The sequence below is a fragment of the Pelagibius sp. Alg239-R121 genome (assembly GCF_947331435.1).
Lineage (GTDB): Bacteria > Pseudomonadota > Alphaproteobacteria > Kiloniellales > Kiloniellaceae > Denitrobaculum.
Window position 1 is genome coordinate 114,620 of record NZ_CAMZOF010000008.1, and the last position, 56,976, is coordinate 171,595.

A 56,976-nucleotide genomic window follows, 5' to 3' on the forward strand; every position below is an offset into this window, starting at 1 on the left:
GCGTTGCTTCGGCCGCGGACAGCTCGGTCGAAGTACTACACTGGTGGACGTCCGGTGGTGAAGCGAGTGCCTTAAACGTCTTGAAGGAAGATCTCGAGAGTAACGGCGTCAGTTGGAAAGACATGCCGGTTGCCGGTGGCGGTGGCGAACAAGCCATGACAGTGCTGCGCGCAAGAGTCACGGCCGGGAATGCGCCTACAGCGGTTCAGATGCTCGGATTCGATATCCAGGATTGGGCAGCCGAAGGTGCGCTTGCGGACCTGAACTCGGTGGCTGCCAAGGAAGGTTGGGACGACGTGGTTCCAGCTGCGCTGCAGCGTTTTGCCAAGCACGACGGCAAGTGGATCTCAGCGCCGGTGAACGTGCACTCGACCAATTGGGTCTGGGCCAACAAAAAGATCTTCGACGAGTTGGGTATTGCCCAGCCGGCGAGCTGGGACGAGTTGGTTGCCGCACTGGATAAAATCAAAGCAGCTGGCTACACGGCGGTCGCGCATGGTGGCCAGGCCTGGCAGGATGCGACGATTTTCGATGCCGTGGTTATGTCGGTCGGCGGGCCGGACTTGTATAAGAAGGCATTCGTCGATCTTGATCCGGCGGCCCTGGGCTCGGATCAGATGAAAGAAGCCTTTGACCGGATGGCGACACTTCGCTCCTACGTCGATGACAACTTCTCCGGCCGTGACTGGAACCTGGCCTCGGCGATGGTTATCGAAGGCAAAGCCGGTGTTCAGTTCATGGGCGACTGGGCCAAGGGTGAGTTCCTGAAGGCAAACCTGAAGCCCGGCGAGGATTTCCTCTGCTTCCGTTTCCCGGATACGCAGGGAACGGTTACCTTCAACTCTGACCAGTTCGCCATGTTCTCAATCGGCGAAGAGGGAAGGGATGCACAGGTCAAATTAGCCAGCTCGATCATGGCACCTTCGTTCCAATCCGCGTTCAACGTGGTCAAGGGATCAGTTCCGGCGCGAACCGACGTTTCGGACGAAGCCTTTGACGCCTGCGGCAAGAAGGGGATGAAGGAGTTGGCCGAAGCCAATGCATCCGGCAAGCTTTTTGGCTCAATGGCACACGGGCATGCTTCTCCGGCAGCGGTCAAGAACAGCATTTACGATGTTGTCACGGCGCACTTCAACGGAGAGTTTGATTCTGCCGAGGCCGTTGAAGAGCTGGTTTCTGCCGTCGAAGGCGCGCAATAAGCGCACCGGTCCGATAAGGCGATGGATGCCCCGAATGCCGGCATCCATCGCCGCTAAATACCCTATTGTTTGGATAAGCGCTGATGCCGGCAAGGCTGGCGCTTGCCCGAGCGACATCTGAGGTTGCGATCGAGATGATCGAGAGACTCCAGACATATTTGCCTAGGCTCGTGCTTTCACCGAGCTTTGTGCTGATCCTGCTCTTCGTCTATGGCTTCATAGTCTTTACGGGCTATCTCTCTATGTCCGACTCGCGGATGCTGCCGTCGTTTGGGTTCGTCGGGCTGGAGAATTTCGGAAAGCTCTTTAATCTTCGGCATTGGTCGATCGCTCTGAAGAATCTAGCGATCTTTGGCATTCTCTACATCGTTATCTGTACGGTAATCGGCCTTGGCCTCGCGATCCTGCTGGATATGAAGATCCGGGGGGAGGGCGTGCTGCGACCGATCTACCTCTATCCCATGGCCTTGTCTTTCATCGTCACGGGTACCGCTTGGAAGTGGTTTCTGGATCCGGGCATTGGCCTTGAGCATGTGATGCACCTCTGGGGCTGGGAGTCCTTTTCCTTCAACTGGATCAAGAGCCGCGAAATGGCGATCTATACGGTCGTCATTGCCGCGGTCTGGCAATCCTCCGGCTTTGTGATGGCTATGTTCCTCGCGGGCCTGCGCGGGATCGATAACGAGATTCTGAAGGCCGCACAGATCGACGGTGCGTCGAACTGGCAGCTTTACCGGCGCATCGTGATTCCCATGCTGCGCCCGGCCTTTCTTTCGGCATTCGTCGTGCTGGCGCATTTGGCGATCAAGGCATACGACCTCGTGATCGCCCTGACCAACGGCGGACCCGGGCGGGCGACCGAACTGCCCGCGACTTTCATGTATTCCTATAGCTTCACAAGGAACCAGATGGGCATCGGTGCTTCCTCAGCAGTGATCATGCTGATGATGATCGCCTCCATCATTATCCCTTATCTCTACAGCGAGTTGCGGGAGAAAAAATCATGAGCGCCGCGTCGAAAGACACTGCACTGCGGACCGGAGCCATTGCCCGGGCGGTGATCTACTCGGTCCTGATTGTCTTCGCCGTGTTCTATCTGCTCCCGCTCTTTGTAATGCTGGTGAATTCAGTCAAGCCGCTGGATGAGATCCGCCAGGGCAATATGCTGGCCTTTCCGCAGGCCTTTACCATCGAACCCTGGATACAAGCCTGGGGCGAGGCACAGATCGGGGTTCAGCCGACTGGACTCAAGCCCTATTTCGTCAATTCTCTGGTGATGGTGATTCCGGCGGTGGCCATCTCGACTTTTCTGGGGGCGATCAATGGTTACGTTCTGACCAAGTGGCAATTTCCCGGACATCGGATCGTCTTCGGTCTGATGCTCTTCTCCTGCTTTATTCCGTTTCAGATCGTGCTCATCCCCATGGCACGGATCCTGGGACTGCTCGATCTGGCAGGGACGACTTCGGGCTTAGTGCTGGTGCATGTGGTTTACGGCCTGGGCTTTACCACACTGTTCTTCCGGAACTACTACGACGCCTTTCCGACGGAACTGATCCGGGCGGCGACGATCGACGGCGCCGGTTTCTTTCGGATTTTCCGGCGCATTCTTTTGCCCAGTTCCGGGCCGATTATCGTGGTGACCGTCATCTGGCAGTTCACCAACGTGTGGAACGACTTTCTGTTCGGCGCTTCTTTCGCAGACTTTGATAGTCAGCCCATGACGGTCGCGCTGAACAACCTGGTCAGCTCTTCGACCGGTGTGAAGGAATACAACGTTCATTTCGCGGGCGCGATCCTGGCCGCGCTGCCCACTCTCATTGTCTATGTCGTCTCCGGACGTTACTTCGTGCGTGGTCTGATGGCCGGCGCGGTGAAAGGCTGATTTGCTATGGCGTTTCTCGAGATCAATCGTCTGCATAAACAGTACGGTGCCGTCGAAGTCCTCAAGGGTGTGGACATCACGATCGAAGAAGGTGGTTTTCTCGTCCTGGTCGGACCATCCGGCTGTGGTAAGTCGACCCTTCTGAACACCATCGCCGGCCTTGAGGGCATCACCTCGGGGGAGATCTGTATCGACGGCAAGGTGGTGAACGACCTGCACCCTTCCAAACGCGATATTGCCATGGTGTTTCAATCCTACGCGCTCTATCCCTCGATGTCCGTGGGTGAGAACATCGCTTTCGGGCTGGAGATGCGCGGTGTGTCCAAGGCCGATCGGCAAAAAGCGATCGAAGGTGTCGCCGCCATGCTGCAAATCGAACATCTGCTGAAACGGCGCCCGGGGCAGCTTTCCGGCGGTCAGCGTCAGCGGGTTGCCATGGGCCGGGCGCTGGTTCGGGACCCGAAACTCTTCCTCTTCGACGAGCCGCTCTCGAACCTGGATGCCAAGCTGCGCGTCGACATGCGTACCGAGATCAAGCGGCTGCACCAGAAGCTGGGCACGACCATCGTCTATGTGACCCACGACCAGATCGAGGCCATGACCCTGGCAACTCAGATCGCGGTATTGAAGGATGGTGTCCTACAGCAGGTGGGAACACCGGATGAGGTCTACTCCAAGCCAGCAAACATGTTCGTCGCCGACTTTATGGGTTCGCCGACCATGAACCTGATCGATGCTAAGATTGCCAATGGGGACGGCACTCTCGCTGTTGAAATCCCACAACGCGACCGTTCTTTGTCACTGCCTGTACCTCAACCGCCGTCATCCCTGCAGAGTTATAGCGGCAAATCCGTAGTCCTGGGTATCCGACCGGAAGACATAACCGATCTCGACGGCGCGGATCCCAAAGCGGAACACATCGCGCAAGCGCCTTGTAGTGTGGAGGTGGTCGAGCCGACCGGCGCCGATACTTTCGTGGTCACCCAATTGGGCGGCAAGGAAGTGACAGGCCGGATGCGTAACGCCACCGGACTATCGGTCGGCGAAGATGTGCCCTTCGCCTTCAACATGGGCAAGATTCATTTCTTTGACCCGGCGACCGAACTCAGAATCGCCTGACCAAGGTAGAGAGATCAGAATTCATGACGGTACGTGTCGGTTTGATTGGTTACGGCCTTGCAGGCAGTGTTTTTCATGCGCCCTTGTTCCCCGCTGCAGGGCTGGATCTGGTCGCGGTGGTTTCTTCGAGGGTGGATCAGATCAAACACGATCATCCAAATGTGCGGGTCTATGCCACAGCGGTGGAACTGCTGGCCGATGACGGCGTCGATCTGGTTGTGATTGCTGCGCCCAGCGATCAGCATGCGCCTTTGATGCTCGAGGCCTTGACGGCCGGGAAGCACGTGGTTTCGGACAAACCCTTTACCGCAACTGCTGCCGAAGCGGACGCTGTGATCGTGGCTGCTGAGAAGGCGAACCGGATTGCATCCTGTTTTCAGAATCGGCGTTGGGACTCAGACTTTCTCACCCTCTGTAAACTGGTCGCGACCGGGACGCTCGGTGAGATTTACTCCTACCGTGCCCATTTCGAGTTCTTCCGCCCCAATGTGACCGAAGCCTGGCGCGACAAACCGGCACCTGCAACAGGCATTCACTATGACCTTGGAGCTCATTTGATCGATCAGGCGCTCGTCTTGTTCGGCCCGCCCGATTGGATCAGCGCAGATATCACGGTGCAGCGGCCTGGCGGCAGGGTTGAGGACGGATTCCATATCCGCATGGGGAAAGGGAAGAAACGTATCGATCTCTTCGCGGCTTATCTGGCACCGGACTTTTCGACGCGCTTTGCCGTCCATGGTTCTCAAGGATCCTTCGTCAAGCGGTACATGGATGTTCAGGAATCCCAACTGCGCAGCGGATTGACGCCCGCGGATTCTGGATATGGCATCGAACCGGAAGATCACTGGGCAGAGGTCACGACCCTGGTCGATGGCCAGCCTGTGGCACGCCGAGAACCTAGCGTTCCCGGAGCGCATCATCTCTACTATCGCGGCATTCGTGAAGCCATCGAGCGCGGTGCCCGCGCGCCGGTTCTGGCCGAAGAAGCGCGAGAAACGATCCGCATGATCGAGGCCGCGAAACGTTCAAGCGAAGAGGGCCGGAGGATCGAGGTCTCATGATCAGACACTGTGTCTTTGTTCGTTATAAAGCGGAGACGACCGAGGCTTCAAAGCGTGAGATCAATGAAGGACTCGCGAAACTTCAAGATCATCTCGAGGGTTTCCTCGGGATCGAGATTGGCGCGAACGTCAGTCCGGAAGGTCTGGATAAAGGCCACAGTGAAGGATTTATCGTCAACTTCGCAAACGCTGCAGCCCGCGATACCTATCTGAGCGATGCCCAGCATCAGGCGATCGGCGCAAAAATCGTTGCGGCGGCGCAAGGTGGCATCGACGGTATTTTCGTCTTCGATATGGAAGTGACCGGGTCTGAATAAGGCTCGAACTTGGGAATGGAACCATGAAACGTTCTGAAATCAATGAAATCGTCCGTCAGGGACAGTCATTTATTGAATCCTTTGGCTTCGTCCTGCCGCCCTTCGCCCATTGGAGCGTGGACGAATGGGCCGCACGCACGGAAAGCTGTAGAGAAATCTTCCGCGCTGGTCTCGGTTGGGACATCACCGACTACGGCTTGGGGGATTATGGTAAGACCGGTCTCTTCCTCTTCACCGTGCGCAATGGTCGTCAGGAAGATCTGAGCGCCGGCAAAGGCATGCTCTATGCCGAGAAGATCATGATCTCGAAAAAGGATCAGCTCGCGCCGATGCATTATCACGAGGCCAAGGCCGAGGACATCATCAACCGTGGCGGTGGCGACCTGGCGGTAAAGCTCTATCATTCGAACGACGACGGCGAACTGGATCGGGAACGCAAAGTCACAGTCTACACGGACGGCGTCGAACGGACCTTCGCGCCTGGCGACATCCTGCGCCTGAAGCCCGGTGAGAGCGTCACACTGCTGCCGCGAGTCTACCATGCTTTCTGGGGTGAAAAGGACGACGTCTTAGTCGGCGAAGTTTCGACGGTCAACGACGACCACGTCGACAACTACTTCCTCAATCCTATCGGACGCTTCCCCGAGATCGAAGAGGACGAACTGAAACATCGGCTGTTGGTCGGCGATTACGAAGCATTGCAGTAGGTTTCGCCTGCGCCTTCAGACCAACATTCCTGGTCCCTCTCTTTGCGGCTTACAGGCACAGCGATCACGGACACGTGATTGGAATATTCGTATACGTTCAATTAATTCACGAAATGGTAAATGTGTGAGTTAAGTGCGGGATTATTTCGGGTTGTAGCGGATGGCCAGTGCGAAGATGCCTTCGAGGCAAGAGAGCCTCGATTTGACAGAGTCGTCCTTTCACGTGGGTACGTGGCACGTCGATCTGAAAAGCCGCAGTGTGAGTGATGGAACAGAGGTCAAGCGCTTCAGTCCGCGTGCCGGCAGGTTGCTTAAAGTTCTCGCCGCTGCAGGTGGTGAGGTCATTTCAAGAGACGCGCTTTTGGATGCCGTCTGGCCAGAGGTTACCGTAGGCGACGAAAGCCTGACGCAAGCGGTGACCGAGCTGAGACGAATCTTTGATGATCGGCGCGGCCCAGACCGTATTATCCAAACGATCCCGAAGTATGGCTACCGGCTGAACGCACCTGCTCGTTATGGTGCTGCTGATGATGCCTCGCTCCTGATCGATGCCAGTGATTGTTTCGACCTTGAGGCTTACCGGCTCTGCATCGATGCCCGGTCTGCTATGTCGCGCGGCGGTCGGGAAGGCTTCATGGAGCCCGAGCGGCTGGCACTCGCGGCCGTTCAGAGAGCGCCCAAGTTTGCGTTAGGACATGCGGAATATTCGATTTCCCTCTGTTATCGCTGGCTGTATCAGCGCGGTGAACGCGACGGCCTGGTCAAGGCGTTGAGCCACGCCGAAACGGCTCTGAAGCTGCGCCCGGATATGGGTATTTGCTACGCCTCGATGGCCTTCGCGCAAGGCGCGTTCGGAAATGCGGACAGGGTCCGAGCAGCGCTATCGCAAGGCTTGGCGCGCGACCCGAACGACAGCGAACTGCATTATCTGGGCGCCCGCACACTGCTGGCAATGCAGGATTACAGGGCGGCTGCCAGTCTTGCTGAGCGGGCAGCCGTGCTCGATCCAGACGACCTGCGATCGCTCTACCTCGCCGCACGCGTTGCCACGGTTTTCGATCCCGACCGTTGTCGCCGGAACGCAAGAGCCTGCCTGAAGCGTATCCATTCTCATCTCGCCGTCGATCCCACGGAAGCCCGGGCGCTGAATACGTTGGGGCCAATCTATGCACTCCTAGGGGATCACGAGAACTGCCTGCGAGCCTTGAATGCGCAGGAAGGATATCGCTCACCACTTCAGTTCTATGATGTGGTTGCGCTCTCTGAAATTGGCGACCTGGACGGCGCCTCCGAAGCTTTCGAAAAAGTGGTCGATCTGGGTTGGCGGCATAAGGATTGGCTGTTGGCAGAACCGTCACTGGTAGCCTTGAACCAGAACGAGCGATTCCGAAAAGCCGCCCGCGCAATCGGCGCCGGGTAGATCCCACCAGTTTTCAGCAAACCTTCCGAACTCTTTCAGGTCTTTGGCTGCCGCTGCGCGTAAGTCTCGTGGCAGCGGTTCCTGTTGCCTCTCAATTGGGACGGGACCGGAGACCTCAAAGCAACGAAAGGAAGGATTATGACTCTGACGATCGGCGATATGGCAACTGACTTCGAGGCCGAGACGACCAAGGGCCCGATCAGCTTTCACGAATGGATCGGTTCCGATTGGTGCGTTCTTTTTTCTCACCCCAAGGATTTCACGCCGGTTTGCACAACGGAGCTCGGTGCCATGGCGCGGCTTCATCCCGAGTTTACCAAACGCGGAGTCAAGGTGATCGGCCTCAGCGTGGACCCGGTCAAAGCGCATCGAGAATGGGCGGAAGACATCCGGGCTACTCAGGGTGTTACGCCTGACTATCCGTTAATCGCAGACTCCGATCTTGCTGTGGCGAAGCTCTACGGCATGCTGCCGGCTGAAGCTGCAGGTAAGGCGGACGGCCGGACCGCGATGGATAATGCGACGGCACGTTCCGTCTTCGTGATCGATCCCAGCAAGAAGATCATGTTGACGATCACCTATCCCATGACCACCGGGCGGGATTTCAACGAAATTCTGCGCGTGATTGACAGCCTTCAGCTGACTGCCCGGCACAAAGTTGCAACACCGGCCAACTGGCGCCAGGGGGAAGATGTCATCATCGTGCCGTCTGTCTCCGACGAAGACGCCCGCAAAGCCTTTCCGGAAGGCTGGACCGCGCCGCGTCCCTATCTGCGGATCGTGGGACAGCCCAGGTAACTGATTTCAGACAGATTTATAAAAGGACATCGATATGTTCAATTTTCTAAAACGCAGTATATTCTTTGGCGCGATGCTCGGAACGACGTTGGCGACAGCCGCCTGTGCTAATGCCGGCGACTATGCCAACCCCGAACTTCTGATGGGGGCGGACGAACTCGCAATGATGACTGGAAACGGCGTTGCCGAAAAGAAAGTCATTGTGATTGACGTCCGACCGCGAGAGGAATTCGCTGCCGGCCATATTCCCGGCGCGCGGCATCTTGACCCCAATGAAGTTGTTGATTCCGGTTCGCCGATTGAAGGGGCGCTGAAATCCCAGCCAGAGGTCGTGAACATACTAAGTTCGCTCGGGATCAACGCAGATACGCGCGTCGTGTATTACGATGACAAAGCGGGATTCCACGCCGCACGGATGTTCTGGCTTACGGAATATTACGGGCACCGGAAGGTGAGCGTGCTCAATGGTGGGCTTACCGCCTGGACGGCGGCTGGCCACAGCCTTTCAAAAGAGGTCGCGGAACATCAAACTGCGCGTTTCGTCTCCGCTCTGTCGCCCCGCAGATACGCTGCAGCCGACTACATCCTTGAGCGCCAGGACGACGTCCATTCAGTGGTCATCGATGTGCGGCCCATCAAGCTCTATGAGAAGGGCCACATTCCCTGGGCAAAGAATGTGCCGTGGAAGGGCAATCTCACAGACGACGGCTTCTACAAGTCAGCGGCTAGTCTTGCGTCTCACTTCGCAGCGCAGGGCGTGACAGGTAACCGCAACGTGGTCATTCACTGTCAGACCGGGTTGGCCTCGTCCCATAGTTACGTTGCACTGCGACTACTCGGATACCCGAAGGTGAGAGTCTATCACCGATCCTGGGCCGAATGGGGAACCGCTGGTGACCTGCCGATTGAGAAAGGCGCATAGCGAGCGCACCTAGAAAAAGAAGGCGGCCTCTTGGCCGCCTTCTGCGCGCTTGGGTTATATGGAAGCAGCGCTCGCCGCGTGACGAGGGCAGGGGCCTCAAATCAGCGCCTGCTCCAGATCCGCAATCAGATCGTCGACACCCTCGACACCCACCGATAGCCGCACCAGACCGTCGCTGATGCCGAGTGCCTCACGGTTTTCGATTGGGATCGAGGCGTGAGTCATGATGGCCGGATGCTCGACCAGGCTTTCGACACCGCCCAGGCTCTCAGCCAGGGCAAAGATTTCGACTCGCTCCAGGAAGCGGCGGGCGTCGTCCAACCCACCTTTCAGGACCGCCGTCACCATACCTCCATAAGCATGCATCTGGCGCTTGGCGAGATCGTGCTGGGGATGGCTGGCGAGGCCCGGGTAATAGACCTTTTCGATCTTGGGATGGGCCTCGAGGTAATCGGCGATCTTCTGTGCCGAAGAGCAATGGCGTTCCATGCGCAGGGCGAGGGTCTTCAGCCCGCGCAGGGCGAGGAAGGAATCAAATGGCCCTTGAACGGCGCCTACGGCGTTTTGCAGATAGGTCATCTGCTTGATGATTTCGGGACGGTCGCCGACCACCAGCACACCGCCGACCATGTCCGAGTGGCCGTTAAGGTACTTGGTCGCCGAATGCATCACCATGTCGAAGCCCAGTTCGATCGGCCGCTGAACCCACGGCGAGGCAAAGGTGTTATCGCAGACGCAGATAATGCCGCGCTCTCGGGCGAGGGTCGCGATGGCCTCCAGATCAACCAGTTTCAGAAGCGGGTTAGTGGGAGACTCCACCCAGATCATCTTGGTCTCCGCGCGAATTGCCGATTCCAGGGCGGCGAGGTCGGTCATGTCGACGAAGTTGAAATCCAGTCCGGACGAGCGCTTGCGGACATTTTCGAACAGGCGGTAGGAGCCACCATAAAGATCATCCATGGCGATGATGTGGCTGCCGCTGTCCAGAAGCTCGAGCGCGGTACCGATGGCCGCCAGGCCTGAAGCAAAGGCAAACCCCACCGTGCCGCTTTCCAGATCGGCGATGCAGCGCTCGTACGCCATGCGGGTCGGGTTCTGCGAGCGACTGTATTCGTAACCCTTGTGGACGCCCGGGCTCTCCTGAACATAGGTCGAGGTGGCGTAGATTGGCGGCATGATGGCGCCGGTGGAGGGGTCGGGACTTTGCCCAGCGTGAATTACGCGGGTTTCAAAACTTGCCCGATTGGTCTTCGCAGTCGGTTTGTGTGAGCTGTCTGGCATTTTACCCTACTTCAATCTGCGGCGCAGATAGTTCAGAAGATCGATCCGCGTGATAAGTCCCAGGAAGGTGTCGCCTTCGAGTACGATGGCGACCATATCCTTATTGAAAATCGGAAGCAGGGCTTCCATGGACGCGCCGACCTGAACCGTTTCCAGCTTGCTGGTCATGGCTGCGCCGACTTTGTTTTTGAAATGGTCCTCGTTTTCCGAAACCGCCAGCAAAATATCACTTTCGTCGATAATGCCGACCACTCTGCCTGCCTCGTCCAGGACAGGAAGTTGTGAAACGTCATAGAGCTTCATGCGTCCATAGGCCACCAGAAGCATGTCATCAGGGTTGACCAGCACAGTGGCGTGCTTTTCGTGCAGGCGGCTGATCAGGTCGCGCAGGTCGTTGTGCTGCTCGCGCTTGATAAAGCCCTGGTCCAGCATCCAGAAGTCGTTGAACATCTTTGAGAGATACTTGTTGCCGCTGTCGCAGACTAGGGTGACGATCCGTTTTGGTTCGGTCTGGTCGCGGCAGTAGCGCAGGGCGGCCGAGATCAAGGTTCCCGAAGAGGAACCTGCCAGGATGCCTTCTTTCGTAAGAAGTTCGCGAGCGGTCATCAGGGCTTCCTGATCACTGATGGTGTAGGCTGACTTGACGAGCGACAGGTCAGACACCGGCGGGATGAAATCTTCACCTATTCCCTCGACCACCCAGGAACCGACGTCTTCCGAGACGTTTCCGGTATTAATGTATTCAGCCAGTATTGAGCCTTCCGGATCGGCAAGGACCATTTCGGTTTTGGGTGAAGCCTTCGCGAAATAACGTCCCAGTCCCGTAATGGTGCCGCCGGAACCGACGCCGCAGACCATGGCGTCCAGGTCACCATCCATCTGTTCCAGGATCTCCGGTCCGGTTGTCGTCTCGTGGGCGTAGGGATTGGCGGGATTGTCGAATTGGTTGACGAAGATGGCGCCGGTCTCCGCGGCGATGCGCTCGGCCATATCCTGATAATACTCCGGATGGCCTTTGCCGACGTCCGAGCGGGTCAGGATGACTTCGGTGCCCAACGCCTTGAGATGGAAGATTTTTTCCTGCGCCATCTTGTCGGGCACGATCAAAGTGAGTTGATAGCCCTTCTGAGCCGCGACCAATGCCAGACCAAGTCCGGTATTGCCTGCAGTCGCTTCGATCAACTTGCCGCCCGGTTTCAAGCTTCCGTCATTTTCGGCAGCTTCGATCATCGACTTACCGATGCGATCCTTAATCGATCCACCGGGATTCTGGCTTTCGAGCTTTAGGAACAGCCTGCAGGGGCCGGTATCCATGTGCGTCACTTCGATCAGCGGCGTGTTGCCGATCGCGTCCAGAACGCCGCCGAAGACGGGCGCTTGTACTGCCATAGTCGTTTCCCTCGTTCGTCACCGAATTCCTTGGCTCGGTGTGTGGTAAGCCCGATTGTTCCATTTTGAACTATAAAATGAAATCTGTTTCAGCATCTCAGCTGCGTGTGTGGAGAGCATGATACGCGTTTAGCCGGTTCGATCTTATTCTAGAGTAGATCCGGGTTAGACGGAATCGTCATAGGCGAACCGTCGTCCCGGTAAATTTACTCCGACCATGCGATTTAGAACGGATTGTCATGTTTTGACGAACCACTAGGTGGCTCCGACTAAACATGATCCGGTCTAGCGTTTCTCAGGGTTTAGGACGAGTCGATGAGGGGCGTTTATGTTTTTGTCGATTTTCACGTATTTCCCGTCGCGCCAGCGTTCCGTGAAGCTACCGTAATAAGGCGACAGCGGGTTGGCCGATTGTCCCGTTGAGATCATAAAGCGTGAGTTTTCCGGGTCCGACAGATCGTACACGGCCCGATAACCGGCGCCGTGACGGTCGTTGAAGCGTTTGCCGATCGGTCCATTGAAACTGACCCCCGCCCGTTTGACCGTTTCGCTGCCCCCATCGGTTTCAACGCTGATATCAAAAAGGTCGCGGAGGACCGGAATACGGCTGAGGATCGGGTGGGGCAGGGTAGCGCGATGAACATCGCCCCAGCGCCAGGCTGTCATATCCTCGCCAAAGGTTGCGGTGATTTCCTCCAAAGCCCGATCGAGGGAGAGAGCAAGAATGTCCGCGCAGCTTTCGGGCGTCGTGCTGTTTACATCATCGCACCAGTCCAATGCAGGTTCCGATGCGGCCGTGCCGCCGGAGAGCACACGCAGGACCAACTCGGTTTTGGGCCTTCGGAAGCTGCTGAATTCGGGCCCAAGCTCATCCTGCAAAAGCGCGGCATTTAACTTGTTGAGCCAATTGTTGTAGATCAGCGGTTCCGGCCTCATTCGATCCAGTTTGAAGTCCCAGTCCGACAAAAGTGCCAGGGCCTCGCGTGCAGAGTCAGAGCGCGGCATGGTCTTGAGCAACAGCGGCATCAAGCTGCGCGCCGGAACCGACAGGATATCGTTTTGAAGTGCCAGGGACTGCTCGATCGTTCCTTTTGGTGTGACTTGCAGCACCTCTTGTATCCTTGCCGCGCGATATTGGCTCGGCCAGTCAGCCGTGATGAGATGCGGATAGTCGTCGTCGACGATCTTATTGTTCGCAACGACATAGAACCCGCTGGCTGGGTTTTTGCCTTGAGGCAGCTCTTCGAAAGGAACAAAGCCGGTCCAGGTGTAGTCGTCCGTCCAGCCTGGCACAGGCACGCGGCCGTCGCCGCTGGCGCGCAACGGTACGCGCCCGGGCACTACCAGCCCGATTTCGCCGGCCCGGTCGGCATAGACGATGTTCTGCTGTGGCGAATGAAAGAAACGGCTGGCGGCGAGGAATTCCGTCCAGTTGCGGGCCTTATTGAAGCCATGAATTGCCTGTGGGATCAGATCGTCATCCCGTAACGCCGGCCAGGCCAGGGCGAGGGCCGTTTCAGCTTCTGTTCCTGCTGCAGTGGACGCGCTCGCAACTTCCCGCACGCCGGTCATTTCGTCCAATATAGGGCCGTTCCGGCTGCGACGGACCGTCAGTACGACGTCTTCTTCATCGCGCACCTTGATCACCTCTTCCCGGGTTTTGAACGCAATTGAACCTTGTGGAGTGATGTAGTGAGACGGGTTCTCCGGATCGAATTTTTCGACGAAGAGGTCCTGGGTGTCGCTGTGAGTTGTTGTGAATCCCCAGGCAACGTTGTCGTTCTGTCCGAGCACAACAAAAGGCACACCCGGTGCCGAGGCTCCGCGCAGCCGGCCGTTCGGCGTCTGTATATCGACCAGGTACCAGAGACCTGGAGCATCCAACGAAAGATGAGGGTCATTGGCGAGGATCGGCTTGCCGGAGGTTGTTTTCGCGCCGGAGAGCACCCAGGAGTTAGAGGCGTCTTTTGGCGCCAGGGCCCAGGGCAAACTGCCCAGAGGATCTAGCGCGGCCTTGCGGTCGAGACCAGCCAGCGCCACCGGCGCATCTGCGGGATAATCTGGCCAGAGGGCGCGGATCTGTTCCGGTTTCAAAATTTCACCCAACCGGGCGCGCAGCAACTCGCTGCGCCAGTTGCCCGAAAGCTGGATCGCCATAAGCCGGCCCCAGACCAGCGAGTCCGCGGGCTTCCAGGGCTCGGGACTGTAGCGCAGCAGATAAAATTCAAGCGGCCAGGCGCCTTTGGCGGTTTCGATATAGGCATTGACGCCGGCGGTGTAGGCGTCAATCGCTGTTCTGACCTCTGGTGAGAGCTTGCCGTAACTTGCTTCCGCCAGTGTGTAAATGCCGAGGGTTCGCATGATCTTGTCGATACGAAGCGTCGCACCTCCCACTACTTCCGACAGGCGTCCAGCGCCGCTCCGACGCATGAAATCCATCTGCCAAAGACGATCCTGAGCGTGGAGATAGCCGAGTGCCCGGTAGGCATCCAGGTCAGATTGCGCTACGATCCTGACAACACCGTCATTATCTCGTGAAACCACCACCTGCCTATCGAGTCCGGCGAGCGTCGCCTCGCCATCCAATTGGGGCAGGGAGGTTCTTAGCCAGAAGAAGCCACCGGCTGCGACGATGAGAATCAAGCCAAGACCCCACAGGCCATAACGCAAAGCCCGCTTCATGCGGTGTTCTCCCACAATGCTGCTTTTCCTGCAGCCGGCACGGCAGCTGCTTTACTCGCGAAAATTCGACGTAATGCCATTTGGACCAAAGCTTGCTATGACTCTCTGAACGTTGTTTTTAGATGAACAGATGGATTCGCGCGCATGGCGGCTCAAGGGTCTAAGAAGGTTATATACGCGGCTTTGGCCGGAAACTCACTGATTGCGATCACGAAATTCACGGCTGCGACCTTCACCGGGTCTTCCGCGATGTTCAGTGAAGCGATCCATTCCTCTGTCGACACAGGCAATCAAGCGTTACTGCTCTACGGGATGCGCCGGGCCGAACGGCCTTCGGACGCACGGCATCCTTTTGGTTACAGCAAGGAAATTTATTTCTGGGCCTTTGTGGTCGCGATCCTGATCTTTGCCGTAGGGGCCGGCGTTTCGTTTTACGAGGGTGTGGAAAAGACCCTGCATCCGCACCCGGTGTCTGACGTCTACATTAATTATCTGGTGTTGTGCGCCGCCATCCTGTTCGAAGGGGCCGCCTGGTACATTGCCTTCAAGGAATTCAAGCGCGGGGTCGGGCGCCGTTCGATGCTGCGCGCGCTGCTACACAGCAAGGACCCTTCGATCTTTACCGTGCTGCTCGAAGATACCGCAGCCATGCTCGGTTTGATCGTGGCGCTGATCGGGATCTTCCTGGCCGACTATCTGAACATGCCGGTTCTGGACGGCGTTGCCTCCATGACGATCGGTGTGGTTCTGGCGCTTGCCGCCGTGGTCCTGGCTTATGAAACCAAAGGCCTTCTGATCGGGGAAAGCGCCGATGAGGATATCGTTGCTGCGATCCGAACGAAGCTTGGCGGAATTAAGGAGATCACGGGCATCAACGAAATTCTGACCATGCACATGGGGCCCGCCGACGTTTTGGTCAACATCAGCATCGACTTTGCCAACACTGTAACTGCTGACCAGATTGAGGGTACGATCTCGGAGCTGGAGAGTCAGATCAAAGCCGATCACACCGAGATCAAACGGATCTTTATCGAGATCCAGTCACGCCAGGGCCATGCACGAAACCTGCAGGCCGCGGAACCAGAGCAACTTAAGGAATAGTGGGCCGGTTCAGCCTAGGTTTATTTCCGCAGGCCCGAGCTGTCGATGACGATGAAGAAGGTTGTTTCCTCATCGCCCGGGTTCTCGAATTCATGGGCAACATCGGCGTGATAGTAAAGACTGTCACCGGCCTCCAGGTCATACGCGGCATCGCCCAGATGGACGAGCAGGCGGCCTCCTGCGACGTAGAGATGCTCGTCAACACCCTGCTTATGGCCGACGGCAAGTTCGCTGCGCGATTTGGCGGCAAGTTTGTTCAGCACGAAATCCACGCCTCTGGCGGGGAAGATCGGTGAAAGACAGCGGCGTTGGAAGCTGCCGTCATCGCTTTTGAACAGGGGTTGCTCGGATTTGCGCATGACAATGACTTCACGCTTTTCCTGAACACCCATGAGCTGCGAAAGGCTGACATCCAAGGCTTCTGCCAGGCGTCCTAGTGTGTTGGCAGTCGGGCTGGTTTCGCCGCGCTCGATCTTGGAGATCATGGATTTGCTGACCTCGGCCTTGCCTGCCAGGGCTTCCAGGCTCAGACCTTGTTCGCTTCGCAGGCGCCGGATCGAGTCCGCGATCGGGGCATCCAGGCTTTGTGATCTTGTCATGAGCGCGGTGATATTCCTTCGGGAAATTGCGGATTTCGTGCGTGATCGAGTTAACATGTCGGCGTTGCTTGACAGGCGTTGAATATCTAATAAAGTGGAATTAATCTACTATATTATACGGAAGCTGTCGATGCGAATCCTGGTGTTGGGTGCCGGTGGAACCGGTGGGTACTTTGGCGGCCGTCTCGCGGAAGGAGGCGCAGATGTGACTTTCCTCGTTCGTGCGCGACGGGCAGAAGAGCTAGGAAAAGAGGGGCTGCGGATTGAGAGTCCCTTTGGCAATGCCGAACTTCAGGTCAAAAGCCTGAGGTCGGATCAGATCGATGCGCCTTACGATTTGATCTTGCTGAGCTGTAAGGCTTATCACCTGGAGCAGGCGTTGGAGGACATCGCGCCCGCGGTGGGTGAGGGGAGCCTTATTCTGCCGTTGCTGAATGGTATGGCGCACATCGATCGGCTGGTCGACCGTTTTGGCAACGACAAGGTTTTGGGCGGTCTCTGCCATCTTGCGGTGACCCTGACTGGCGACGGACTGGTCAAACACATGAGCAAACTGCATCGAGTAACTTTCGGTGAACTCGATGGGACCCGAAGCGAACGCTGCGAGGCTGTTGCGGCGCTGCTCGAGCCGGCCGGTTTCGACAGTAAACTGAGCGAACGAATCCGCGTGGATCTCTGGAAGAAGTGGGCACTGCTGACAACGCTGGCGGGCATGACCTGCTTGATGCGGAGTGGTATGGACGCCGTCGTCGAAACTAAACGCGGGGCAGGCTATACCCGGGCCATGCTTGAAGAGTGTGTCGCCGTTGCTGATGCTGAAGGTTTCGCGCTAGGTCAGAAGTTTCTCGACGACACCTACGGTTTCCTCACGAACAAGAGCGCGGTCCAGAAGTCTTCCATGCTGAGAGACATGGAGAACGGTGCGGAGGTCGAGGCTGATCATATCGTCGGCGACATGGTGTCGCGCGGAGATAATAACGGAATCGACACGCCGATGCTCGATATGGCTTACTGCCATCTGCAGGCCTATGTCGCGTCCCGCGTTTCGGGCGATGGTTGAGATTAATGCTCGGTTAAGCGGGATTGAGCGCGGGTCAGCGGCACTCCCTTAGAACTGGAAGATGAAGTGAAAGACGCGCGCTCCCGCGATGCCGAAGGCCTGCTCTATGGTCTGCTCGGCGTTCTGATTTTCGGCTTAACCCTGCCGACCACGAGAATTGCGGTCGCTGAACTCGATCCGATCTTCGTCGGTCTCGGCCGCGCAGTGCCTGCTGCGCTTTGTGCCGGGGTTCTGCTTCTCGTCACGCGCACAAGAGTGCCCGCGCGAAAACACTGGGCAAATCTGGCTATCACCTCCGGCGGAATTGTGTTCGGCTTTCCTGTCTTCGCGACCGTCGCCATGCAGACGGTTCCGGCGGCGCACGGCGGCGTGGTTCTGGCTGTGCTGCCGCTGGCGACGGCAATGGCCGGGTCGATGTTTGGCGGTGAACGTCCTTCCATTGCCTTTTGGCTTTTCAGTCTTGCCGGCGCCGCTCTCGTCTTCGCTTTCGTGGTGCTTCGTGGCGGTGGCTTTGGCGGCGTCGAGTTCGGTGATTTGTTGCTCGTGATCGCAGTTGTCTGTGCTGCCGTCGGCTATGCAAAAGGTGGTGTCCTGGCGCGTGATCTGGGGGGATGGCAGGTAATCTGCTGGGCACTTGTAATTGCCATACCCTTCCTTTCGTTGCTTGTCCTACTGACTGCAGGTCCTGTGAACTGGGATGCGAGCATGACGGCCTGGAGCGGTTTTCTCTACGTTGCCTTCTTCAGCCAGTTTCTGGGTTTCTTCGCCTGGAACCATGGTCTGGCTCTTGGCGGGATCGCCCGTGTCGGGCAGTTGCAGTTGGTGCAACCTTTCGTCACTCTTCTCGCTTCGGTACTCCTGCTCTCGGAACAGGTCGGCTGGATCGAGGTTGTCTTCGCTCTGGCTGTGGTCGCGACAGTGATGGCCGGTCGGCGGACTCAGGTGACACGCAAAGCAGCGTGATGGGTGCACGCGAACGGACTGTAGGTGAGTTACTCCTTCACCAAACCCATCCGTTTATGCCAAGCCGCCAGCGACTCATCTGGATAGGCTGGAAAGCTGCCGTCGCCTTTCGATTTCTCCACCGGCACCCAGGATGCCTTGAAGTCCAACATGATGTGATTATGCGTCGGGGCCACGGGAAGCTCGCTGTCTATTGTTGACGCGAAGGGATGCACCAGATCGGACCAGCGTGGGTCCCAAACCCAAAGGGCCGTGCCGCAGAGACCACAAAAGCTGCGTTCGGCGGGACTCTTGGTGGCTTTTCCGGTTTCCGGATCTTCGTTGATTGCCTGATAGACGCGGATATTCTCCTTGCCTTCAATACCGAGGCTTTCGAAGTCGGCACCCAGGTTTATCGCATATCCGCCGCCGCCGCCGGTTTTGCGGCAGATTGTACAGTAACAGCGCATATAGGGTGCTGGATGCGGGCAATCGACGGTGAAGGTCACCGCTTTACAATGGCACGAGCCTTCCAGATGCATGATCAACCTTCCAGTTGCTGTTCCGACGCGGGGCTTAAACCCTACCTTAGAATGTGCACAGAAACCGCATGCATAGCGGCCATTCGGCCAAAAAACTTGCTATCCGTCACGGCCTGTACGACAACTTCGTGAGAATTTCATCTGTAAGAAGGAGGCGGCCCGATGGGCGCGCGGGTATTTATTGACGGTGAGGCAGGTACGACCGGGTTGCAGATCCGGGCGCGGCTGCAGGAACGGAGTTCAATCGAACTGCTGAGTCTCGACGATTCGCAGCGAAAGGATCCCGTCCACCGCGCACGCCTGCTGAACAGCGCCGATCTGGTAGTACTCTGTCTGCCTGATGCGGCTGCACGCGAAGCCGTTAGTCTTCTGGAAAACCCTGATGTACGGGTGATCGACGCCAGCACGGCCCACCGGACCGACGCGAACTGGGTCTTCGGTTTTCCCGAACTCGATGCAGGACAGGAAGAGCGGGTGTCCAAGGCACGCTTCGTCAGTAACCCGGGTTGTTATTCGACGGGGGCGATTGCCCTGATCCAACCGCTGATCGAGTCCGGACTGCTGCCCGCGGATAGTGCGCTCACCATCAACGGGGTCTCGGGCTACAGTGGCGGCGGCCGCAGCATGATCGAGGCTTATGAAGATGAGGCTTCGCCCAATTTCGTCACCCGGACCTACCACAGTTATGGCCTGGGGTTACATCATAAGCACGTGCCGGAAATTGTCGTGCGCTCCGGGCTGACCCAGCGGCCGATCTTCGTGCCCAGCGTCGGGCGCTACCGTCAGGGGATGCTGGTTCAGGTGCCCCTGCAACTCGGTGCTTTGCCGGGTAAACCATCGGTGGCCGCGGTTCATTCCGCGTTGACTGCGCATTACGCAGGTCAGCGGTTCGTTTCGGTGGCGGGCCTTGAGGAGGCGTCGGCGGCACAGGGCATGCTCGATCCTGAGGCCCTGAACGGCACTAACGACATGCGGTTGTATGTATTTGGTGACGAGGATTTAGAGCAGGCGGTGCTGATCGCCCAACTCGACAATCTCGGCAAAGGTGCTTCGGGTGCAGCGGTGCAAAACCTCAACATCATGCTGGGCCTGACCGCTGACGAGGGGCTTGCCGCGCGCGCGGCGGCTTAGGCGTTAAAGCTGTCCTTGTAGGTTTCCCGCAGGACGTTTTTCTGGACTTTGCCCATTGAGTTGCGGGGCAGTTCGTCGAGGAAGACGACTCTCTTCGGCACCTTGAAGTTAGCGAGATCGTTTTTGACCGCATCGATGATGCCCTGGGCATTCAGAGCCGCGCTGTTCTTGCAGGTAACGACGGCCATTACAGCTTCGCCGAAGTCCGGGTGAGGCAGGCCTATGACAGCGGATTCCCCAACTCCTTCAATAGCGTCGACGCAAAGCTCGATTTCCTTCGGATAGACGTTGAAGCCGCCGGAGATGATCAGGTCTTTGGCGCGGCCGACGATATGTACATAGCCGCGCTCGTCGATTTTGGCGACATCACCAGTAATGAAGAAACCGTCCTGACGGAATTCAGAGGCGGTCTTTTCCGGCATGCGCCAATAGCCCCGAAAGACGTTCGGACCCTTAACCTCAAGAACGCCGGTCTCGTTGGCGCCCAGAATATGGCCTTCGTCATCTGCGACCCGTACTTCGACATCAGGCAGAGGAAAGCCGACCGTGCCCGCGCGGCGTTCGCCGTCCAGCGGGTTCGAGGTGTTCATGTTGGTTTCGGTCATGCCGTAGCGCTCTAAGATCGTGTGGCCCGTGCGCGCCTGAAACTCTCCGAAGGTTTCTTCCAGCAGGGGGGCGGAACCGGAGATGAAGAGACGCATTTTGCTGCAGACTTCGGCAGTAAAGCGCACATCTGTCAGAAGGCGCGTGTAAAAGGTCGGTACCCCCATCATAACGGTAGCGCGTGGCATAAGTTCGATCATCTTGTCGGCATCGAACTTATTCAGGAACAGGATTTTACCGCCATTTAACAGTACGCAGTTGGTGGCGACGAAAAGACCATGTGTGTGAAAGATCGGCAAAGCATGCAGCAGTACGTCGTTTGGCTGAAAACCCCAGAGCTTGTGAAGAGTTTCGGTGTTGGAGGCCAGGTTTCGGTGACTCAACATGGCGCCCTTTGAGCGTCCTGTGGTGCCGGAGGTATAGAGGATGGCTGCAACATCATCGGCTTGGGAGTCGATACAGCCGACCTCCGGATCCAAGTCTTTGCTGTGCTCAATCAGCGTGCCGTCGACTTGCTGTCCCAGGGTGAGCACCTGGCCGACACCGGCACTTTTGGCAATCGGCGTTATTGCGGTTTCGCTCGCCGGACGGCAAACCACAAGCTTCGGCTCTGCATCGCCGAGAAAGTAAGAGACTTCGGATTCTTTGTAGGCGGTGTTCAGAGGCAGATAGATCGCACCGATCCGAACACAAGCCAGATAGAGAAAGATGGCTTCGGGCGATTTTTCGACCTGAACCGCCACCCGGTCACCTTTTTCGACGCCGAGATCTGACATTAGGCGTGCAATGCGGCCTGAGATGGCAACAAGATCGGAGTAGCTGTAGAGCGTCGCGTCAGCCGTCTCAATAAAGGTCCGGGAAAGGTCTTTCGGGAAGTGGCTAGAAAGTCGGCTGTAGAGGTTCTGGTTCATCGCTTCATTCTCAATGGAGCTTCTGCAAGAAGCTCTTGGTCGGGTCCTGGATTAATTTAAACCTTACCCAGTCCGCGCCCGTTCGACCGGAACCTGAACATAAGATGGCGGTAGAGAAGAAACCAGATCGGAAAAGACGTCGCCCTGAATGCTCACGTGGCCGCGCATGCGTTTCGTGGCTTCTTCAGACTCACCAGCGAGAACGGCTTCGACCACGGAGGCGTGTTCTTCCAACGATTTTCGAATGCGCCCTGGATGGTGCAGTTGAAAACGCCGGTAGGGGGAAAGGCGGTTGCGGGTGTTGGACGTCATGTTTTCGAGAAATTCGTTGTGGGCGCCGGCGTAGAGGGTCTCATGGAAAACCCGGTTTTCTTCATAATAGGCATCCACGTTGCCTTCCTTGGCTATAGCCGCACAACGTCGGTGACTTTCTTCGAGCTGTTGGCGTTCATCAGGTGTCATACGACGCGCAGCCAGGCCGGCACAGAGTGCTTCCAATTCTGCCATCACCTCGAACATCTGTAACAGTTCCTGAACCGTGACTGCCGCCACGACCGCGCCTTGCCGGGGCCGCAGTTCGACCAACTTTGCGGTCGCCAACTGTTGGAGTGCTTCCCGTACCGGCGTACGCGACACAGAGAAACGGGCGGCCAGCTTGGTTTCGTCCAGCCGGTCGCCGGGCGACAGCTCGCCTGCAAGGATTTCGCCTTCGAGGCGGCGGCGCAGATCGTCAGCGAGCCGGGTTGGTTCTTGTTTCATGGATCAGGTGTACCGCATCCAAATTCCTGTTTCAAGAATACACAAAGTTAATTCTTGTATACAAGACTGGACTCTAAAATCGGACCGGGATAGGCTCGCAACCAGAAACAAGATGAATGCGGCCTGGTTTTGAGGCCGCAAAAAGGGAGGAAAATATGAAAAAGCTAACGGGTTTCCTGACCGGATTCGTGAGCGCCGCGGCAATTGCGGCGGTTTCCACGTCTGTTTTTGCGGCGGATATAAAACTGAAAGCCTCGCACCAATGGCCGGGCGGCAAGGGCGACGTGCGTGACGAGATGGTTCAGATTATTAAGCGCGAGGTCGAAAAGGCCGGCGTCGGCGTTACGATGCAGGTTTATCCGGGTAAGTCGCTGTTTAAGCCAAAGCAACAATGGGACGCCATGGTCAAGGGACAGCTCGACGTCTCTGCTTTCCCGCTCGATTATGCCAGCGGGAAGCATCCTCAGTTCAGCTCGACTTTGATGCCTGGTCTGGTCAAAAACCATGATCACGCCAAGCGGCTGAATGACTCGGCTTTCATGGACGATATTAAAAAGATCATCGACGACGCTGGCGTCGTGGTGATTTCCGACGCCTGGCTGGCCGGCGGCTTTGCCTCCAAAAAGGAGTGCATTCTCGACCCGACTGACGCAAAGGGCCAGGTGCTCCGCGCAGCCGGTCCGGCGTTTGAACAAATGCTGGTAGCTGCAGGTGCGTCGATCAATGCCATGCCCAGTTCCGAAATCTATACAGGTCTGCAGACGGGCGTTCTGGATGGCGCCAACACAAGTTCCGGCAGCTTCGTCTCCTATCGCATCTACGAGCAGGTTACCTGCCTAACCGAACCCGGCGCCAATGCGCTTTGGTTCATGTACGAGCCGATCCTGATGTCGAAGAAGACCTGGGGCAAGCTGGACGACAAGCAAAAAGAAGCTTTCATGGCAGCCGGCAAGATTGCGGAAGACTACTTCTTCGATGCGGCGAAGGGGCTCGATCAAAAGTTGGTCGATGCTTACAAGAACGCCGGCGTGAAGGTGGTCGGCATGTCGTCAGAGCAGCATGCTAAGTGGGTCGCTATCGCCAAAGCTTCCTCCTACAAGAACTTCGCCGAGAAGGTTCCCGGCGGTAAGGAGCTGATCGAGAAGGCTTTGGCCGTCGAATAGATCTTTTTGGAGAGCGGGACCGGTGCGCGCGTAAAAGGCTGCCGGTCCGCTTTCCACCTCAAGCTTTGCTGTTGTGACCTCTCGCAGGAAACGCGGCTTGATGCATTTTCTGCGTCGATAAGAGTTTTATTCCATGAATCTGTTCATAGAATCCGTGCGCCGGCTGTCCGTGGTCTGCGGCGTTGCCTCTGTCTTGCTCCTGATCGCCTCGGTCATCGTGGTTTGCCATCTGGTCGTCGTACGCTATGCCCTGGGTGAATCCGCCATTTGGCAGCACGAGTTCGTCACCTTCAGCCTGATCGGCGCCACTTTTTTAGGCGGTCCCTACGTCTTGCTGACCCGCGGCCACGTCAACGTGGACCTCATGCCATTGTACCTGGGCCACAAGGGGAGAGTGGTTCTGGCCCTGCTGTCTTCGATGTTGTCTTTGGTATTCTGTGTCATCATCGCATGGAGGGGAGTGATTTGGTGGGAGGAGGCCTGGGTCGGCAACTGGCACGGCGAGACCGTCTGGGCGCCGCCGCTCTGGATTCCCTATATCGCCATGCCGTTGGGAATGGGGCTTTTGTCGCTGCAATACGTGGCTGACATGCTTTCGTTGATCACTGGGCGGGATATGCCCTTCGGCCTTTCTCCCGAGGAGGGTTAAGCGATGAGTCCCTTGGCCCTTGGCATTCTGGTCGCCGCCGTGACCATCGTCATCCTGATGTCCGGCACCCCCGTTGCCTTTTCCCTTGGCATCGTCGCCGTTGGTTTTCTGCTGGTGTTCGATGGTATGGGGGCCTTGGATGTCATTCCGCAGATTTTTTATGGTGGTATCGACAGCTTTGCGCTGTTGTCTATCCCTATGTTCATTGTTATGGGATCTGCAATTGCATCGTCACGCGCGGGCAGTGATCTCTACGAAGCGCTCGACCGCTGGCTCTACAAGGTGCCGGGCGGCTTGCTGGTCTCCAATATCAGTGCCTGTGCAATCTTCGCGGCACTTTCAGGTTCTTCGCCGGCCACCTGCGCAGCGATCGGCAAGATGGGCATCCCTGAGATGCGCAAGCGGGGGTATCCGAGCGGCCTTGCCACCGGTTCGATCGCTGCGGGTGGAACTCTCGGCATTTTGATTCCGCCGTCGGTCACCATGATCGTCTATGGCATCGCGACTGAAACCTCGATCGGCCGACTGTTTCTGGCTGGGTTGCTGCCGGGATTGCTGCTGACAGCGCTCTTCACGGCCTGGGGCCTCTATGCGGCCTGGCGCGGCGGCTATCGTTTTGCCGATGCCTCGGCGCACTTCACCCTGCGCCAGCGCTTCGAAATCCTGCCGAAGGTTCTGCCGTTTTTGATCATTATCGCCGGTATTCTCTGGGTGCTTTATGGGGGGGTCGCGACTCCCTCGGAGGCGGCTGGTGTAGGAGCGGTCTTCTGTATCATCGTGGTCGCGGTTATCTACCGCATGTGGAGACCTGTCGCTTTCTGGCAGATTTTTAAGGAGTCCATGCGGGAATCGGTCATGATCATGATGATCATCGCCGCCGCGGCCCTCTTTAGCTATATGATGTCGTCACTCTTCATCACCCAGTCTCTGGCAATCTGGATCGGCGAGCTGGAGGTCAACCGCTGGGTCTTGATGTTCTGCATCAACATCTTTCTGCTGATTGCCGGTTTCTTTCTGCCGCCGGTCGCTGTGATCCTGATGACGGCACCGACCCTGGTGCCGATTATCGAAGCCGCCGGTTTCGACCCCATCTGGTTCGCAGTGGTCCTGACCATCAACATGGAAATTGGTTTGATCACCCCGCCTGTCGGCTTGAATCTCTACGTGATCAATGGAATCGCGCCGGATGTTCGTTTGCCGACCATCCTGTGGGGGGCGCTGCCGTTCATGTTCTGTATGGTTTTAGGTATTATCATCCTCTGTCTTGTCCCAGAAATCGCACTGTGGCTACCACGCACAATGATGCAATAAATCCATGGTAGGATTGGTGGCGGCGGTTCCCAGCCAAATCTAGCGGGCAGGGGCCGGAAGTTCGAAAAGAGGTGGTTGAATGGCGGTACCCGAGTCAGAAACGCTGGTTGAACGTACGCTTTCCAATCTGGCGGGTGCGTGGCGCGATATTGCTAACTCTGCGGCCCGTTCAGTGGGACTGAAAGCGGCGCCCGTGGCAAACGGCGATGAGAAAACTGTCCGTAAGCTGATGGCCGAATGCTTGGAGGCGCGCGGTGGCGAGGTTTCCGCGCGGATGCGGGCCGCCGAATTGGGCAAAAGCTACCTTGAGCTGGACGCGGAAGGTAAGGCCAATTTCCTCTCCACGCTGGCGCGTGAATATGCCCTGGACCCAGATGTGGTGGCCAAAGCAATCGCCGACTATCAATTCGAGGCCGATCCTGACGCCAAGCTCAATGCCGAAGAACGTTTGCGCCGCGTGGTGATTCCGCCCCGTGTCCGTTTGCTGAAACAGTTCAACGGCTTGCCGGAAGGTGTGAAGTTTCTGGTCGATCTGCGGGCGGATCTGCTGCATTTGAGTAACGGCGATCCCTACCTGCGTGGACTTGATCATGATCTGCGCGACCTGCTGTCTTCCTGGTTCGATCCAGGTTTTCTCGATCTGGTGCGGATCACCTGGGATTCGCCTGCGGCACTGCTGGAAAAACTGATCGCCTATGAAGCGGTGCACGAAATCCGTTCCTGGGATGATCTGCGGAACCGATTGGATTCCGACCGGCGATGCTTTGCACTGTTTCATCCGCGCATGCCTGAGGAGCCGCTAACCTTTGTCGAAGTGGCGCTGGTCAAAGGTATAGCGCGGAATGTTCAGACTCTGCTGGATGAGACCGCACCGCAGGTTGATCCGAGTGCGGCCGATACGGCAATCTTTTACTCCATCTCCAACACTCAGCGCGGGCTGCGCGGCGTGACCTTTGGCGATCACCTGATCAAACAGGCAGTCCAGAGTCTGGCATCCGATCTTCCCGGTCTTAAGACCTTTTCGACGCTCTCGCCCGTACCTGGGTTCCGCCGTTGGCTGGACAATGACGAACCGGAAAAAATCGATGTTTTTCTGCAAGAAACAGAGCGCAGTGGCATCAGGACATTGGGCGGCAGCGACGACACGCTCGAGGCTTTGAATGCGATTTTGGCGGATGCCCACTGGTTCCAGGACCCGGTGATCGAAGAGACGGTCCGTGGGCCCCTGATGCGGCTCTGCACCGCCTATTTTCATACGCGCCAGGACAAGGGTTTTCCGATCGACCCCGTGGCACGCTTTCATCTGAAAAACGGTGCACGGCTGGAGCAGATGAACTGGTTGGCGGATACTTCCGCGAACGGCCTGAAGCAGTCGGGCGGCATTATGGTCAACTATCGTTACATCCTCGATGACATTGAAAAAAACCACGAGGGCTACATGAAGGACCGCCGCATCACGCTCGGCAGCGAGGTGAAGGCACTGGCCCGGGGGCTCAAGGATGTGGATCGCGCCAAGTTAAAGGCCCTGCGCATCATCCGTACCTAGACTCAGATGATGTCGAAATCTTCCGCGGCGCCCGCGTGATCCTCACTAAGTTTTCTTCGTTTTGACTAACATTCGCGACAGCTTTTGAAGTCACGCTGGACTTCGGGGATGGCCTATGTCTTTTTGCGCGCTCTGACCATATGGAATAGAGTCTGACCGCTCTTGATTTAAACGATTGAGACAGCGGAACGATTGAACACGGAACGGCATTTTCTGCCTCTCGACGGGATAGGAACGAAGGCCAGTGCGCAAGGATGTGAGACGCTATGCGGACGCCGCGGCGGTGGTCCGGGCGCTGGAGCCGAGCTACCCGATTTTCTGTCTGCGGCCCGACGTCATCCATGACGTCGCCCGGCGCTTTCTCGAGGGTTTCCCTGGTACGGTACTCTACGCGCTGAAGTGCAATCCCCATCCGTTGATTCTGCGCTGCCTTTACGAAGCGGGTGTGCGGCATTTCGATACCGCGTCGCTGCCCGAGATCGCCCAGATCGCCGAGACCTATGAGGACGCCACTTGCTACTTCATGCACCCGGTCAAGGGCCGCTCGGTAATTAAGACCGCGCGGCGGGTCTACGGCATCCGGCACTACGTGGTCGATCATCCGGACGAGTTGGAGAAGATCCTGCAGGAAACCGCGCTGGCCGACGGTGATCCCGGTGAACTGGTGATCGTCGTGCGGATCATCACGCCACCGGCGGAGGGAACGGCGCTGCATCTTTCCTCAAAATTTGGTGCCAACCCCATCGAGGCGGCGGCGATCCTTCAGCAGGCCCAGGCACGCGGTTGCGCCACCGGGATCGCGTTTCATGTGGGTTCGCAGTGCTGCTATCCGGAGGCCTTCACGACCGCGCTGAAGATCGTCGGCGAGGTGGTCGAGATGGCGGGTGTGAAGCTGAGCTGCCTGGATGTCGGCGGCGGCTTTCCGGTCAGCTACGCCAATGTCGAAGCGCCGCCGCTGGAAGACTTCTTTGAGACCATCCGCCAGGGCGTGGCGGCGCTGAACCTGGGACCCGACGTCGAGATCCTCTGCGAGCCGGGCCGGGCGCTGGTGGCCGAAGGCTGTTCTCTGCTGACCCAGGTGCACCTTAGGAAAGAGTCGCAGCTTTATATCAATGACGGTATCTATGGCAGCCTGTCAGAGCTGGGCATGATTGGTATAGAGCCTCCGGCGCGCCTGATCCGCTTCGACGGCGAAGTGTCGGAAACGCAGGAGAGTTTTACCATCAACGGACCGACCTGCGATTCCATCGACGTGCTGCCGTGCCAGTTTTCGCTGCCCGACGACGTGCGCGAAGGCGATTGGATCGAGATCGACCGCATGGGCGCCTATAGCTCCTCTGCGGCTTCGCACTTCAACGGTTTCTACGCCGAGACCTTCATTCAGGTTGGCGATGCGCCTCCGGAACTGGAAGTAACGTTCGAACCGCCTGAAACTGTAATCGAGGAGACTCTATGACGCCCGCCCTGCACAGATACTTCGGTCTTTCGGCCACGGGTTTTCACAAAGTCGTCTACCGCGAATGGCTGCCGGAGGGCCGGACCTACGACAACGGACGGACGGTGATCTGCGTGCACGGGTTGACCCGCAACGGCCGGGATTTCGATACCCTGGCGGCGGATCTGGCTGGCCAGGGCTACCGGGTGATCTGTCCCGATGTGGTCGGGCGCGGCGACAGCGACCGGCTGGCCGATCCCAAAGGTTATGCCTACCCGCAGTATCTTGGCGATATGGCGGCACTGATAGCGCGGCTGGATGTGGAGCAGGTCGACTGGGTCGGCACCTCCATGGGAGCGTTGATCGGCATGATGCTGGCCGCCCAACCACAGAGCCCGATCCGAAGTCTGGTGCTGAACGACGCCGGACCGCTGATCCCCAAGGCCTCGCTGGAACGCATCGCCACCTACGTCGGCGTCCAGCCGGTTTTTGCGGACTTTGCCGCCGCCGAAAGCTTCGCCCGGACCACTTACGCCGGTTTCGGCCCGTTGAGTGATGACAACTGGCGCAAGCTGACCGAGGTCACCGTGACGGAGACGGACAAGGATGACGGCAGCCTCGGCCTGAACTACGACCCAGGTATCGCCGAGGCCTTCAAGCAGGTGGAGCTGAATGACGTCATCCTCTGGCCCTTCTGGGATGCCATCACCTGTCCCACGCTGGTGCTGCGCGGCGAAAACTCCGACCTGCTGCTGGAGGAAACCGCGCAGGAGATGACCGAACGCGGCCCCAAGGCGGACCTGGCGGTCATCCCCGATTGTGCCCATGCTCCGGCGTTGATGGACGCGGCGCAGACGGGCATTGTTCGCGACTGGCTCGATAATCACGCGCCGGAAGACGAGTAACGACACGGAGGCGGGAGCGCTTGGATCTCCAGGTAAAGAAGCAGGTTTTCGATCTGCAGAGCTGGCAGCCGCCGGCACCTTTCCGTGAGCGCTTTCCCTGGATCGGCGGCGACCTGCAGACCCTGCGCAACTACATCCTCCGGCACAGCGCCGACCTCTCGCCCTGGCCGTCGAGACGGCTGGAGATCGAGATGGGCGACGGTAGCGGTGACCGCCTGATCGCCGAACTCCACGCGAACGCGTTGCATGAAGGAGGGGAGGGCGCAGACCAGCGCCCCCTGGCGCTCCTGATCCATGGCCTGACCGGCTGCGCCGACAGCGCCTACATCCGCAACACGGCGCGGGTGCTGCTTGAGGCGGGCTTCGCGGTGGTGCGCATGAATCTGCGCGGAGCGGGCCCTGGTGCCGCGGCGAGCCGCTTCCATTACCACGCCGGACGCAGCGAAGATCTGCGCGATTTTCTTGTTGGTTTGAGTAAGCAGGAACCGGCCTTATGCGCTCGGGGTTTGGTGCTCACCGGTTATTCCCTCGGTGCCAACATGATGCTGAAGTTCCTGGCTGAATACGGCGGCGACTTTCCGCTGCAGGCCGCGGTCTCGGTCTCCGCGCCGCTGGATTTGAAGGCGACGCAAGTCCGAATGATGGCCCCGCGCAATCGGCTCTATCAGAATTACCTGCTAAAACGCATGAAGGCGGAGACTTCAGTGGAAGTGTTGGAGCAGATAGGGATGACGCGGGAGGCTTTGCAGGCGCTTGAAAACATCTACCAGTACGACGATCGGATCGTTGCGCCTGCAAATGGGTTTGAGGGCGCGGAAGATTACTACCGCCGCTGTTCGTCGGGGCCGTTCTTGGAGGCGATTGGTGTTCCGACTCTGTTGATCCACGCCAAGAACGATCCCTGGATCCCCGGGAAGACCTATGCACCAGCTCTAGAAACGCAGAGCTCACGGGTTCGGACGCTGCTGCTGGAGAAGGGCGGGCATGTAGGGTTTCATGGCCGCGAAGATGGCGCGGCTTGGCATGATATCTGTGTAAGGATGATATTCTTGCAGGCTGTTCTCTGACGTCTGAGCCTCGCACTTGATACCCACCCAAAAACGGTTCTCGATGGGGCACAGCTCTGCTGGTCACCAGACTTAGTTCTTACGGTGTATCACTTCTGCAAAGTCTGAGGAGGGCAGCGCTTCCGACCGCTGTGTTTTTGGTTCCCCTCATAGTTTTCAGTGCCTGCCAATTCGATCTGATCAAACTGTCCTATGTCCAACAATACGGCTCTTCATGAAGACTAGGATGATGAATTGACGGCCAAGTACACCGAGGAAAACGGAGCAATATTCTGTATGTTTGTTCTTGGTCTGGATAATCAGAAAGGCGATTACCGTTACCGGATTGTGGAACTCGGTGACGTAAAAATGTTTGAGAGGGTAGGTGCTTTCACAGACTATCTGGCGTGCCCTGGCCGAAGAACCAGGGATGCACGCTTGGCAACTACCAGAGATGTATACAAACGATTTTTGTGGAAGTGACTGCACACGAATTTGTTGAATAAACTGCGCAGTGAGGCGCGATGCTGAAGCTCGAAGGTGGTGTTGAGACATACAGTGTTTGGCACACTGCGGACTTGTAGCGTATAGCCGCATACCGGCTGACAAGTCATTGAAAGCACTGCCTAGCGTGCTGAATACGCAAGAATTAATTGACAAGTATATATCGTTAGGAGTGCAAATTAACCAGGCAAGACCTGACTACACTGGGCTATTACCTAACAACTAGTGATGATCTCAAACAATTCGTAACCACTCTATCACATAGTTGTGATCGTTAACTTCATCTGTGTGTAACTGACCCTGGGGCAGTGGCTATGAATTGGTCGTCGATTAAAACGAAGCCGAAAGTTCTCTTTGGAATTTCGATACCTCTGATCTTAATGCTGGTTGTAGGTGCAATCGCGATCACCAGCATCGGCAAAATCACGACGACCGCAGGTTGGGTGAACCATACTTATAATGTTCTGGGCAAGGCCGACGAAATTGTTGCCTCCGCGGTTGATATGGAAACCGGCATGCGCGGTTTCCTGTTGGCGGGCCAGGATGAATTCCTCGACCCTTACAACAGTGGCGAGCAAGCGACCTACGAAGGCATCAGGTCGTTGCAGGAAACCGTGAGCGACAACCCCGGGCAGGTTGCCCGACTGGGCGAAGTCGAAGAAATTCTTCGCGAATGGCAGGCCGAAGTCACTGAGCCGGCCATCCAGTTGCGCCGAGATATCGGCGACGCTGAGACCATGAACGATATGGCCGCCCTCGTCGGTCAGGCAAAGGGCAAAGCGTTTTTTGACAAGTTTCGGAGCCAGATTGCCACCTTCATCGAGCGTGAGCGTGTGCTGTTGGACCAGCGCGAAAGCGACTTCGCTGAGTTGGTGAAAGCATCAAGTGTCGAGAGCGGGGTTGCCGAGCAGACTATCGGCTGGGTGACACACACCTATAGAGTCATCGCCCAAGCTAACGACATTATTGCGGCTGCCGTCGATATGGAAACCGGCATGCGTGGCTACCTTCTGGCAGGCAAGGAAGAATTCCTCGCGCCTTATGAAGGGGGGGCGGCCAGATTTTTCGATCTGACCGCATCGCTGAGCGAAACTGTCAGCGACAATCCGGCGCAGGTCGAGCTGTTGGCAGAAGTGAACGAAACCATCAAGGCCTGGCAGACCGAAGTGACAGAGCCGATGATCGCACTGCGCCGCAAGATCGGAAGCGCCATGACCATGGACGATATGGCCGATCTGATCGGTGAAGCTCGCGGTAAAGTCTATTTCGATAAGTTTCGCGCTCTCATGACGGATTTTTCAGCAGAAGAAGAAGGCCTGATGGAGATTCGCAAGCAGCAGAATATTGAGACCGAGAATATGACCAATGTCCTCATCATCTCAGGGATAGTCATTGCTCTGGTTCTAGGTGGGGGTTTTGGCTGGGTCACCGGTAACGGCATTGCGGGGCCGATTGGTCGGATGACTGCGGCTATGGGCCGCTTGGCGGAGGGCGATAAGTCAACGGAAATTCCGGGTACCGAACGCGGCGATGAAGTGGGCGAGATGGCGGCCGCCGTGCAGGTCTTCAAAGACAATATGATCAAGGCCGACAGCTTGGCTGCGGAGCAGGAAGCCGAGCGGGCCGCCCGTGAACAGCGCGCACAGCGCATCGAACAACTGACCTCCGATTTCGACCAGCAGGTCGGAGATGTGATCAACAACGTTGTTTCCGCCACCGAGCAGATGGGCGCGACGGCGCAGTCCATGACGGTGATGGCACAAAATGCCAGCGAGAGCTCCGGTTCGGTTGCCGCTGCTTCCCAACAGGCCAGCAGCAATGTTCAGACCGTGGCTGCGGCGTCGGAAGAGCTTTCTGCTTCCATCACCGAGATCTCGAGTCAGGTCGCCACCTCGTCAAGCACGGCGGGTGCGGCAGTCAATGCAGCCGAGCAAGCGACCCAGAAAGTCCAAAGCCTGGTCCAGGCATCGCAGAAAGTCGGCGAGGTGATCAATCTGATCAACGACATCGCCGAACAGACGAACCTGTTGGCTTTGAACGCAACGATCGAAGCAGCCCGTGCCGGTGAGGCCGGTAAGGGTTTTGCCGTCGTCGCTTCTGAGGTCAAAAACCTCGCTTCCCAAACCAGCAAGGCCACGGACGAAATCGCAGAGCAGGTCTCTGGAATTCAAGGCGCAACCGGCGAGGCGGTCGGGGCGATCGAAGAGATCACGAAATCCATCGGCCAGGTCAACGAGGTTGCCAGCGCTATAGCCGCTGCGGTGGAAGAGCAGGGTGCCGCCACGGGAGAGATCAGTCGGAATGCCCAAGAAGCTGCGAGCGGTACCGAACAAGTTGACAGCAACATCGCGGACGTGAGCAAGGCCAGTGTCGAAACAGGTAATGCTGCCGGCGAAGTCTTGGATGCTTCAAAGGGACTCTCACAGCAGACCGAACTGCTGCGCAACGAAGTGGACAAGTTCCTGACAGCGGTCAAAGCGGCATGACCTTTGCCCACCAAGCCTCTTAAAAAGACCGAGGTTGAGAAGGTCGCGTAGAGTATTCAAACAATAAATGTGCCCCAAAGTGACTTACGAGGTCGCACGCCATGCTTCCAGTTTTTCTCTGAAATTCTCTGGAGACATACCATCGGGGAGTGCCTCGTTTGGCAGGGGGTAGACGAACAGTCCTGAGCGCAGGCCCGTACCTGTTTTCAAATCAAGAATTTCTTCAACGGCCTGCCAATTGACATGACTGTTTATGAGAGGAGACTCAAAACGGCAACCCTCCGGCCCGAGTTGAACAGAAATTGGACCCTGCAGTTTTTGTCCCTGCTCTAGGGCTGAATACATCCTTTTATGCGTCATCCAAATAACACAAACCCGCACAATCATCATTACGAGAACGCCTGCAGAAAATGCGCCGATCAGTGATGTTGTTTCAACCTCTTGCAAGGCATCCAATCGCAATACCCAAATCATCAAGAACACAAGCGCAAGCCAAGCTGCAAACTTCCATATCCAGTGTCCCGGTCTTTCATTGCGCCCTAGTTTACCGATAGCCTTTGCCAAACTCCTACAGCGGGCCGGTTCGATACGGGTATAGGTGAAGACAATTGATTGGGTCATATTCTAGAGCCGTTGATCGACGCTGTTGGGTTAGCTGAATGCACTTCAACTAAAACTAACTGCATAGGATTTGATGCACAAACCTCAAGGTGCATTGGACGGGGGCATATCTGTGAGTAGATACTTAACGAAAAGGTGTTGACCTATCGATCCTCCAGGGCATGCCAGACCCGCACGACAAAAACTTGGTCCTCGAAATTCCGGTAACGAATAACGTAGCCTCGCGCGCCGAAGCGCACGGGCAGTTCGCGGAAATCCGTATCCAAATCCCAAGGTCGGCCCAGGTCGGGGAGAGCCGCGAGGCTTTCGGCCGCCGCGACCAGGGTCTTGATGGCACGAACAGCTGCTTGCGGGCTGTGGGGATCGATGAAGGCGTGAAGGCGCTTGAGGCCGTCCAGCGCCTCCGGGAGCCATCTGATCTCAGCCATCAGGCGGAGTCATTACCTGCTTCGTCACTCTCCGCACTGCTAGGCAAGGTATCGCCAAGTCCGTCCGCCCAAGCTTTTACACCGGCGTGATCGAGCGTTTCCCCGGTCAGTTCGAATTTCTCCCAGCGGGATTTGATCAGCTGGCGCTCTTCTTCTAGCGCTTCCTCGGCATCCAGAAAGCGTTCAATCGCCGCTTTCATCAGGTAATGGGGAGATCTGTCCCGAGTTTTGCCCAGGGCTTCAAGACGGTCTTGAGTTTTTTCACTTAGGCGAACGCCCATGGTTGATTTTGTCATTTCCAACTCGGTTCGTGGTGAATATAGAATGATTGTGCAACGTTGTTGCACAATGTGTCAAAAGGAAGTGTCTTTGCCTTCATGCCGATGGGGCAATGGGCTGTCAGTCAAGGCCGGTGGATGAGATTTTTTCAAACTCCACATTGACCTCAACTTAGTCTTAGCCGAAGCAAAGCTTATCGAATACGTATTTTCCGATCTTCTCTGCTTTCGCTAGTGTCATCCTACGACGCGCGATGAACCAAAACGCCCTAACCAAAGGATCCTGTTATGCCGGTGGAAGAAGTGGATACGCTCGTCGTTGGCGCGGGCCAGGCCGGCATTGCCCTGAGCGAGCATCTTGGCAGGAACGGGGTGCCGCATCTGGTTCTCGAGAAGAACCGGGTCGCGGAGGCCTGGCGGTCTGGGCGCTGGGACTCTCTGGTGGCCAATGGGCCGGCGTGGCACGACCGCTTTCCGAACCTGGAGTTCAATGGCGAAGACCCGGACGGCTTTCCGACAAAGGAGCGGGTGGCCGACTACCTCGTGGACTACGCGAAGATGGTCGGGGCGCCGATCCGGACCGGCGTCGAGGTGCTCAAAGCGGCACGGTTGCCGGGGCGGGGGCTGTTTCAGGTCGAGACTTCCGAAGGGCTGATCGAGGCTCGGAATGTCGTCGCGGCGACTGGGGCGTTTCAGCATCCGGTGATTCCGCCGATCCTTCCCGAAGATGTGGGCGTCACGCAGTTGCACTCGTTCCATTACCGCAATCCCGAACAGCTTCCCGCTGGCGCCGTCATGGTCGTCGGTGCGGGCTCGTCGGGTACGCAGATTGCGGACGAGCTCCGGCGGGCCGGGAGAACGGTCTATCTTTCGGTTGGTCCGCACGACCGCCCGCCGCGTACCTACCGCGGGCGCGATTTTGTCTGGTGGCTCGGGGTGCTGGGTCTGTGGGACCTGGAGGCGGTCGACCCGGGGACCGAACATGTCACCATCGCGGTCAGCGGCGCTTACGGCGGTAAGACGATCGATTTCCGGCGTCTGGCGGGGGAGGGTCTGACGCTTGTCGGGATGACCCAAAGTTTCAAGGATGGCGTCCTGACCTTTGCCGGCGACCTGCAGGACAATATTACGAAGGGCGACCAAAGCTATCTGTCGATGCTCGATGCCGCCGATGCCTATGTCGCGCGGACCGGGATCGACCTGCCGGAGGAACCGGCTGCGCGCAGGGTCTATCCGGACTCGGAATGCTTGATCAACCCGGTCAGGGAGTTGGATCTGGCGGCGGCGGGCGTCACCTCGGTGATCTGGGCGACCGGGTTTCGCCAGGATTTCGACTGGCTGAAGGTCGATGCCTTTGACGATAAGGGGGCGCCCCGGCACCAGCGCGGCGTTTCCTCGGAACCCGGCGTTTATTTCCTGGGTCTGCCGTGGCAATCGCGCCGGGGCTCGACTTTCATCTGGGGCGTGTGGCACGACGCGAAGCACATCGCCGACCAGATCGCCATCCAACGCAGTTATCAGGAATATCGAGGGCCGGGCGAACGCGCGCACATGGAGCGGGCTGAGGCCGAAAGCGCGTAGCTGCTTTTCTGGCGTGCGGGATCTAAAGCTATGCTGCTTGTTGATCAGGTAAGCTTCTCAATCGACCCTGGTCAGCCGGTAGTTTTTCGAGTGCAAAAGGTTCAAGACGCCTGTCTCTCCCAGCAGGTGTGACGCTCCCACGGCAATAAATGCGCCGCCGTTGTTCAGGTGTTCTTTCATGCGCTCGGTGAAGAGATTATTGCGGCGCGTCAGAAAGCTGGTTTCGTAAAACTCGCGGGTGGCCGTCTGAAGTGAAGCGATGGCCTTGTCCCAGGCTGCCTTCATGCCGGCGAGGTCCTGTGCGAGATAGAGTTGCAGCAGGTGCTCGAACTCCGTCTCTTTGGTCTCGGCGTTTTGCAATACCGATCCGAGCAGCTCGGCCTGCAGTGGATAGGGCAGGTTGTCGTACCTGGCCGCGATTTCATCTTCGGTCTCCAGGCCGAAAACGGGAACCCCCTGTTCCCGCAGCTGCCATTCAAGGGCAAGATCCAAAGGCTCATTGCCCTGTGACTGACGGGCAAGTTCGGAGGGCGGGTAGGAGAACATGGTGAAGAGGGTGACGGGTTTGAGGTTCGACATGTCGTTCGGATCCATCCCGTAAAGAGGGGCCAGTTCCGTCAACTTCTTCTTCTGGTTTTCATTCAAAAGATCGAAGAGGGATTCGTCTGACCCCAACCTCGTTTCAGGCATTTTTTGGTTGGTACTGAGGCCCTCGAAGACTGCCGACTTCATTCGGGAGAGCGCTTTCACAAGCCCTTGAGGAAGCGCATGTACCCGGGGATCGGCCGAGGTCAGGGTTCCCAGCAGATAGCTCGGCTCGACTGCATTACCTGCCGTATCGATTTTCCACAACAGGCCGTGAGAGAAGGCATTTTCCATGTTTTCGCTACCTCTTGCGCCGCATTAACACCGTATCGCCGGAGAGCGCTCTCCTGGACGTGCTCGCGGGGTGTGGTCTCGAGTGCAGATGCAGTTTCACTTACAACGGCTCGCGTTCGGTGCAAGGGATATCTTGGTGACTTCGTTCTTTTGCGGTTGGGTTGAAGTCTATCCTCGATCTCGCATCTTTCAGGTGATGTCCGGTAGCGCCGGGGCCTGGAAGGCCTCACGCACGGCCTGCGCCATGCCTGCCTTGGTGCTGCACTTGTTCTGCGTGCGTTGCCGCAGAACGATGTTGGAGCCCTGAAGCTGCGGAAAGCCTTCATCCAGTGTGAGTTCCCGGCAGTCGGCGGGGATCTGGCTGCGCGCGAGAATGCCCACGGCGATGCCGGACGACACTGCGGCCTGCAGGCCCAGCGCGCTGTCGCTGATGTAGGCGACCCGATAGTCTCGCCGTTGCTGCTCGAGCGCGCTCAGAGCCCACTCCCGCCACCAACAGCCCCGTTGCCAGACTGCGATCGGGAGCGGGCAGCATTCGTGTTGGAAATGTTTGTCTGAGGTGACCCAGACGACGGGGTCGTTGAGAAGAACCTCTCCGCCGATCCTTGCGACTTCTTCATGGACCACGGCCAGATCGAGTTCGCCCTGGTCGATCTCGGCACCAAGTTCCGATGACGGGGCGCAACGCACCGTGACCTCGACCTGCGGATGCATCATAGAAAAGCGGGCCAGGACGCGGGGAAGAACTGTTCCTCCGTACTCCTCCGGCACGCCGATCCTGACATGGCCGTCGAGAGGGTCTGCGTGCAAGGAAACGGCCGCCTGATCGATGAGGGACAGGATGCGCCGCGCGTCCTTGACGAGCTGTTCGCCCGGTGGGGTCAGAATGACGCCGCGGGATCCGCGTTCGAACAATCGCTCTCCGACGATTTCTTCAAGCTTCTTCATCTGAACGCTCACGGCAGACTGTGTACGGCTGACAATTTTCGAAGCGCGCGTGAAGTTCTTGGTGTCCGCAATGGCGACCAGGGTGCGTAGGAGGTCACTCTCCAAATTGGGGTTCATGATGAGGTCCTTACGGAGAGTCGTGTCATGAATTCAAAGAATGACACGCATTATAATTACTCGTTTCATGAATGTCGAGTGCAGGTCCATGTTATCTGGAGACAGAAAAAAGGAGTGTCGGCGATGGCACAGGCAACTTACGTCCTGCATAGCAAAGACTCAGTACAGCCAACGGGCAGATGGAGCGGAAGAATTCGTTCTTGGCTTCGTGCCAGACGTGAAAAGAAGGAGAAAAAACAAGTTACAAGAGACCTTCTCTCCTATGACGAACGCTACCTGGAGGATCTGGGACTGTCGCGCTGGGAGCTTGTTCGCGAATTCGGCCATGATCCCTATGCAATACCAGAACTCTATCGTTGGAGAGCGCGGGGGCTTCCGCATATATAAGCCTGCCGGACATAAACGGTAATTATGTTAAGCGGTTCCGATAGTGTGCGGGGGATTCCCAGGGATTTTCCGGACAGTTCGAGCAAATCAACGATGAGAAGAGAGCCGATTTCGGATCCTGCAAGTGGAGGACGTGCATGTTCACAAAAATCCTGGTTCCCATCGACTTTAGCCATCTCGAGGATTCGTCCGGTGCAATTGCGGTGGCAACTCGAATGGCCAAGTCTTACGGTGCGGAGATCATCTTTGTCGGTGTTTACGGCAATGTTCCCACGAACGCCGTGCCGCAGGCTCATGAATACCCGGCAAAGCTGAGAGCCTTCTCAGAGGGGCAGGCCTCCGTCAACGGAATCGCAACGACCTCCGTTCCGGTGTTTAGCCATGATCCACAGGCCGAGCTTGCGTCCGCACTTTTATCCGCGGCCGCCGGTGCGGGAGCCGATGTCATCGTCATGGCCGCGCATATCCCGGGCTGGGTCGAGCGTATTTTCCGTTCGAACGCGGGTTATATCGCAAAGCATGCGCCAATCTCAGTCTTCGTTGTCAGGTGACTGTTCGTCTGGTGTTGTTAACTGCCTGAAAGCATGCCGAGCGCGTTCAAAAAAGAGACCCGGCCTCATGTGCGATCAGAGGTCGGGCTCAGTTTGTGGCGCCTTTAGGATACAGGGGTTTGAGATAAGGCTATTTCTTAAGATCGGCGTATACGGTCCGTGTGAACAGCTCGGTATTTACAAACCCGTCGCCCCACTTCGCTCGAGGCTGGCAAGGGGATTGGCGGCGACGGCGTCACTCTCGGGCGTTCCTTATGCGTTTGAACAGATTTGGCGCGATCGAAACCTCTTTTCCGGCGCATAGAAATTCGCCGATGCTCCGGAGCAACGATCTTGAGCATTTGATTGGGCCTGGATGAACCGTGCGGCCGATGTCTCTGTGCGGGCGAAGGAAACGGTGCTAGCGTTGCCGCCAAATCGAAGCCCCATCCTATTATGACAACCCACCGGCATGAAAGACGCGCAAAGGTATGAAGAGAGTTTGGGCGAACCAGGACCTCTCCGATCTTGAGCGTCTGGCCGGCTTACTGGATGCGCAGTTCGGCATTCCGGGGACGCGGTTTCGCATCGGTCTCGATGGGCTTTTTGGGTTGATCCCCGGGATTGGTGACGGTGCAGGGGCGCTCCTTAGCCTCTATATCGTTTTCAAAGCGCGGTCTCTAGGCGCGCCGACCGGGCTGCTGTTGAGAATGCTCTTGAATGTCGCAATTGATTCTCTGGTGGGCGCAATTCCGGTCGCGGGAGACCTCTTCGATCTCGTCTACAAGGCGAACAAGCGAAACGTCAGGTTGCTCAAAAAACACTTGGAGGATTAGCCCGATAAGCGGTGCTGTTTTTTGATAATTGCGACGCTTGGACCTCGCCCGGCAAGTGCAACGCCCCCGTATCTGCCGGCTGCTACAAGTTCGATGTCTTTGGACATTAGATGGGTGATGTAAAGGGCAGTAGGCAGGCAATGGTGCATTCGATCCTGAATGGCTACCGTGCCTCTGCCGGCAGCGATTGACCGATATCAAGGCGCGGCTGCGCCAGCCTTTTATTCTGACTGTGGAACAGGAGGAATAAATGTTTAATAAAATTTTAGTTCCAGTCGATCTCGGCCATCTCGATAAATTGGCACGTGCATTGAGTGCAGCTGCCGAGATGGCCAAATCCCACAACGCCGGGATCGTCTATGCCGGCGTTTATGGCAACGTCCCCAGAGCTGACCTGCCGTCTCCTGAAGACTATGCTGATGCCTTGGAAGCCTTCGCGGAACGACAGGGTGCTAACCAGAGAATAACAACGGCGTCGCTACCCATTTTCAGCCACGATCCGGAGGCGGAACTGACTTCGGCGCTGCTTACGGCCGCTGGAGACATTGGGGCTGATGTGATCGTGATGGCATCGCACGTCCCGGGTTGGAAAGAGCATATCTTCCATTCGAATGCCGGATATGTCGCCAGCCACGCAACTGTCTCGGTCTTCGTCGTCAGGTGATCTCTCTTTTCGCGAATGTCAGTGATCATTTTTCTCCGAGACTTTTGCGCAGGTAGAAAGAGCCTGATTGTTCTCAAAGGAATTCAGATTGCTCGCGCCCAAATTCCTGAGCTAAGGCCAACTGTTCCGCTTGGCCTATTTGGGATCAGGACCTACGTTGTACGCGGTGTTATTGATCCCGCTGTTTCCAAATCACCACCTCTCCGACAGAACCTCATCGAGCAAATCGAATACCAGCCTGATCCGCCGGCTGCTGTGCAGTTCGCGGTGGGTGGTGAGCCAGATCGGGAAGAGGAAGGGCGGGAGGTCGGGAAGGACGCGTTCTATTCCGGGGGTGAGAGCGGCGATCTCCTCGGCCATGATGCCGATGCCCAGGCCCTGTTTCGTCAGCTCCCACGCGACGACACCGCTTTCAGAGCCAGCCTTGAAGTTGTGCCGCGAGAGCTTGAGGCCTTCCTCATTGAGGGCAGCGATCAGACGGTCGGGCTGGCCGAAGCCGATGAAGTTACACGCCGTCAGATCTTCCGGTGTCTCGGGGCGCCCGTGGGCATCAAGATATTCAGGGGCGGCGTAGAGAAAAGCACGGGCATCGCGCACCAGCTTGGCGATAAGGTCGGGCTGTTCCGGCCGGACGTGACGGATGGCGATGTCGGCCTCGCGGCGGCGCAGATCACTTAAGGCATTCGAGGCGACCACCTCGATCTCGATCTTCGGTGCCTCTGCGCGCAGACGCTTAAGCGCGCCTGGCAGGATATAGGCAGCCATGGCGTCGCTTGCGGAGATGCAAACCTGGCCTTCGATTGACTGGGACTGACCCGACGCAGCGAGTGAGATGCGGCCGGCGGCCTCTCCCATCGCCCGGACGTGATCCAGTAGTTCCAAGCCGGAGGGCGTGAGGGCGAGGGAACGGCCAATCCGCTCGAACAGGACGACGCCCAATTCCTGCTCGAGGGCGGTGACCTGCCGGCCGAGGGTCGGCTGGGTCTGCCCTAGGGCGCGGGCGGCAGCGGACAGTGATCCCTCCTCGGCGGTCGCTAGGAATGCGCGGGCTTGATTCCAATCGAAGGAGACGGCGTTCCAGTTCATGAGTTCGTCCAATTCTCGAGAGAGTCCTGTGCGTCCATGCAGTCAATTCATGCAAAAATGTATAAGAAATCTGCAAATTTAGGCAATATATCTTTGATAGTTGTATGGGTAAGGAAAGGACCTCAAACACGAAGGTCGAGGGTAACGGGACGTGAGCATGGTGACTGCAGAAAGTTTCTGGGATAAGACGGCGGAGCGTTATGCCAAAAGCCCCGTCAAGGATATGGCGGCCTACGAGCAGACCCTGGATCGGACCCGGGCCTGGCTTCTGCCGGGCGACCGGATGCTGGAAGTCGGCTGCGGCACCGGCACCACGGCGCTGCTCCTGGCGGAGAAGGTGCAGGAGATCACGGCCAGCGATATCTCCGCCTCGATGATCGAAATTGCCCGGGGGAAGGCGGTGGATCAGGGTGTTTCGAATGTCAACTTCCGGCAAGGCACTTTGGAGGGCAGCCCCCTGGATGGCGGATCCCTTGGGGAGGGGCCCTACGATGTAGTGACGGCCTATAACTTCCTGCATCTGCTGGAAGATCCCGCTGCGGCGGTGGCGCGGGTTCGGGGGTTGCTGAAACCGGAGGGACTCTTCATCTCCAAGACGGTTTGCCTGGCAGGATTCAGCTTCTGGAAGCGCCTGCTCGTGAAGCTTCTGATTCCGGTGATGCAACTTGTCGGGAAAGCGCCATATGTGAGGTTCATGTCCGTGAACGATGTTGAGCGCTGCATGACCGAAGCAGGCTTTGAGATCCTGGAAACCGGTGATTACCCGGCGTCGCCACCCTGCCGATTTGTTGTGGCGCGGAAGCGCTAGTGTGTTGTGTGTATGTTCGTGATCATCCGGCTCCTGCGCCTGCCTTGATCTCGTCGCTTGGCGTCTGCCCGAATTCCGCGCGGTAGAGTTTGGCGAAATGGCCGACGCTCGCGAAACCGGCGGCACGGGAGACCTCGGCGACGGTCTGGTACTGCCGTGCCAGGATCAGGTCGCGGGCGAAGTTCAGTCGGATAGAGCGTATGAAGGCTGCCGGGGCCAGACCGTGAGTCGCCTTCAGACGGCGGCCGAGGGTCTTGGGAGACAGGCTCAGAGCGTCGGCCAACTCGCGGGCACCGAAATCCTCCTCGCCAATATGATCCAACACGCATTCGGTGGCATTGTCGGAGAAGCGCTGCTCAGCCGGCGGGAGGAGGTTTTTCTCGGGACTGCTTACGAGGCTGGCTTCGAGGGCTTCGATTCGGGCCTTGGCCGTCTTGCTGGCTTCTGCAGCCGCGTGGGTGGCTTCAGCGTGATCCTGTTCGACGATGTTAACCGTCTGCAACAGGGTCTCAGCACGTTCCAGGGCGGTTTGTTTTTCCGCCTGCATGGCGGTCACCATGGCCGAGATTGCCAGAATCATGAAGGTGGTCTCCCCCATGATTGCCAGGTAGTAACCCCAGGTCAGAGGCCGCTGCAGGATCAAGTCGAAAGCAACGGCGGCCTGAGTGATCTGGATCGGGAAGGTGAAGAAGTAGACGGCGATACAGAGCCCAAGAGTGAGGGAAAGAAGCGAGCCGGACACAAACTTGGCCTGGGGCAGGCCTTCGCGGGTTTTCCGCAGCGATACGGTGAGGAGGACCAGGGGGGACGCGAAGTATGCGATATGCAGCGGCGCCGACAGACCCCAGGGATCGTACGCAGCCAGACCGGTGGTAATGACCGCGACGGCGGACAGTAAAAGAAAAAGCCGCCGTGTTCCGAGGGGTCCTTCATCGACCTTCAGCAGGACGCGGCAGTACTGGATGTTCGCGAAAACCCCGAGGCCTGCAATGAACTCTCCGACCCGCGACATAACCGTAACCGGTAGAGTCACACCGGTGAACTTGGCGAGCCAGCTGTCGTAGATAAACGAAAAGACGAAAAAGCACGCCATGTAGAGCGCGTAGTAGAGATAGAAGCGCGGTTCTACATGGCGGAACAGGAACAGACTGAGCAATGCAATGGCGCCGACATAGCCCAGGAAAATGGCGGTCATGACCAGACTGAGGACCGACCACTCGGAAAAGAGTTCAGCTGTCATGATGGCCGGCGTAATGGTCGGCGCGAAGGTGCCGGCGATGCGCAGGTAGTAAATCCGCTCCTCGCCTGGCTGGACCGTAAGCGGAAAGCCTGTTTTGACTGCGTTGTCCGCCCGTTCCGCAATGGGAAAAGTTCGGCCGTTGCGCGCGGCCATGACTAGGCCGTTCTGCTGTTGTTCAAACAACAGAGCCTCGTCGAAGATGTATTCCATGAAAGTGACGAACCACTGCCGCGCGCTATCCTCTTCGTTCAGGACGGTGAAACGGAACCAAAGCGCCTCACCGGGACGCGGCGCCTCGAAGAGCAGGGCGCAATGGCCCGCTTCGAAGGTCTGCGTGGTGATCTGAGTGGGATCGAGCGTGCCGGTGGGGTCGAGAAAGAAGTCAAGTGATAGCGGCCGGAGTTGGTCTTCCTGCCGCTCGGTTAGCCCGTTGGGCAGGGCTGGTGCGCCAGCGGAATCCAAGGCAGCGCACCGGTCCCAGGGACCGCCAGTCTTTGTGAGTTCGGCCTGAGCAGTACTCGACTGGGCAGCGAAGATCTGCGCCGTAATGATAAGCGCCAGCAAGAGAAACAGATGAGGTTTCGCGATCATTTTCCTCGCCGACTTTGTAACTGCCGCTGTTTTTATGGCCGTCCGGATGCTTAAGACTTCGATTCCAACCTGGGTGGTATGCAACGTACCGGACAAAATTGCCCGCAAACGGGACAAATGGCGGAATCCTTATTCATTTTCGACGCCAGATCTGCCTCTACTATCATTCAAAGCTTAATATTACAGCAAAGAGGGCTCGGGTTCCGGTTCTTTCTGCGGTTGTTGAATCACGTTCTGGCGATGCCCCGTCAGATAGAGGACTTATCGTCAATCGAATAGTGATGAAGGCTTTTGGGGAAACCGCATGAAAATCAATTTGCCCGCTATCTTAACGGCATCCTCGCTATGTCTTCGTTCATGGCGGTTGTGACGAAGAAAGCGGCTTTTTCTTTTCCCTTGAGAACGATACCCGGTTGGCGTCGAAAGCCTTGCTTGGCCAGGTAATTCTGGGCGTGCCGAAAAGGCCGTTCAAAAATGACGTGGCGCCACGCGAAAACAGCCTTGAGCGAGGTCGGTTTTCGCGGTTCCGGTCTAAGACAGAAAGCGCGCCCAAGCCTGCTGAAGGGCAGTGTGGCGGATAAAGTTAGGGCGCGACCGTTCTTGAGGGTTTCAAGACCAATCGCGCCCTAGTTATTCAAACCTGAGGTCGGACCTTCCGCAGTGTGTCTCTGCGAAAGGCACGGACCTCGAGCTTACCTATTACTCAGCCGGTACGGTCTCCACCACGCCGTGCTTGTCGCGCAGACCGTCGCGGTAAAGAGCTTTGGCCAGCGAGATGCACATTCCCACCATCACCATGGTGAATGGCAGGGCACCGATGATCATGGCGTTCTTTAGGGCCTCGAAGGGATCGGCCGCGGCCCCTTCATTGCCGGCGATGATCAAGGCACCGATCACCGACGTCAGGATGACGCCCCAGATGATGCGGTGCTTGATGCCGGTCTCGGCATCGCCGCCGGACATGATGGTGTTCATCACCAGGATGCCCGAGTCAGCCGAGGTGACCAGGAAGGTCATGATCAGCACGACGCACATGATGGTGATGCCCGACAGCAGGCCGCCGTCGATCATCTGACCCAAGGTGGCGAAGAGCTTGTTGGTGGTCGAGGCACCGATGATGGCCCCCTCGGCAACACCGGAAAGCTCCAGATCGATCGCCGTAGCGCCCAGGATGGTCATCCAGGCAAAGCAGACCAACGCCGGGGCGATGACGCAGCCGAGCACGAACTCGCGGATCGACCGACCTTTGGAAATGCGTGCCAAGAAGAGGCCGACGAAGGGCGAGAAAGCAATCCACCAGGCCCAGTAGAAGGTGGTCCAACCAGCCTGCCAGCCGAAGAGGCGTCCCTGAGTGCCGGCCTCATAAACGGTCGCTGCAAGAGCGTCGGCATCGGCGAGAGCCTTGAAGGACTCCGGCAGAGCGTCCTTGAAGCCCGCCAGCGAACCCCAAGCATTGGTGCCGCCACCGAATATCGCCGTGATGTCTTCTGCAGGCAGCGCCTTTACAGCCTCCGGCAGAGCCGCCACGAATTCGGCCTGCGACAGCGGACCATAGGCGTTAAAGGACAGCGTGATGAAGTGGATGATGTAATCGACCAAGGCTGTGCCGTACTTGGTCATCGCGAAGGCGAAGGAGCCGAAGAACACGAAGACCAGCAACAGGATGATCGAGAGCACCAGGTTCAGGTTCGACAGGTATTTGATACCGCGCCCGACGCCGGAGACGGCCGAGATGATCGACAGGCCCATGATCACGATCAGGGCGGAGATCAGGCCGACGGTGCTGGGTTTGGGAGTATCGCCCCCGGCCTTCATCAGCCACTCCATACCGGTGACCGCGTAGACGCCGTCAACGAACTGGCTGACACCGAAGCCGATGGTGACCGCAACGCCCAGGATTGTGGCGACCACGCCCAGGACATCCACGACATGGCCAACAAAGGTGTTGGACAGCGGACCAAGGATCGGAGTCAGCGCCGAACGGATGGTTAGAGGCATACCGCGCGTATAGGCGTAGTAGGAGAGCGACAGTCCGGTCACCACGTAGATCGCCCAGGCATGGAAGCCATAGTGCAGGAAGGTGTAGCGGTAAGCGGAGGTCACAGCCTCTTCCGTGTTGCCCGCCACGTCACCCGCGACCACGACCGGGTTCGAGCCCCAGAGACCCAGCGGTTCGGCTGTGGCATAGACCATCAGGCCGACGCCCAGGCCAGCGCCGAACATCATGGAGAACCAGGAGAAGTTGGAGAACTCCGGCTTCTCGCCCTCCCGACCCAGGATGCGTTTGCCGGTTGAGGGTATAACCGCGACAATAAAGCAGAAGAAGGCAAAGGCCCCGACTGCAATGATGTAGAAGGTGTTGAAACCTTCGAGCAACGACCAGTTAAGGCTCGACAGAGTGCCGTTTGCACTCAGTGGCCAGACCAGCGCCCAGATGACCAGCAGCGCCATGCTGATCTTGCTGATCAGCGCGATTGGAAGACTGTAGCCTTCGTAGAAGCCGGACTCGGCTTTCTTAATCTCAAGTTCTGTGAACGGCGGTTTTATCGACATCCCCTCGGACCTCCCAAAGTTTTTTTATGGTTTCCTTTACGGATAGCCTGCGTGACCGCATGCCAATCACTAGTCTCCGACCAAAAACCGTCTGACACCGACCCTCGCTGTCGTTTTGCCACATTGAGCGATAATGCTTGGCACATCCAACGCTAATGACTCCAGGATCGGAAAACTCCCTATTTGGGCAATTATTGAAATTTCAGTCAAATTTAAATAAATATAAAATATTTCAATAATATTGAAATATAAATGATGGCGGACAGCAGCGCAGTGGGTTGCCGACGATTGATCTAGGCGGTGGATACCGGTGTTCCGGTGGATTGTGAGAATAGGGCAGATCCACCTAGAGCCGACTGTGCCTGCTCTCGTTTCGACATTCGCCGGATCCTGATTCCTCCACAAGACGAAGCCGGTTTTGTGATATGTCCGCATCGAACTGGCCGCAGCCTGTGCCGCCGATAAATGTAAAGCAGCGGTGCTGGTGCCGGTATTTTTCGCGTTAGGACGCTCGATGGTGATCGGCAGGTAGGTTTGGCTGATAAAGTGTGACACACAGGCCAACAGATAAGCAGACGGCAATTCAAAACGTTGACGGGAAAGCCCGACGTCAAGACAATCAGGACCCAGGATGAGCAGACATTAGCCGCCGAAAGATTCGATATTGCGTTTGCGTCCGTTAGAGGGGCCACGACAGCGCATCTCGACCGCTTGTCGATTATGGTCTGTGCACTAATTGGAGAGGTGAAACTTCATTTTCCGGTTTGCAATACGGTAGCTGCAACAAACAGCTTCTGATCCAAACTTAGAAAGCTGTGATTTTTGCAGTTCGGACACTCCTTTGCGCGCGGTCGATAAGATGTTAGCGGTCAAAGCCACGATAGAAGAGCAATCAGCATGAACCAGGAAACTGCTCCCATCGCGATTACCATGGGGGACCCCTGCGGCATTGGACCAGAGATTGTCGCTAAGACCTTGGCCAGGGAAGCGCCGACCTCACGCACCGTTGTGATCGGCAGCGCCCGTGTCATGGAAAATGCGGTCAGACAACTCGGGCTGGATCTTGGTGTGCGGACGGTGGCAGAGCTCGGTGTGGTCAGCAGTGAACCAGGCGTACTAGCGGTTTGGGAGACTTCGGACCTCGTAGACCTGCCATTTAGAGGACAGGTAAGCGCCGCCGGTGGCAAAGCGGCGTACGACGCAATCGTAGAGGCGATCAAATTGGCCAAAGCGGGCAGTGTGAGCGGTATCGTCACGGCGCCCATCAATAAAGCGGCCTTGGCGGCGGCGGGCGTAAAATATCCCGGACATACCGAGATGCTGGCGGAATTCGGTGGCGCTGAACGCGTCGCGATGATGTTGGCGAACGACGAAATTCGAACAGTCTTGGTCACGATCCATTGCTCTCTGAAAGACGCTATTGCACGAGCAGACTACCCGGCGCAAATGTCCGCGATCCGTTTGGCTCATGAAGGAGCACTGGCTCTGGGTATCGACAGGCCACGCGTTGCCGTTGCGGGACTAAATCCGCATGCGGGCGAGGGGGGCCTCTTCGGGCAGGAGGAGATCGAGGTTATCTCGCCTGCGATCTCGGCCGCTCGGGATGAGGGCATCGATGCGACAGGACCCTGGCCCGGCGACACGGTCTTCATGCAGGCGCGCCAGGGTCGGTTCGACGTGGTGGTGGCGCAGTATCACGATCAGGGCTTGATCCCGGTGAAGTACATGGGGCTGGAGAAGGGCGTGAACATCACCTTGGGCTTGCCGTTCGTGCGCACCAGCCCGGATCACGGCACAGCCTTCGACATCGCCGGTGAGGGTATTGCCGATGCGGCCAGCCTGGAGACGGCATTGGAGTATGCCGAGCGGTTAATCGCGGCGAAACGTAGGTTGTTCAAGGCGAAAGATAAAAGCGCGCAAACAGAGGAGGCCAAGAAATGGGCCTGAGATTTATCTTCATGCTGACGCGCAACGACCAGACGGTCGAAAACGCACTCGTCCACCTGGAAACCGCTTTGGCGGCAGGGGTGCATCACATCGGATTCAAGGATGTGGGATTGCCCTTCGAAAAACTGAAAGATCTCAACAGTGCCATCAAGGAGGGCGGCGCGACCAGCTATCTGGAAGTCGTCTCCCTGGACCGCGAAAGCGAACTCAGATCCGCGCAGGCCGCAGTTGATATCGGCGTCGATATTCTGTTGGGCGGCACCCATGTCGATGATGTCGTGCCGGTTCTGGCAGAGACCGGTATTCTCTATTATCCCTTCGCAGGCCGGATCGAGGGGCATCCGAGCGTACTTGCCGGCAGCATCGAAGAGATCGTCGCCAGTGCGAAGGCGCTGGCCGCGCGCGAAGGCGTGCACGGCCTGGATCTACTGGCCTATCGCTCAACGGAATATGTGCCGGCGGTCATGGCTGCGGTCTGCGCGGCGGTCGCAAAACCGGTCATTATGGCCGGTTCGATCGATAACGCCGAACGCATCGCGGCGGTCAAGGAAGCGCGCGGCGCGGGCTTTACCATCGGTACGGCAGCCCTGGACGGCAACTACCCGGCCGAGGCGACGGATTTGCCGAGCCAGCTGCGCGAGATCATGAAGGATGTGGCGGGCATCAACGACCACATCTCGCCCTATCGCAAAAAGAACCTGGATCAGTCCTTCAGCGGTTTCAGCGATACCTGGAGCCCCAAGGTCGCCGGGCAGATCAACGATATGCAGATCAAGCTGGCCAAGTTCGAGGGCAATTTTGTCTGGCATTATCACCCGAAAGAGGATGCGCTCTACTTCGTGCACCGAGGGCGTTTGCAGATGAAGTTTCGCGACCGCGACGAGGTGATCGGAGAAGGCGAATTCATCATAGTCCCCCACGGGGTCGAGCATTGTCCGGTGGCGCTCAGCGACACTTGCGAGGTTGTGTTGCTGGAGCCGAATACGGCGGGCAGAAGAGGGGACGCCATGGGTGGGAGCGGCGCGAAGAAGGAACTCGAACGGACGTAGGGCTCGTACACCAACCGTATCTGATAGTTTTTGGCCTTTGACGGTGTTCCGCCTCATCCTCGACATCTGGTGAGCTACGGCCTAGCCGGTGCGGCAGGATTTACTTTAACTTCCGCATTCATCCCGTAGGGATGCCGCTTTACGATTTGCGGCCTGCCACGAATGCGCCGCAGTTCCGAGATATGACCGCCGTAACATTAAAAAGGCTGCCTCGGTTAATTTAAAGTGGAAGACCTTGCTTCGAATTATTAAGTGAGGAGACAAGCTCCCAGGAGTTTGGATAGAAAACAGCAAATTTGATATGCGTTTCGAGTGACTGCTCAGCTGTATTTTTAAAAGCTAAGCGTTCGGAACATTGATGCTCATTATTTATTATTTTTTGAGGATAGTTTGGAACAGACTCCTGATTCTCCGCTCGCTCAAATACCGGCCAATCGCAGGCTCGTAGACGAGCTTCATGCTCACGGTAAAATTTCACCCGAAGCAAAAGTCTATGCGCTGGATTTTCTGTACCCCGCCGATCAATGGGGACTTTGGATTTCCCGCCTGTTCCTTGCCGTGGGCACGGCATTGGTTCTGTCCGGTGTCGTCTATTTCTTCGCCTTCAACTGGGCCAAGATCGAGCCGATTATAAAACTCGCTTCGCTTCAGCTTGCGATGCTGCTCTGTCTTGGAGGGGCCTATTACTACAAGTTGGAACGTATCAGTGGCCAGATTCTGCTGCTGTCCGCCTCTGTGCTCACCGGTGTGTTCATGGCTGTGTTTGGGCAGATTTATCAGACTGGGGCAGATGCCTATCAGCTTTTCATGATGTGGTCCGTTCTGACCTTCGGTTGGACCGTGATATCGAACTTTGCTGCCCAGTGGGTTTTCTGGCTGGCGATCACCAATATCTTTCTTGTTCTTTGGTGGGATCAGGCAGCACTGCCGGAACCTGATATGGCCGGCATGATCTTCTTCTTTGTCATGCTGTTGAATACGGTGGCGTTGGTTTTGCGTGAAGTCTACTTGAATTGGAAAAAGGCTGAATGGCTGGATCGTAGATGGGTGCGGCTGCTGATTGTCCTTGCTGTTCTAGTGCCGGCGACCTGGCCCGTCGTTATGCTGATTTTTGAAACCGTATCTGACAGCTTCTCGATGAAATTGAGCGCCGCAACTGGGCTTGTCGGTTTGGGGGGGCTCTACGCGCTCTACCGCTTCAAGGTCAGGGACATGTGGTCTCTGGCGGCCATCGCGTTGTTCCTTTGCATCGTCCTGGAAGCCGCTGCTGTTCGGTTGCTGGGTGAAGCTTTGCAGGGAGCGGAAATTGCCATGTTTTTGCTCATGGGGCTCGCGACGATCGGGATATTCAGTGCGGCCGTGATCTATTTGCGCAGGGTCATCGCAATTATAGAGGCCGATCATGTCTAGATATTCTTCGGCCTATAGTGCATCCGATCTTTTGACGGTCCTGTCGGATAATGCTTTTGTCGAGAAGGGCGATAAAGAACTTGAAGCCTTTGTTGTTGAGCAGCAGCAGGAATTGGAGCTTCCGCTCTATCTAAGGGCCTTGGTAGGTGTCGGGGCATTCTTCGCGTCTCTGTGTTTCATCAGCTTGATCGTGACTGGGTTTTCGATCAGAGACGAAGAGAGCTTCATCGCTCTGGGTGTGATGTTTGCCCTGCTTGCCTTGGTGGCGCAAAAATTCGCAGGCAACGGCCGCACGGTTAAAAGCAGTTTCCTGATTCAGTCGTCGTTTGCCCTAATGGCGACCGGCAAATCCCTGTTTGTTTTCGGCGTGGTTGAGGTCTTTGAAACGGGATGGGCCGCAACCGGTGCGATCCTGATTCTGACTCTGGCGACTTATCACGTATATCGGATGTCGGTCGACCGTTTTCTCTCCAGCTTTGCGCTGCTTTTATCGATCCTTTTGAACCTTCTTTTGGGGGATGATTTTTCCGGATCGAAGGAGTTTTTGTTTAATGGCTTCCTGTTGATTCAGGTGGTTTTGACAGTCTTTTTGATCAGCAACGCAAAAATCAAAAAAGATTACAGGCCGATAGAATACAGCCTCCTGTTTTCGCTTTGCGCAGCGGCCATAACCCTGGCTTCCCAACATGAGTTCGGCTACTGGGGGCATGAAGAATTTATCCGTCCGGTCTTTGCGGACATTCTCTTCACCGCTGCACTTGTAGTTTCCATCGGCTGGGTGGCCGGTGGTGTTTCAAAGCTGAAATCCGAACCGCTGATGCTTGCATGCCTGGCGGCAGTCGCTTTGGGAGTCGTGTCTGCACCTGGTATAATCCTGTCAGTCGCCTTGATGATTCTCGGGTATGGCAAGCACGAGAAAATTATGACGGCGATGGGCGCGCTGCTGCTGCCTTTGTTCCTGTTTTTTTACTACTACAATCTGGAGGTTTCCCTGCTGCAGAAATCTGGCGTCCTGGTGGGAAGCGGGGTCACTCTTCTGGCCGGACGGTTCTATCTGCGCTTTAGGAATCTGGATAAGGGAGAAGAGGCATGAGATCACGGATCATGATTGCTCTCGCTCTCGCGATCTTTGCCGTTCTCAATTTCGGCATCTACGAGAAGCAGAAAATCATCGAGAGCGGCGAGATCGTATTGCTGGAGTTGGCTCCGGTCGATCCCCGCTCATTGATGCAGGGTGACTACATGAGTCTGCGCTATGCCATCGAGCGTTCCGATGCTGTCACCGAACAAAGAGAGGCTCAAAGGAAACGCGGCTACATGGTGATCAAACCCGACGAAAAAAACGTCGCTCAGTTTGTCCGCTTTCATGCGGGCGAAGATCTTAAGGCCGGAGAAAGGCTTCTTAGGTTTCACAAAACTCATGAGACCTTTGGTTCGGTCTACATCGTGCCGGACTCCTTCCTGTTTCAGGAGGGGCACGCCAAACACTACGAAGCCGCAAAGTATGGTGTTTTCAAGTTCGACGGTGACGACAACCGCCTGCTCGTCGGACTGGCGACAGAGGACGGCAAGATGATTGTTGTCACTGAACCGGAATTATAGACAGTAGGCACGTAACCAGATGACTGGGGAAATCGTGAAGGAGGTGAAGGCGGCAATCTTCGCAGTCTAGCTGCGTTTCGTATCATCGATAATGTTCATGTTCGCCAAGCCGCTTTCACCAATTGGAACCGCGGCGAAGGGGCCGCCCTGTTTGAGGTGTGCAGGATCGGAGAGATCTTGCGCTGGTTCTTCCGCGAGAATTTTGGCTGCGAACTGTTCGGCGTTGTCTTTGGGCCGGTAGCCGAGAAAACTGGCCTTGGCATTATCAACCGGCACCCGGTCGTTATTGGACACGCCGTAAACAACGGAAAAACCCGTCGTTGGCGTTGAAATTGCCCGTTCGACAAGATGGATCAGATCGTCGTAGGAAAGCCATGATCCGAGCGCCCTCGCAGAGGTCACCTGCGCGCAAGACAGGATCCGCAGACAGACGGCTTCGATCTGACGCTTGTCCCAATAGAGGCTTGCAAGATCTTCGGCAAAGCATTTGGCCAAGCCGTAGAAGGCATCCGGCCTGTGCGGCGCGTCAGTGCCAATGAACTCCATTTTTGAATGCATACCCACGGCGTGGATCGAACTGGCATAGACCACGCGCCGAACACCATTTTGGTAGGCGGCCTCCCAGACATTGTAGGCACCGATAATGTTGGGGCCGAGGATTGTGTCGAAGGGGGCTTCATCGCCATAAGCGCCGAAATGAACCACCATGTCGGCACCCTCAAGCAGAGAGCGGATTTCGTTGTACTTCGTCAGATCGGCCCGCTGATAGGACTCGCCTGGATAAAGTGTACCGATATCATCGATCAAATCGGAGGAGACCAGAGCATCGGCCAATTTTGTAAGAGGCTCGCGCAGGTAAGAACCGAGGCGGCCGGCGGCGCCGGTCAGAACAATCTTTTTCATATGACTGCCTTTTCGGTGAAGGGCCGGTCTTCTTCAATGCGTGAAAAGTTGAAGGGACTCAGGTCGAGCGATCTGTATTCGCCGTAAGTGATTAGCTCGGATGTTCCGCGCCCCATAGCCGGAGATTGCTGGAAGCCATGGCCGGAAAAGCCGTTTACGAAAATGAAATTCTCGACCGTCGTATGTGGTCCCAAAATGGCATTCTGGTCGAAGGTGTTATAGGCATAGTGGCCCGCCCAGGAATTCGTCAGTTTGATGGCTTCGAACTGCGGAATGCGGTTCGCGATGGCAGGCCAGGCTTTCTCTTCCCAGATGCTGTGATCCTGTTCGAAATCGTCGTAGTCCACGGCTGGGTCGTCGTCCGGCGGACAACCGGCGAGGTAGTAGGTGCCGTCGCTGCGCATATGGACGCCAGAGGGATCGATCGTGAGCGGCAGATCCCGGTCGAGCGGTTTTTCGGCTGCGAAGATGAAGGTGTAGCGCTTGCGTGGCTCGACCGGAATGTTAATGCCGGCCATGCGCGATGTGAGGATGGCGCGAGGGCCGGATGCATTGACGACAGTGCCGCAGGAGATGGTTTCACCGGATTTCAGGGTGACGCTCTCCACACGCCTGCCCGACGCATTTCGTGTCATCGCAACGGCTTCGTTGGTCACGTATTCTGCGCCCCTTTCGCGTGCCGAACGCTTCCACCAATCGAACAAGGTGTTGCCGTCGAAATAGCCTTCGTCGATCAGATTATGATTGGCCCCGATGATGCCATCCAAATTGTAGAAAGGGTAGGCGTGCTGGATTTCGTCGCGGGTCATGTGCTTGGTGCCTGCGCCACAAGCCGCCTGAACTTTCTGGGTCTCGCGCAAAACGCAGGCAAAGGCTTCGCTGTCAGCGAGGTACATGTAGCCGTAGCTGTGCAAGGCGAGTTCAGGCACACGCGGATCGTCGTCCATAAAAGCCCTGAAGTTTTTTACAAACTCCGCCGCGAACTGTGAGACCCGCACATTGATCTCTTGCGAAAACTGCTGCCGCATGCAGCTATTTGTATGAGATGTCGAGGTAAACTCGTACGTGGGGTCTTTCTCGACAACCAGGATCGAACCGTTAAAATCCGGGTTACTCGCGAGAAACCAGGCAACCGATGAACCGTACATCGCGCCGCCTACAATAACGACGTCGTAGCTGGATTTCTTCGGCGCATTCAAAGCGTGGCTCATCGGACCTCGTTCCCTTATTCAATCGGGTAGTGACTACGTTCATACTGCCGTTAACGGCAGGTTTGACTAATCATGATTCGTCACGCAACGCTATAGATAATCTTCCGGCTTCCTGGTCTGTTATCCTGCAGCGAAACCAGCTCGAGGAAAGGAAAGCAAGCGGCGGTTGGTCAGACTTGCTTTATACTGCACGGGTGATCCCGCCATCGGCCCTGATGTTCTGCCCCGTTATGTAGCCGCTGCCTTCAGAAGCCAGGAACGCGATCAGAGCTGCGATCTCTTCGGTCTTGCCGTAACGCTGCATCGGAATGCGGTCGCGGAATTCCTGCTTCTCCGGCAGACTATCGATGAAGCCGGGAAGTACGTTGTTCATGCGGATGTTGTCCGCTGCATAGGCGTCGGCGAAGAGTTTCGCGAAGGCGGCAAGTCCCGCGCGGAACACGCCGGAGGTCGGAAAAACCGGATCGGGTTCAAAAGCGGCGAAAGTCGAAATGTTGATGATCGAACCCGACTTCTGTTTTTGCATGATCGGCGTGACCAGACGGGTTGGGCGCACGGCATTCAGGAAATAAACATCCATACCTTCATGCCACGCCTCGTCGCTCAGTTCCAGGACCGGCGCACGTGGTCCATGTCCGGCGCTGTTTACGAGAACATCGACACGTGCCCACTTTTCCATGGTGAGATCCACGAGGCGTTTCAGGTCGTCGCTCGACTGATTGGATCCCGTTACACCGATGCCACCGAGTTCGTCGGCCAGGGCTTCACCCTTGCCTGAGGAAGATAGTATCGAGACATGGAAACCATCTTGCGCCAATTTACGCGCAGCGCCGGCACCCATGCCACTTCCACCGGCGGTGATAATCGCTACTTTTTGAACTGACATCTTCCGCTCCTGCAGATTGTTTTGGCCCTTGCCGTACGGCGGCTCGCTTCAATATGTGACGCGGCGGTCCGTATTTGACTAATCAGAAATCAAGGCTTATGACTGTAGAAAAACTACAGGGTGAGATTCAATATTGCCTTTCCGTTTTCCGCCACTCAAGGCCTTGAAAGCCTTTGAATCTGCCGGACGCCATCTCAATTTCCGCCTCGCGGCGGAGGAACTGGGCGTCACTCAGGGTGCAGTCGCCCAACAGGTGAGAGGTCTGGAGGCGGCCCTCGACGTTAAGCTGTTCGAACGCTTACCCCGTGGATTGGCCCTGACGGAAGAAGGGCGGAAGTATTTGTCGCCGCTACAGCGAGCCTTTCGGCTGATCGAAGACGCGACGGAGGAGCTTCGGCCGCTGCAGGCATCCCTGACAGTCAGTGTGACACCATCATTTGCGAGCAAGTGGCTGGTTCCCCGTCTGGGCCAATTCATGGATGCAAATCCCGAGTTGGACGTGCGGGTTGTGGCTTCCCAGGGATTGGCAAATTTTCAAAGCGACGGCGTGGACGTTGCCATCCGCCAGGGCCGGCCGCCCTTTGGTCCCGGACTGACCTCGGACCTGCTCTTTCCCTTCGAATTCTTTCCTATCTGCAGTCCTCTGTTGCAGGCTGGTGAACATCCGATCCGGACGCCAGAAGACATCGCGCGACATGTCCTGTTACACGATACGCACGGGTTATGGCCTGTGTTCCTGGAGAAAGCCTGTGGCGGTAGGCCTATGGCAATCTCGCGTGCACTGAAATTCAGCCAGACGTCGCTTGCGATCGATGCTGCGATTTCGGGTCAAGGTGTCGCATTGGCGAGCGAACCAATGGTTGAGGACGACCTTGCTGCGGGGCGACTCTGCCGACCCCTGGAGATCACGATCAAAAGCGAGATTGGATTTTACGCCGTCGCTCCTCG

Annotated in this window: 52 protein-coding genes (2 of these 52 only partly in view); 34 read left to right on the top strand and 18 right to left on the bottom strand. The window is 57.1% G+C overall.

Annotation, left to right across the window (positions count from 1 at the left end; genetic code table 11):
- The 10 genes from QMZ18_RS24755 to QMZ18_RS24800 all read left to right on the top strand — a co-directional run.
- Window positions 1-1,199, top strand: the 3' portion of a protein-coding gene (locus tag QMZ18_RS24755) for an ABC transporter substrate-binding protein (protein WP_282609052.1). It extends 64 nt beyond the left edge of the window; the window shows 1,199 of its 1,263 coding nt (coding positions 65-1,263); its start codon lies beyond the left edge, outside the window; it ends in the stop codon at window positions 1,197-1,199.
- A gap of 134 nt (window positions 1,200-1,333) precedes the next feature.
- Window positions 1,334-2,206 carry a carbohydrate ABC transporter permease gene (locus QMZ18_RS24760; protein WP_367575960.1) on the top strand — a complete coding sequence of 291 codons (873 nt, stop codon included), beginning with the start codon at window positions 1,334-1,336 and terminating at the stop codon, window positions 2,204-2,206.
- Complete coding sequence (locus QMZ18_RS24765) at window positions 2,203-3,084, top strand: carbohydrate ABC transporter permease (protein WP_282609053.1); 882 nt, start codon at window positions 2,203-2,205, stop codon at window positions 3,082-3,084. The genes QMZ18_RS24760 and QMZ18_RS24765 overlap by 4 nt, the downstream gene beginning before the upstream one ends.
- Window positions 3,085-3,090: 6 nt before the next feature.
- Entirely contained in the window at window positions 3,091-4,203 is a 1,113-nt protein-coding gene (locus QMZ18_RS24770; RefSeq protein ID WP_282609054.1) for an ABC transporter ATP-binding protein, read from the top strand.
- 23 nt (window positions 4,204-4,226) lie between these two features.
- Window positions 4,227-5,264 carry a Gfo/Idh/MocA family oxidoreductase gene (locus QMZ18_RS24775; protein ID WP_282609055.1) on the top strand — a complete coding sequence of 346 codons (1,038 nt, stop codon included), beginning with the start codon at window positions 4,227-4,229 and terminating at the stop codon, window positions 5,262-5,264.
- Complete coding sequence (locus tag QMZ18_RS24780) at window positions 5,261-5,581, top strand: Dabb family protein (RefSeq protein ID WP_282609056.1); 321 nt, start codon at window positions 5,261-5,263, stop codon at window positions 5,579-5,581. The genes QMZ18_RS24775 and QMZ18_RS24780 overlap by 4 nt, the downstream gene beginning before the upstream one ends.
- A gap of 23 nt (window positions 5,582-5,604) precedes the next feature.
- Complete coding sequence (locus QMZ18_RS24785; protein ID WP_282609057.1) at window positions 5,605-6,288, top strand: D-lyxose/D-mannose family sugar isomerase; 684 nt, start codon at window positions 5,605-5,607, stop codon at window positions 6,286-6,288.
- A gap of 202 nt (window positions 6,289-6,490) precedes the next feature.
- Window positions 6,491-7,708, top strand: coding sequence for a winged helix-turn-helix domain-containing protein (locus QMZ18_RS24790; protein WP_282609058.1), 1,218 nt, complete (start codon window positions 6,491-6,493; stop codon window positions 7,706-7,708).
- Between the two features lie 138 nt (window positions 7,709-7,846).
- On the top strand, window positions 7,847-8,506 hold the full coding sequence (locus QMZ18_RS24795) for a peroxiredoxin (RefSeq protein WP_282609059.1): 660 nt from the start codon (window positions 7,847-7,849) through the stop codon (window positions 8,504-8,506).
- Between the two features lie 34 nt (window positions 8,507-8,540).
- A complete protein-coding gene (locus QMZ18_RS24800; protein ID WP_282609060.1) occupies window positions 8,541-9,428 on the top strand; it encodes a sulfurtransferase in 888 nt (295 codons plus the stop codon).
- A 96-nt stretch (window positions 9,429-9,524) separates the two neighbouring features.
- Here QMZ18_RS24800 and QMZ18_RS24805 read toward each other — a convergent pair whose 3' ends face one another.
- The 3 genes from QMZ18_RS24805 to QMZ18_RS24815 form a co-directional block, all read right to left on the bottom strand.
- Window positions 9,525-10,709: a PLP-dependent aspartate aminotransferase family protein gene (locus QMZ18_RS24805; RefSeq protein WP_282609061.1), complete on the bottom strand. Its 1,185-nt coding sequence runs from the start codon at window positions 10,707-10,709 to the stop codon at window positions 9,525-9,527.
- A gap of 6 nt (window positions 10,710-10,715) precedes the next feature.
- On the bottom strand, window positions 10,716-12,098 hold the full coding sequence (locus tag QMZ18_RS24810; protein WP_282609062.1) for a pyridoxal-phosphate dependent enzyme: 1,383 nt from the start codon (window positions 12,096-12,098) through the stop codon (window positions 10,716-10,718).
- Between the two features lie 285 nt (window positions 12,099-12,383).
- Complete coding sequence (locus QMZ18_RS24815) at window positions 12,384-14,780, bottom strand: penicillin acylase family protein (protein WP_282609063.1); 2,397 nt, start codon at window positions 14,778-14,780, stop codon at window positions 12,384-12,386.
- Window positions 14,781-14,924: 144 nt separating this feature from the next.
- Between QMZ18_RS24815 and QMZ18_RS24820 the strand changes: the two genes are divergently transcribed.
- Complete coding sequence (locus QMZ18_RS24820) at window positions 14,925-15,881, top strand: cation diffusion facilitator family transporter (protein ID WP_282609064.1); 957 nt, start codon at window positions 14,925-14,927, stop codon at window positions 15,879-15,881.
- Window positions 15,882-15,901: 20 nt separating this feature from the next.
- Here the strand turns inward: QMZ18_RS24820 and QMZ18_RS24825 are convergent, their stop codons facing one another.
- Window positions 15,902-16,480, bottom strand: coding sequence for a helix-turn-helix domain-containing protein (locus QMZ18_RS24825; RefSeq protein ID WP_282609065.1), 579 nt, complete (start codon window positions 16,478-16,480; stop codon window positions 15,902-15,904).
- Between the two features lie 130 nt (window positions 16,481-16,610).
- Here QMZ18_RS24825 and panE point away from each other — a divergent pair, with 130 nt between their 5' ends.
- Window positions 16,611-17,540 carry a 2-dehydropantoate 2-reductase gene (gene panE / locus QMZ18_RS24830; RefSeq protein WP_282609066.1) on the top strand — a complete coding sequence of 310 codons (930 nt, stop codon included), beginning with the start codon at window positions 16,611-16,613 and terminating at the stop codon, window positions 17,538-17,540.
- Window positions 17,541-17,606: 66 nt separating this feature from the next.
- Window positions 17,607-18,503 carry a DMT family transporter gene (locus QMZ18_RS24835; RefSeq protein ID WP_282609067.1) on the top strand — a complete coding sequence of 299 codons (897 nt, stop codon included), beginning with the start codon at window positions 17,607-17,609 and terminating at the stop codon, window positions 18,501-18,503.
- A 29-nt stretch (window positions 18,504-18,532) separates the two neighbouring features.
- Here QMZ18_RS24835 and QMZ18_RS24840 read toward each other — a convergent pair whose 3' ends face one another.
- On the bottom strand, window positions 18,533-19,024 hold the full coding sequence (locus QMZ18_RS24840; RefSeq protein ID WP_322097274.1) for a GFA family protein: 492 nt from the start codon (window positions 19,022-19,024) through the stop codon (window positions 18,533-18,535).
- Window positions 19,025-19,186: 162 nt separating this feature from the next.
- Between QMZ18_RS24840 and argC the strand changes: the two genes are divergently transcribed.
- On the top strand, window positions 19,187-20,155 hold the full coding sequence (gene argC, locus QMZ18_RS24845) for an N-acetyl-gamma-glutamyl-phosphate reductase (protein WP_282609069.1): 969 nt from the start codon (window positions 19,187-19,189) through the stop codon (window positions 20,153-20,155).
- Here argC and QMZ18_RS24850 read toward each other — a convergent pair.
- Window positions 20,152-21,669 (bottom strand): malonyl-CoA synthase, encoded by a 1,518-nt coding sequence (locus QMZ18_RS24850; protein ID WP_282609070.1) that lies wholly within the window; start codon window positions 21,667-21,669, stop codon window positions 20,152-20,154. The genes argC and QMZ18_RS24850 overlap by 4 nt on opposite strands.
- Window positions 21,670-21,732: 63 nt before the next feature.
- Window positions 21,733-22,428 carry a GntR family transcriptional regulator gene (locus QMZ18_RS24855; protein ID WP_282609071.1) on the bottom strand — a complete coding sequence of 232 codons (696 nt, stop codon included), beginning with the start codon at window positions 22,426-22,428 and terminating at the stop codon, window positions 21,733-21,735.
- A 155-nt stretch (window positions 22,429-22,583) separates the two neighbouring features.
- Here QMZ18_RS24855 and dctP point away from each other — a divergent pair, with 155 nt between their 5' ends.
- The 8 genes from dctP to QMZ18_RS24895 all read left to right on the top strand — a co-directional run bounded on the left by dctP (window position 22,584) and on the right by QMZ18_RS24895 (window position 33,473).
- Entirely contained in the window at window positions 22,584-23,591 is a 1,008-nt protein-coding gene (dctP, locus tag QMZ18_RS24860; protein ID WP_282609072.1) for a TRAP transporter substrate-binding protein DctP, read from the top strand.
- Window positions 23,592-23,724: 133 nt separating this feature from the next.
- A complete protein-coding gene (locus QMZ18_RS24865) occupies window positions 23,725-24,240 on the top strand; it encodes a TRAP transporter small permease (RefSeq protein WP_282609073.1) in 516 nt (171 codons plus the stop codon).
- Between the two features lie 3 nt (window positions 24,241-24,243).
- Window positions 24,244-25,551, top strand: a complete 1,308-nt coding sequence (locus QMZ18_RS24870) for a TRAP transporter large permease (protein ID WP_282609074.1) — start codon at window positions 24,244-24,246, stop codon at window positions 25,549-25,551.
- Window positions 25,552-25,630: 79 nt separating this feature from the next.
- The gene (locus QMZ18_RS24875) at window positions 25,631-27,097 is read left to right on the top strand and encodes a malonyl-CoA decarboxylase (RefSeq protein WP_282609075.1); all 1,467 of its coding nucleotides are present in this window, start codon (window positions 25,631-25,633) and stop codon (window positions 27,095-27,097) included.
- A gap of 244 nt (window positions 27,098-27,341) precedes the next feature.
- A complete protein-coding gene (locus QMZ18_RS24880; RefSeq protein WP_282609076.1) occupies window positions 27,342-28,553 on the top strand; it encodes a type III PLP-dependent enzyme in 1,212 nt (403 codons plus the stop codon).
- Complete coding sequence (locus tag QMZ18_RS24885; protein WP_282609077.1) at window positions 28,550-29,437, top strand: alpha/beta fold hydrolase; 888 nt, start codon at window positions 28,550-28,552, stop codon at window positions 29,435-29,437. Before QMZ18_RS24880 ends, QMZ18_RS24885 begins: the two co-directional genes overlap by 4 nt.
- A gap of 20 nt (window positions 29,438-29,457) precedes the next feature.
- Window positions 29,458-30,504 carry a YheT family hydrolase gene (locus QMZ18_RS24890; protein WP_282609078.1) on the top strand — a complete coding sequence of 349 codons (1,047 nt, stop codon included), beginning with the start codon at window positions 29,458-29,460 and terminating at the stop codon, window positions 30,502-30,504.
- A 797-nt stretch (window positions 30,505-31,301) separates the two neighbouring features.
- On the top strand, window positions 31,302-33,473 hold the full coding sequence (locus QMZ18_RS24895) for a methyl-accepting chemotaxis protein (RefSeq protein ID WP_282609079.1): 2,172 nt from the start codon (window positions 31,302-31,304) through the stop codon (window positions 33,471-33,473).
- 84 nt (window positions 33,474-33,557) lie between these two features.
- Here the strand turns inward: QMZ18_RS24895 and QMZ18_RS24900 are convergent, their stop codons facing one another.
- The 3 genes from QMZ18_RS24900 to QMZ18_RS24910 all read right to left on the bottom strand — a co-directional run bounded on the left by QMZ18_RS24900 (window position 33,558) and on the right by QMZ18_RS24910 (window position 34,818).
- Window positions 33,558-34,094 carry a hypothetical protein gene (locus QMZ18_RS24900; RefSeq protein ID WP_282609080.1) on the bottom strand — a complete coding sequence of 179 codons (537 nt, stop codon included), beginning with the start codon at window positions 34,092-34,094 and terminating at the stop codon, window positions 33,558-33,560.
- Window positions 34,095-34,237: 143 nt separating this feature from the next.
- The gene (locus tag QMZ18_RS24905) at window positions 34,238-34,522 is read right to left on the bottom strand and encodes a type II toxin-antitoxin system RelE/ParE family toxin (RefSeq protein ID WP_282609081.1); all 285 of its coding nucleotides are present in this window, start codon (window positions 34,520-34,522) and stop codon (window positions 34,238-34,240) included.
- Window positions 34,522-34,818, bottom strand: a complete 297-nt coding sequence (locus tag QMZ18_RS24910; protein WP_282609082.1) for a CopG family ribbon-helix-helix protein — start codon at window positions 34,816-34,818, stop codon at window positions 34,522-34,524. Before QMZ18_RS24910 ends, QMZ18_RS24905 begins: the two co-directional genes overlap by 1 nt.
- 270 nt (window positions 34,819-35,088) lie before the next feature.
- Here QMZ18_RS24910 and QMZ18_RS24915 point away from each other — a divergent pair, with 270 nt between their 5' ends.
- A complete protein-coding gene (locus tag QMZ18_RS24915; RefSeq protein WP_282609083.1) occupies window positions 35,089-36,381 on the top strand; it encodes an NAD(P)/FAD-dependent oxidoreductase in 1,293 nt (430 codons plus the stop codon).
- Between the two features lie 57 nt (window positions 36,382-36,438).
- Here QMZ18_RS24915 and QMZ18_RS24920 read toward each other — a convergent pair whose 3' ends face one another.
- Together QMZ18_RS24920 and QMZ18_RS24925 are read right to left on the bottom strand one after the other, a co-directional pair.
- Window positions 36,439-37,260, bottom strand: coding sequence for a TraB/GumN family protein (locus QMZ18_RS24920; RefSeq protein ID WP_282609084.1), 822 nt, complete (start codon window positions 37,258-37,260; stop codon window positions 36,439-36,441).
- 189 nt (window positions 37,261-37,449) lie between these two features.
- Window positions 37,450-38,325 (bottom strand): LysR substrate-binding domain-containing protein, encoded by an 876-nt coding sequence (locus tag QMZ18_RS24925; RefSeq protein ID WP_282609085.1) that lies wholly within the window; start codon window positions 38,323-38,325, stop codon window positions 37,450-37,452.
- Between the two features lie 27 nt (window positions 38,326-38,352).
- Between QMZ18_RS24925 and QMZ18_RS24930 the strand changes: the two genes are divergently transcribed.
- The 4 genes from QMZ18_RS24930 to QMZ18_RS24945 all read left to right on the top strand — a co-directional run bounded on the left by QMZ18_RS24930 (window position 38,353) and on the right by QMZ18_RS24945 (window position 40,742).
- A complete protein-coding gene (locus QMZ18_RS24930; protein ID WP_282609086.1) occupies window positions 38,353-38,712 on the top strand; it encodes a hypothetical protein in 360 nt (119 codons plus the stop codon).
- 137 nt (window positions 38,713-38,849) lie between these two features.
- Complete coding sequence (locus QMZ18_RS24935) at window positions 38,850-39,263, top strand: universal stress protein (protein WP_282609087.1); 414 nt, start codon at window positions 38,850-38,852, stop codon at window positions 39,261-39,263.
- A gap of 470 nt (window positions 39,264-39,733) precedes the next feature.
- A complete protein-coding gene (locus QMZ18_RS24940) occupies window positions 39,734-40,078 on the top strand; it encodes a DUF4112 domain-containing protein (RefSeq protein WP_282609088.1) in 345 nt (114 codons plus the stop codon).
- Window positions 40,079-40,328: 250 nt separating this feature from the next.
- A complete protein-coding gene (locus QMZ18_RS24945; protein ID WP_282609089.1) occupies window positions 40,329-40,742 on the top strand; it encodes a universal stress protein in 414 nt (137 codons plus the stop codon).
- A gap of 192 nt (window positions 40,743-40,934) precedes the next feature.
- On the opposite strand, the gene QMZ18_RS24950 is transcribed toward QMZ18_RS24945, so the two are convergent.
- Window positions 40,935-41,828 (bottom strand): LysR family transcriptional regulator, encoded by an 894-nt coding sequence (locus tag QMZ18_RS24950; RefSeq protein WP_282609090.1) that lies wholly within the window; start codon window positions 41,826-41,828, stop codon window positions 40,935-40,937.
- Window positions 41,829-41,985: 157 nt separating this feature from the next.
- Between QMZ18_RS24950 and QMZ18_RS24955 the strand changes: the two genes are divergently transcribed.
- On the top strand, window positions 41,986-42,636 hold the full coding sequence (locus QMZ18_RS24955; protein WP_282609091.1) for a class I SAM-dependent methyltransferase: 651 nt from the start codon (window positions 41,986-41,988) through the stop codon (window positions 42,634-42,636).
- Between the two features lie 22 nt (window positions 42,637-42,658).
- Here the strand turns inward: QMZ18_RS24955 and QMZ18_RS24960 are convergent, their stop codons facing one another.
- On the bottom strand, window positions 42,659-44,467 hold the full coding sequence (locus QMZ18_RS24960; RefSeq protein WP_282609092.1) for a helix-turn-helix domain-containing protein: 1,809 nt from the start codon (window positions 44,465-44,467) through the stop codon (window positions 42,659-42,661).
- Between the two features lie 699 nt (window positions 44,468-45,166).
- Window positions 45,167-47,020 (bottom strand): BCCT family transporter, encoded by a 1,854-nt coding sequence (locus tag QMZ18_RS24965; RefSeq protein WP_282609093.1) that lies wholly within the window; start codon window positions 47,018-47,020, stop codon window positions 45,167-45,169.
- An 897-nt stretch (window positions 47,021-47,917) separates the two neighbouring features.
- Here QMZ18_RS24965 and pdxA point away from each other — a divergent pair.
- From pdxA to QMZ18_RS24995, 5 genes are all read left to right on the top strand, one after another.
- A complete protein-coding gene (gene pdxA / locus QMZ18_RS24970) occupies window positions 47,918-48,967 on the top strand; it encodes a 4-hydroxythreonine-4-phosphate dehydrogenase PdxA (RefSeq protein ID WP_282609094.1) in 1,050 nt (349 codons plus the stop codon).
- The gene (locus QMZ18_RS36950) at window positions 48,958-50,016 is read left to right on the top strand and encodes a cupin domain-containing protein (RefSeq protein ID WP_322097275.1); all 1,059 of its coding nucleotides are present in this window, start codon (window positions 48,958-48,960) and stop codon (window positions 50,014-50,016) included. Before pdxA ends, QMZ18_RS36950 begins: the two co-directional genes overlap by 10 nt.
- 390 nt (window positions 50,017-50,406) lie before the next feature.
- Window positions 50,407-51,426, top strand: a complete 1,020-nt coding sequence (locus tag QMZ18_RS24985) for a DUF2157 domain-containing protein (RefSeq protein ID WP_282609095.1) — start codon at window positions 50,407-50,409, stop codon at window positions 51,424-51,426.
- Window positions 51,419-52,519, top strand: coding sequence for a DUF4401 domain-containing protein (locus QMZ18_RS24990; RefSeq protein ID WP_282609096.1), 1,101 nt, complete (start codon window positions 51,419-51,421; stop codon window positions 52,517-52,519). The genes QMZ18_RS24985 and QMZ18_RS24990 overlap by 8 nt, the downstream gene beginning before the upstream one ends.
- Window positions 52,516-53,028 carry a GDYXXLXY domain-containing protein gene (locus tag QMZ18_RS24995; protein ID WP_282609097.1) on the top strand — a complete coding sequence of 171 codons (513 nt, stop codon included), beginning with the start codon at window positions 52,516-52,518 and terminating at the stop codon, window positions 53,026-53,028. Before QMZ18_RS24990 ends, QMZ18_RS24995 begins: the two co-directional genes overlap by 4 nt.
- 66 nt (window positions 53,029-53,094) lie before the next feature.
- On the opposite strand, the gene QMZ18_RS25000 is transcribed toward QMZ18_RS24995, so the two are convergent.
- The 3 genes from QMZ18_RS25000 to QMZ18_RS25010 form a co-directional block, all read right to left on the bottom strand.
- The gene (locus tag QMZ18_RS25000) at window positions 53,095-53,931 is read right to left on the bottom strand and encodes an NAD(P)-dependent oxidoreductase (protein WP_282609098.1); all 837 of its coding nucleotides are present in this window, start codon (window positions 53,929-53,931) and stop codon (window positions 53,095-53,097) included.
- Window positions 53,928-55,142 (bottom strand): FAD-binding oxidoreductase, encoded by a 1,215-nt coding sequence (locus QMZ18_RS25005; protein WP_282609099.1) that lies wholly within the window; start codon window positions 55,140-55,142, stop codon window positions 53,928-53,930. The genes QMZ18_RS25000 and QMZ18_RS25005 overlap by 4 nt, the downstream gene beginning before the upstream one ends.
- 181 nt (window positions 55,143-55,323) lie before the next feature.
- Window positions 55,324-56,028 (bottom strand): SDR family oxidoreductase, encoded by a 705-nt coding sequence (locus QMZ18_RS25010; protein WP_282609100.1) that lies wholly within the window; start codon window positions 56,026-56,028, stop codon window positions 55,324-55,326.
- A gap of 133 nt (window positions 56,029-56,161) precedes the next feature.
- Between QMZ18_RS25010 and gcvA the strand changes: the two genes are divergently transcribed.
- Window positions 56,162-56,976, top strand: the 5' portion of a protein-coding gene (gene gcvA / locus QMZ18_RS25015) for a transcriptional regulator GcvA (protein ID WP_282609101.1). Its footprint extends 88 nt past the window's final position; only the first 815 of its 903 coding nucleotides appear in the window; its start codon is at window positions 56,162-56,164; its stop codon lies off the right edge, out of view.

Excerpts from the sequence above, each read along its gene's own strand:
- QMZ18_RS24760 (WP_367575960.1), top strand. The coding sequence starts at position 1,334 with ATGATCGAGAGACTCCAGACATATTTGCCTAGGCTCGTGCTTTCACCG.
- QMZ18_RS24765 (WP_282609053.1), top strand. The coding sequence starts at position 2,203 with ATGAGCGCCGCGTCGAAAGACACTGCACTGCGGACCGGAGCCATTGCC.
- QMZ18_RS24770 (WP_282609054.1), top strand. The coding sequence starts at position 3,091 with ATGGCGTTTCTCGAGATCAATCGTCTGCATAAACAGTACGGTGCCGTC.
- QMZ18_RS24775 (WP_282609055.1), top strand. The coding sequence starts at position 4,227 with ATGACGGTACGTGTCGGTTTGATTGGTTACGGCCTTGCAGGCAGTGTT.
- QMZ18_RS24780 (WP_282609056.1), top strand. The coding sequence starts at position 5,261 with ATGATCAGACACTGTGTCTTTGTTCGTTATAAAGCGGAGACGACCGAG.
- QMZ18_RS24785 (WP_282609057.1), top strand. The coding sequence starts at position 5,605 with ATGAAACGTTCTGAAATCAATGAAATCGTCCGTCAGGGACAGTCATTT.
- QMZ18_RS24795 (WP_282609059.1), top strand. The coding sequence starts at position 7,847 with ATGACTCTGACGATCGGCGATATGGCAACTGACTTCGAGGCCGAGACG.
- QMZ18_RS24800 (WP_282609060.1), top strand. The coding sequence starts at position 8,541 with ATGTTCAATTTTCTAAAACGCAGTATATTCTTTGGCGCGATGCTCGGA.
- QMZ18_RS24805 (WP_282609061.1), bottom strand. The coding sequence starts at position 10,709 with ATGCCAGACAGCTCACACAAACCGACTGCGAAGACCAATCGGGCAAGT.
- QMZ18_RS24810 (WP_282609062.1), bottom strand. The coding sequence starts at position 12,098 with ATGGCAGTACAAGCGCCCGTCTTCGGCGGCGTTCTGGACGCGATCGGC.
- QMZ18_RS24815 (WP_282609063.1), bottom strand. The coding sequence starts at position 14,780 with ATGAAGCGGGCTTTGCGTTATGGCCTGTGGGGTCTTGGCTTGATTCTC.
- QMZ18_RS24820 (WP_282609064.1), top strand. The coding sequence starts at position 14,925 with ATGGCGGCTCAAGGGTCTAAGAAGGTTATATACGCGGCTTTGGCCGGA.
- QMZ18_RS24825 (WP_282609065.1), bottom strand. The coding sequence starts at position 16,480 with ATGACAAGATCACAAAGCCTGGATGCCCCGATCGCGGACTCGATCCGG.
- panE (WP_282609066.1), top strand. The coding sequence starts at position 16,611 with ATGCGAATCCTGGTGTTGGGTGCCGGTGGAACCGGTGGGTACTTTGGC.
- QMZ18_RS24840 (WP_322097274.1), bottom strand. The coding sequence starts at position 19,024 with ATGCATCTGGAAGGCTCGTGCCATTGTAAAGCGGTGACCTTCACCGTC.
- argC (WP_282609069.1), top strand. The coding sequence starts at position 19,187 with ATGGGCGCGCGGGTATTTATTGACGGTGAGGCAGGTACGACCGGGTTG.
- QMZ18_RS24850 (WP_282609070.1), bottom strand. The coding sequence starts at position 21,669 with ATGAACCAGAACCTCTACAGCCGACTTTCTAGCCACTTCCCGAAAGAC.
- QMZ18_RS24855 (WP_282609071.1), bottom strand. The coding sequence starts at position 22,428 with ATGAAACAAGAACCAACCCGGCTCGCTGACGATCTGCGCCGCCGCCTC.
- dctP (WP_282609072.1), top strand. The coding sequence starts at position 22,584 with ATGAAAAAGCTAACGGGTTTCCTGACCGGATTCGTGAGCGCCGCGGCA.
- QMZ18_RS24865 (WP_282609073.1), top strand. The coding sequence starts at position 23,725 with ATGAATCTGTTCATAGAATCCGTGCGCCGGCTGTCCGTGGTCTGCGGC.
- QMZ18_RS24870 (WP_282609074.1), top strand. The coding sequence starts at position 24,244 with ATGAGTCCCTTGGCCCTTGGCATTCTGGTCGCCGCCGTGACCATCGTC.
- QMZ18_RS24875 (WP_282609075.1), top strand. The coding sequence starts at position 25,631 with ATGGCGGTACCCGAGTCAGAAACGCTGGTTGAACGTACGCTTTCCAAT.
- QMZ18_RS24885 (WP_282609077.1), top strand. The coding sequence starts at position 28,550 with ATGACGCCCGCCCTGCACAGATACTTCGGTCTTTCGGCCACGGGTTTT.
- QMZ18_RS24895 (WP_282609079.1), top strand. The coding sequence starts at position 31,302 with ATGAATTGGTCGTCGATTAAAACGAAGCCGAAAGTTCTCTTTGGAATT.
- QMZ18_RS24900 (WP_282609080.1), bottom strand. The coding sequence starts at position 34,094 with ATGACCCAATCAATTGTCTTCACCTATACCCGTATCGAACCGGCCCGC.
- QMZ18_RS24905 (WP_282609081.1), bottom strand. The coding sequence starts at position 34,522 with ATGGCTGAGATCAGATGGCTCCCGGAGGCGCTGGACGGCCTCAAGCGC.
- QMZ18_RS24910 (WP_282609082.1), bottom strand. The coding sequence starts at position 34,818 with ATGACAAAATCAACCATGGGCGTTCGCCTAAGTGAAAAAACTCAAGAC.
- QMZ18_RS24915 (WP_282609083.1), top strand. The coding sequence starts at position 35,089 with ATGCCGGTGGAAGAAGTGGATACGCTCGTCGTTGGCGCGGGCCAGGCC.
- QMZ18_RS24920 (WP_282609084.1), bottom strand. The coding sequence starts at position 37,260 with ATGGAAAATGCCTTCTCTCACGGCCTGTTGTGGAAAATCGATACGGCA.
- QMZ18_RS24925 (WP_282609085.1), bottom strand. The coding sequence starts at position 38,325 with ATGAACCCCAATTTGGAGAGTGACCTCCTACGCACCCTGGTCGCCATT.
- QMZ18_RS24930 (WP_282609086.1), top strand. The coding sequence starts at position 38,353 with ATGAATTCAAAGAATGACACGCATTATAATTACTCGTTTCATGAATGT.
- QMZ18_RS24935 (WP_282609087.1), top strand. The coding sequence starts at position 38,850 with ATGTTCACAAAAATCCTGGTTCCCATCGACTTTAGCCATCTCGAGGAT.
- QMZ18_RS24940 (WP_282609088.1), top strand. The coding sequence starts at position 39,734 with ATGAAGAGAGTTTGGGCGAACCAGGACCTCTCCGATCTTGAGCGTCTG.
- QMZ18_RS24945 (WP_282609089.1), top strand. The coding sequence starts at position 40,329 with ATGTTTAATAAAATTTTAGTTCCAGTCGATCTCGGCCATCTCGATAAA.
- QMZ18_RS24950 (WP_282609090.1), bottom strand. The coding sequence starts at position 41,828 with ATGAACTGGAACGCCGTCTCCTTCGATTGGAATCAAGCCCGCGCATTC.
- QMZ18_RS24955 (WP_282609091.1), top strand. The coding sequence starts at position 41,986 with ATGGTGACTGCAGAAAGTTTCTGGGATAAGACGGCGGAGCGTTATGCC.
- QMZ18_RS24960 (WP_282609092.1), bottom strand. The coding sequence starts at position 44,467 with ATGATCGCGAAACCTCATCTGTTTCTCTTGCTGGCGCTTATCATTACG.
- QMZ18_RS24965 (WP_282609093.1), bottom strand. The coding sequence starts at position 47,020 with ATGTCGATAAAACCGCCGTTCACAGAACTTGAGATTAAGAAAGCCGAG.
- pdxA (WP_282609094.1), top strand. The coding sequence starts at position 47,918 with ATGAACCAGGAAACTGCTCCCATCGCGATTACCATGGGGGACCCCTGC.
- QMZ18_RS36950 (WP_322097275.1), top strand. The coding sequence starts at position 48,958 with ATGGGCCTGAGATTTATCTTCATGCTGACGCGCAACGACCAGACGGTC.
- QMZ18_RS24990 (WP_282609096.1), top strand. The coding sequence starts at position 51,419 with ATGTCTAGATATTCTTCGGCCTATAGTGCATCCGATCTTTTGACGGTC.
- QMZ18_RS24995 (WP_282609097.1), top strand. The coding sequence starts at position 52,516 with ATGAGATCACGGATCATGATTGCTCTCGCTCTCGCGATCTTTGCCGTT.
- QMZ18_RS25000 (WP_282609098.1), bottom strand. The coding sequence starts at position 53,931 with ATGAAAAAGATTGTTCTGACCGGCGCCGCCGGCCGCCTCGGTTCTTAC.
- QMZ18_RS25005 (WP_282609099.1), bottom strand. The coding sequence starts at position 55,142 with ATGAGCCACGCTTTGAATGCGCCGAAGAAATCCAGCTACGACGTCGTT.
- QMZ18_RS25010 (WP_282609100.1), bottom strand. The coding sequence starts at position 56,028 with ATGTCAGTTCAAAAAGTAGCGATTATCACCGCCGGTGGAAGTGGCATG.